A 57,104-nucleotide genomic window follows, 5' to 3' on the forward strand; every position below is an offset into this window, starting at 1 on the left:
CAGGGCAAGGAGATGACCCAGCATGACTGGGACCGGGCGCAGGCCTCGGCGCTGACGGTCTTCCTCAACGGCAACGCGATCTCCGAGCCCGGCCCCCGCGGGGAACGGATCACCGACGACTCGTTCCTGCTGATGTTCAACGCCTCCCCCAAGACGCTGGACTTCGTGGTGCCGGTCAACCACGGCCGGCAGTGGGAGGTCGTGGTCGACACCGCCGTCCCGGACGGGGTGCCCCCGGGCACGGGGGCGAAGGTGCAGGCCGGGGACCGGCTGACGCTGGTGGACCGCAGCATGGCGGTGCTGCGACGGCCCGTCTAGCGGAGCGGGCCGGTGGCGGCGTCGGCGTCGGCGTCGGCGTCGGCGTCGGGACGGTAGCGTCGTGCCGTTGGCGGTGACGTCGGGACGGTAGCGTCCCGACGTCCGCGTCCCGTGCACATGGAGCATGCGATGACACGAAAGGCCGCAAGGCGGGTACGTAGGTCTGCATGACACCTGAGCGACCCGACCCGTCGGCGCCGACGGCCACGTACCGGCTGCAGCTGCAGCCCGAGTTCCCGTTCGCGGCCGCGGCGGCTGCCGTGCCGTACCTGGCCTCGTTGGGCGTCTCGCATCTGCACCTGTCCCCCGTCCTGGAGTCCGTCCCCGGTTCGACACACGGCTACGACGTCGTGGACCACGCGCGCGTGCGCGACGAACTGGGCGGTGAGGACGGGCTGCGGGCACTGTCGCGCACCGCGCGCGAGCACGGGCTCGGTCTGGTGGCGGACATCGTGCCGAACCACATGGCGATGGACCCGCGCCACAACCACGCCCTGTGGGAGGTGCTGCGGGAGGGCCCGAAGTCGCCCTACGCGCGATGGTTCGACATCGACTGGGAGGCGCAGGGCGGCCAGGTACTGCTGCCGGTGCTGGGGCATCCGGCCGGCGACGAGCTCGGCAACCTCACGGTGGACGGTGAGGTGCTGCGCTACTACGACCATGTGTTCCCGCTCCGCGAGGGCACCGGGGAACTCCCCCTGCCGCAGCTCCTGGACGCGCAGTGGTACCGGCCGGTGTGGTGGCGGCTGGCCCGTACGGAGCTCAACTACCGGCGTTTCTTCAGCATCTCGGAGCTGATCGGGGTGCGGGTCGAGGACCCCGAGGTGTTCGAGGCCACCCACGCCAAGATCCTCCAGCTGCTGCACGAGGGCGTGCTCGACGGGCTGCGGGTCGACCACCCCGACGGCCTCGCCGACCCCGACACGTACCTCCAGCGGCTCCACCAGGCGACCGGCGGGCGCTGGACGGTCGTGGAGAAGATCCTGGCGGACGGGGAGCGGCTGCCGGCGGCCTGGCCCGTGGCGGGGACGACGGGGTACGACGCCCTGAGGCAGATCGACGGGCTGTTCACGGACCCGGCGGGGTTCGGGGAACTCCTCGGCCAGTACCGGCGGTTCGCCGCCCCGCAGACCGACCGCGGGGGCGACTGGGCCGCGACGGCACGCCGGGCGGCGTACAAGGTGATCACGCACGAGCTGGCCGCCGAGACGGACCGCCTGACCCGGGTCGCGGCACGCGTGTGTGCCACGTCGTCGGAGCCCGCGCTGCGCGACCGGGCGCCCTGGGCGCTGCGCACCGCGCTCCAGGAACTGCTGGTGCGGATGGAGGTCTACCGGCCCTACGGCTCTTCGGACGCCGCCCGTGTCGTCACCGAGGAGACCGCTGCCGAGGCCCGGCTCGCCTTCGTGGTCCCCGAGGAGGCGGGCGCCGTCGACGTCGTACGGGATCTGGTGCTGGGGCGGGCCGGGGACGGGCCGGACCACGTGGAGTTCCGGACCCGGTTCGCGCAGACCGCGTCGGCGCTGCGGGCCAAGTCCGTGGAGGACACGGCGTTCTACCGGTACGTGCCGCTGCTGTCGGCGACGGAGGTGGGTGGGAATCCCGGGAGCCCTGCCGTCTCGCCCGAGGACTTCCACGCCTACTGCACGCGCGTGCAGCGCGACTGGCCGCTGACGGGAACCGTGGTGTCGACGCACGACACCAAGCGCAGTGCCGATGTGCGGGCGGCCCTGGCCGTGCTCACCGAGTGCCCCGAGTGGTGGGCGGACACGCTGGCCGAGGTGACCCGCACCGGTGACGGTGTGCCGGACGCGCAGCTGGCGTGGGCGGCCTGGCAGTCGGCGTTCGGCCTCGGTCCCGCGGCCCCGGAGCGGGTGCGGGAGGCGCTGCTGAAGCATGTGCGCGAGGCGGGGCTGTACACGAGCTGGACGGAGCAGGAACCGGCGTACGAGGAGGCGGTGGCGCGGTTCGTCACGGCCGGCCCGTGCGGGCCGCAGGGCGAGCAGGTGGCCGCGTTGCGCGATCGGCTCGACCCGCACATCCGGGCGAACGAGCTGGGGACGGCCCTGGTGCAGCTGACGATGCCCGGGGTGCCCGATGTGTACCAGGGCACGGAGGCCAGGTACCTGGCGCTGGTGGACCCCGACAACCGGCGGCCGGTGCGGTTCCCGCCGGAGGACTCCGGGGACAAGGGCGCGCTCACGGCCGCGGCGCTGCGGCTGCGCCGGCGTCGGCCGGACGTCTTCGGTGACGCGGCGACGTACACGCCGCTGGCCACGGAGGGGCCCTCGGCGGCGCACTGCGTGGCGTTCGCGCGCTCCGGGGAGGTCGTCACCGCGGTGACCCGGCTGTCGCTGCGGCTGGCGGAGGCGGGCGGCTGGGGGGAGACGGTGCTGCCGCTGCCGCCGGGCGTCTGGCGCGATGTGCTGGTACCGGAGCGGGAGTTCTCCGGGCACGCGCGCGTGGCGGAGCTCCTGGGCGAGTCGCCGGTGGCGCTGCTGGAGCGGGTCGCCACGGACTGACTGGGCGAGGCCGGTGCGGCCGACAGGAGCTTCTCGAAGCCCTCCTGGTCGACGAAGTCGCGGCGGACCGGGTCGTGGGAGAACCACGCAGGGCTCGCCGACCGGCAGCCTCGGCGGCGGCCGTCCGTACGGTGGTCGAGGTGTGTTCGCCCGTGGACACGTGACGGTGCCGCGGGTGACCACCATGCCGTTGACCGCGGGGGCCAAGGGGATGGTGCACGGGCAGGGCGGGACGGTGAAGGTCGTGGCCGAGGCCGGCGGCGGGGGGTCGGCGAGGCGTTCCTGACCCCGGCCGGGCGCGGCCTGCACCAGCAGTGATGCCGGGGCCCGCTGCGGCGGGGCGCGGAGGCGCGGGCAACCCCGTTGGCACCTACGGCTTGACCGGCGCCGGTAAATGCTTCTGGGCGCCCCCTGGCGGCTCCCCCATGGCGTGCTTGACAGCCCAACCAGACCGTGGGGTACTGCGGAATGCGAGGCCGGTCGGACATATCGGGGGTGAGTCTGCTGCCGGAGCTGCGCTACCCCACGGTGACCGAACTGGTGTGGTCCGCGCGGGCGTTGGCCGCACAGCGGCCCGGCGACTGCCGACTGTGGCAGGTGGGTGTCTCGCGCGCGGGCAGACCCCTCCATGTGCTGTCGGTCGGCCAGGCCCGGCGAGCCGTCCTGGTGGTCGCGGGCGCCCACGCCAACGAACCGGCAGGCGGCCCCGCGGCTCTGGCGGTGGCCCGGCGGGTGCTGGCCGAGCCGGAGTTGCGGGCGGACACGTCCTGGCACTTCCTGCTGTGCGCGGATCCCGACGGGGCGAGCCTGCATGTGACCCCGGCGCCGCGCAGTCTCTTCGACTACCACCTCGGCTTCTTCCGGCCGGCCGGGGCGGAGCAGCCGGAGTGGGCGCCCGCGATGCTGCCGCCGGACCGTCTGCCGCCCGAGACCCGTGCCCTGACCGGGGTGATCGACGCACTGCGGCCCTACGTCCAGGTGACCCTGCACGGCACCGATCTGGGCGGCAGCTGGGTGCAGTTGACGAAGGACGTGCCCGGGATCGCCGAGCCCTTCGCCAAGTCCGCGGCGGAGCTGCACATTCCGGTGGAGACGGGTGCCTCGGACGCGGCGGGCTGGCCGGCGTCCGGACCGGGCGTGCATGTGATGCCGGCGCCGGGTGCCGGGGCGGCGTACCCGAGCATGCCGGACGACGCGCGGCTCAGCACCTGGTACCACGCGCACCGCTACGGCGGTCTGACCGCGGTGGTCGAGGTACCGATGTGGGCGAGCGACCAGGTGGACGATCCGGCGCCGCATCCGGCGCCGGCGGCGGCGATGCGGCGGCTGGCGGGCCGGCTGCTGCGTCAGTCACGGGCGGTGGATCAGGTACTGGCGGACGCGCTGCCACGCCTCGACGGCGTCGGCGGGCCGCTGCTGCGGGCCGCGACCTGGGGCCTGGAGCTGGTGCCGGGGCTGGCCGCGGACTGGATCCACACGCGGCCCGCCGACGACACGAAGGCGTACATCGGCAGTGTGGACGCGTTCTCCCGCCGGCTGCCGCTGCGGGCCGCGGCCATGCTGCTGCGGGTCCTGCGGGAGACCGACGACCGCGCGGCACCGCGTCTGGAACGGCTCGTCGAGGCGTGGAGCGAGTCCTTCGCGGAGCGGTTCGGGGCCCGCTGGGTGCCGCTGGAACACCAGATCGAGCACCAGGCCCGCACGATCGTGGCGGTGGCGCTGCACGCGCGTGTGCGGGCCGGCTGAGCCGGCCTCGCCCCACGCGCGTGGCCGTCAGCCGTCCAGGGCGAAGACCGCCCCGGTCCGCGCCCCCATCACACAGTTGTTCGAGAAGGTCTGCCGGTAGTCGACCGGTCGGCCGTTCCACTGCCCTCGGGCCTGGACGGTGACCGGCGCGTAGAGCATCGGGCAGTAGACGTCCGCGGCCGGAAGGGCGTCGATGTCGCCGCCGACGGAGTCCAGTTGGGCGCAGGCCTCGGCGGCCCGGCTGTGGCCCTGGGGCGGGTCGCACAGCAGGAGGGTGCCGCGGGTGTCGCTGGAGCGGCCGTCGCCCGTGGTCACCATGAGGTAGAGCTGGTCGCCGCCGGCGGAGGACCGGGCCGTCGCGGGGGCCGCGGCAGCGAGAAGCAGGGCGGTCGCCGCCGTCAGGGCCACGTGGGCCGCTCGCCGTACCGCTGTCGTCGTCGCTGTGTTCGTGGAGGTCATTCCCGATGCATCGGCACGGCGGGCTCGGATCCCCACCCCGGCTCACCCGAACGGGAGCACGCGGGCGCGTCCCGGACGGCGAGTTCGAAGGCGGCGAGCACGACCCGGGACTGGTACTCGATCTGGCGCGGCACGGGGATCCAGCGGGCACCGCAGCCGTCGCGGTAGTCGGCGCACCAGAGGTCGATGAGCCGGTCCAGTTCCGGCAGCGCTCCGGCCGGGTCGGCGCCCGAACGGATCACGAGCTGGTGCAGGAGCCCGGCCGTGCGCAGGGCGAGGCGCCGCCCGGCGATGCGCAGCGCGGCCAGATGACCGGTGCTGAGCGGGGGCATCGGGCGGCCGCCGTCGGTGACGTCGGGGTCCCAGGCGTCGGCGAGTCCGGGGCAGACCAGTAAATAGTCCTCGACCGGGGCGAGCAGTCGCTCCGCGTCCGGGGCGGCCGAGACATGCGGGCGGATCCGCGCCAGGACGCCCTCCAGGAGCCGCGCGTCGCGGCGCAGCGTGTGGCTGACGGTACGCAGCACGGCGGCCGCGTCGGCGGGTGTGCTGCCGTCCTCGACGGCGGCCACGCCCCACATGGGCGACTCGACGACGGCGGTCACGGTGCCGTGCCGGTGCGGGTGGTACCAGGTCGACTCGACGGCGGCCTCGGTGATGGCGGCGGCCAGGTCGCCGCGGCGGGGCGGCGGGATCCGGTAGACGGCGGGGCCGAGACACGGCCAGTACAGGGTGTCGTACGGGCCGAGCTCGCGCGGGACGCGCAGCCGGGCCGCGGTGTGGGCGACGCGCCGGGCGAGACCGGGCAGGTCGCGGGTGAGTTCGACGAAGCCGCCGCCGACGTCGACCCCGTGCAGGGAGCACTGGAGGAAGGGCCGCAGTTCGTCCTGGAGGGCGAGGAGGGTGCGGGTCTCCGGCAGGGCGGCGGCCTCCGCGCCGTCGGGCAGCCATTCCGGCTGTTCGCCGAAGCCGGGCCGGAAGAAGTTCCGGAAGTAGCGGCCGAGGGAGTACGGGCCCCGCAGCCAGCCCTCGTTGCGGCGCAGGCCGTCGGGGTCGAGGCAGAGCAGCAGGTTCCAGGTGGCGTCGGCCCCTGCGGTGAGCCCGGGGTCGGCCAGGGCGCGCTCGGCCAGTCTGAGGACGGTGCCGCCGCCCACCGGCTCGTTGGCGTGCGGGCCGGCCACGACGAGGGCCTGACGGCTGCCGTGGCCGACGGAGAGCAGCCACAGGGGGTTTCCCGCGCGGGAGGTGCCGGCGCGGCGCAGCCGGGCCTCTGTGGGATGGCGGGCGACGAGCGCCGCCGCCCGCGCGCCGAGTTCGTCGACGGTCGGGTATCTGAGGAGGGGCGGCAGGGCACACCTCCACAATGTGGTGCCGTCGATTCACCTGGTGTACACGGTGTACGCACAGTCAGTCACGACTTGAGGGGTACGTCAACACCGCACGAAGGAAAGGGCGTTGGGCCGCGACCGCCCGTAAAGCCCAGGCCAGAGGTGAGGTTGGGCTCAGTTGACCGCGAGCCGGAAGGCCATCCGGCCGAACCCGACCTGATCACCCTCGCGGACGACGGCGGCGCCGATGACCCGTCGGCCGTTGACCGTGGTGCCGTTGGTGGAGCCGAGATCGCGCAGGACCCACATACCGCCCTGCCGGCTGAGTTCGGCGTGGACGCGGGAGACCGTCTCGTGGGTCAGCCGCAGGCCGTTCGCCGGGTCGCGGCCGATGCGCAGCGCGTGGCCGCTGCCGGGGTGCGGCAGCAGCAGCTTGGGCAGGCGCTCGGCCTGCCACGCCCTGCGCAGCCGCACGGTGAAACCGGAGACGGCCTCGACGGTACCGAACACCAGTCGGGAGACGCGGCTCTCCTGGGGCAGGTCCGCGGTGAGCACGGCGAGTTCGTCGGACCGGCGCGCGATGAGGGCCAGTTCCATGCGGCGCACGAACGTGTCGTGTGACAGGCGGCCCATGGCGACGCCGTCACGGAGCACCTTCAGCACCTTGTCGCGCTCCGCGTCGGACAGCCGCGCGGGGTACGTGTTGAACTCGAAGGACGACGTCACGTTGGTGATTGTCGGGCAGTGAACCCCGGGTGTCCAGAAAACGAGACAACGGCCGCCCCGGGCGCACACCTGACGACACCTGCCGCAAAGGGAAGGATTCTCGGGCGGATTGATCTCGTTTGAAGCACCATGGACGGGCTACAACACGGTGAGCAGACGAAGGGGAACCGTCCCGTGCAGTTCGAGGTGTGGGCACCGCAGGCCGACCGTGTGACGCTCCATTGCGAGGGCGCCACGCGCGCGTTGGAGCGCGATCCGGAGCGCTCGGGATGGTGGTGGGGTGAGGCGGAGGCCGGGGACGGCACCCGGTACGGCTTCGCGCTGGACGACGGCCCCGTGCTGCCCGACCCGCGCTCGCGCCGTCAGCCGGACGGCCCGGACGGACTCAGCGCCGTCGTCGAGCACGAGCGGTACACCTGGCGCACGCAGTGGGCGGGCCGTCCACTGCCGGGAGCGGTCCTCTACGAGCTGCACGTGGGCACCTACACGCCCGAGGGCACCCTGGACGCGGCCGCCGCCCGTCTCGACCATCTCGTCGAACTCGGCATCACCCACGTCGAGTTGATGCCGCTGTGCCCCTTCCCGGGGCGGCACGGCTGGGGCTACGAGGGCGTCTCCCTGTGGGCTGTGCACGAGCCCTACGGCGGCCCCGAGGCCCTGAAGCGCTTCGTCGACCGGGCGCACGAACTGGGTCTCGGGGTGGTCCTGGACGTGGTGCACAACCACCTGGGCCCCTCGGGCAACTACCTGCCCGCCTTCGGACCGTACTTCACCGACACGCACCACACGCCCTGGGGTTCCGCGGTCAACCTGGACGCCCCCGGCTCCGACGAGGTGCGCACGTATCTGCTGGGCAGCGCGGTGTCCTGGCTGCGGGACTACCGGATCGACGGACTGCGTCTGGACGCCGTGCACGCGCTCGCCGACACGCGTGCATGCCACTTCCTGGAGGAGCTGTCGACCGCTGTCGACACCCTCTCCACCGAACTGGGCCGGCCGCTGTTCCTCATCGCCGAGTCCGACCTCAACGATCCGCGGCTCATCACACCGCGCGCCCAGGGCGGTCTCGGGCTGCACGCGCAGTGGAACGACGACTTCCATCACGCCCTGCACACGGCGCTGACCGGCGAGTCCCAGGGCTACTACGCCGACTTCGCCCGCGCGCCCCTGGCCTCGCTCGCCAAGACCCTCACCGGCGGCTACTTCCACGACGGCACCTACTCCAGCTTCCGCGGCCGCAGCCACGGGCGTCCGCTGGACCCCACGCGCGTGGCGGCGCACCGGCTGCTCGGCTACTCCCAGACCCACGACCAGGTCGGCAACCGCGCCCAAGGAGACCGGCTTGCGGCGTCCCTCTCCCCCGGCCTGGTGGCCTGTGCGGCGGCGCTCGTGCTGACCGCGCCCTTCACCCCCATGCTGTTCATGGGTGAGGAGTGGGCGGCCGGCACGCCCTGGCAGTTCTTCACCGACCACACCGACCCCGAGCTCGCCGAGGCCGTACGCCGGGGCAGGCGGCGGGAGTTCGCGGAGCACGGCTGGGCCGAGGAGGACGTGCCCGACCCGCAGGACCCGGCGACCCGCGACCGCTCCTGCCTCGACTGGTCCGAGCTCGAACGCGAGCCCCACGCGCGGGTGCTGGCCTGGTACCGCCGGCTCCTCGCGCTGCGGCACGAGCAGCCGGACCTCACCGACCCCGACCTCGCCGACACCAAGGTCGCCTACGACGCGGACCAGCGCTGGCTGGCCTTCCGTCGCGGGGACGTCCGGGTGGCGGTGAACCTGGCGAAGTCGCCGGCAGCCATTCCCCTGGGGCCCCGCGAGGCCCGGGTCCTGGCGGCCTGGGAGCCGGTGGAGGCGCCGGGCGCGGACGGGGTGCTGCATGTGCCCGGGGAGTCGTGCGTGGTGCTGCTCCAGGCCTGACCTGACGGGACTCCTCCGGTTCACGGGGTAGCCGGCAGGGCGTTTCGCCCCTGCCGGCCGACGCGGGTCTGCAGGATGCGTCCGCGCACGGCGATCAGCGCGAGGTCGTCGCCCGTGGTGGGGATGTCGTGCAGGTAGGTGGCCGCCGCCCAGCAGATCAGCGCCAGTGGCAGCAGGATCGTGCACTGTCCGGCTCCGGCACGGTCGCGCGCCTCGGCCCCGGGGTGGAAGCAGGGTGGAAAAGACCGGGTGGAGCCGCCTACAACTCCGCGTCCGTCTCCTCGTCCCGCAGCTCGGTGACGCGTTCCAGCAGGATCGCCTCCCAGGCCCGCCGCAGCCGGGTGCGCAGGAGAGGCAGGGGCTCGGCGGCCCGCCTGTCCAGGCCCGCGGCGAGGCGGATCACGGTGTCGCAGCGGGCCAGCCACAGTCCGCGCAGGCAGGGGCGGGCGCCGTACCCGGCCAGGGTCGCGGCGCGGACGGCGGCGGGCGAGCCGACGGCCAGCGCGAGGCCCGCGATGTCCTCGGCGGGGTCGCCGACGACCGTGCCGGTCCAGTCGAGGACACCGCGCACCCGGCCGTCGCCGCTGATCACGAGGTGGTCGCCGGTCAGGGCGTGGTGCACCAGGACCGCGCTGCCGGGCTGCGCGGCGAGCTGGACCGCGCCCGGCGAGGTGAGCTGCTGGAGCCGGGCCGGGTCGAACTCGTCGGCCGCGTGAAGGAGTTCGGCGGCCCGGCCGGCCTCCCGGCGCAGCGCTTCCAGGGAACGCGGGGCGACGCGTGGGACGCCGAGCGCCTCGGCCTGCCGTAGCGGCACCTCGCGCAGCCCGGTGAGCAGGCCGGCCAGGTCGGCCTCGCCGACGGCGGACACGTCGTGCTCCTCGGCCGACCCGCCGGGCAGCCTGGTGTCGAGCGTGTAGGCCAGCCCGGGCGCCCACTCGCCCTGTGCCACGCTGGTCGGCACCGCGACCGGCATGTGCGGGCGGACGAGGTCGCGCAGCCGCAGTTCACGGCGTCTGCGCAGGGATGCCTCCCGGTCGCCGGCGAGGCGCAGGACGTGGCGGGTGCCGATCCACCAGGTGAAGTGCCCGCCGTCGGCGACGGGCCGGACCTCGGGCCCGCCGGCGTCGGGCGTGCCGGCCTTGAGCAGGGAACGGACCAGTAGGCGGACCGTGTCCGCGGTGGGTGTCGGTGCCTGGGTCATGTCGCGCCGTAGTCGTTCGAGGGGTGGAGGGCTCCTGGGGGCTCGGTCAGTCCACTATGACCATCTCGCGGGTGGTGTCGTTGAGCCTGCGGCCGCCGTCCTCGGTGACCGTGACGATGTCCTCGATGCGTACCCCGAAACGGCCAGGCAGATAGACGCCGGGCTCCACGGAGAAGCACATGCCCGGCACGAGGGGCTGATCCTCGCCCTCGATCATGTACGGCGGTTCGTGCGTGGTGACGCCGATGCCGTGGCCGGTGCGGTGGATGAAGTACTCGCCGTACCCGGCGTCGGCGATGACCGCGCGGGCGGCCCGGTCGACCTCCTGGCAGGGCACGCCGGGCCGTACGGCACGGAAGCCGGCCTCCTGCGCCGCGCGCACGAGGTCGTGGACCCGGCGTTCCTCGTCGGTGGGTTCGCCGACGTGGACCGTGCGGGAGGTGTCGGAGCCGTAGCCGTCCTTGAGGCCGCCGAAGTCGAGGACGACCATGTCGCCGCGTTCGATGACCCGGTCCCCCACCTCGTGGTGCGGGTTGGCGCCGTTCGGGCCCGAGGCGACGATGGTGAAGTCGACCTGGGAGTGGCCGAAGCGACGCAGCAGGTCCGCGAGGTCGGCGGCCACCTCCGACTCCCTGCGGCCGCCGAAGGGAACCTTCCGGATCTCTTCGAACGTGGCGTCGGCGGCGGCTCCCGCGGCCGCCAGGAGCTCCAGTTCCGCCGTGTCCTTGACGGCGCGGAGCATCGGCAGGGCCTCGGTGAGGGAGGCGTACGAGGTGCCGGGCAGGGCCTTCTGGAGGCCCAGCAGGTGCATGGCCCAGGCGTTGTCACTGATGCCGAACCGGCCGTTGGCGCCCAGGAGGGCGGCGGTGGCGGCGTACGGGTCCTTGCCGTCGGTCCAGTCCCGCAGGGTCAGGGCGCTCGCGCCGGCGGCCTTGGCGGCGTCCGGGGCCTCCAGGGTGGGCACCACGAGGACGGGGTCCTGCCCGGGGGCCAGGACCAGGAGGGTGAGCCGTTCGGTGACGGCGGTGGGCGAGTAGCCGGTGAGCCAGACCATGTCCGGGCCGGGAGCCACGAGGAGTCCGGCGAACCCGGCCTCTGCGGCCGACCGTGCCGCGCGCTCCATGCGGGCTCTGTAGTCGTCGGCGGCGAAGGGCGCTGCGGTGCCGGTCATCCGGGCCTCCCTGGGCGGTGATGGTCTTGGGCAGCATCCTGCCCGGACGGCGAGGGGCGCGCGAGCCGGTCGACACGTCTTTCCGACGGACCGGACGGGGCGCCGGGCGTGTGTCAGCTCTCCAGGGCCATGCGGACGCCGAGGAGCAGCAGGACGCCCCCGGAGACCTGCTCCAGGCGTCGGCGCACGCCCGCGCGGGACAGCACGGCCCGCAGCCGGCCCACGAACCACACGTAGAGGCCGTAGTAGCCGATCTCGTAGACCGCCCAGAGTGCGGCGAGCCCGACCATGGTGGGCAGGTGCGGGGCGCCCTCGGGCACGAACTGCGGCAGGAAGGACAGGGCGAAGACGGCCGCCTTGGGGTTGGCGAGGTTGAGCAGCAGTCCCGCGCGGTAGGCGGCCCAGCCGGTCCTGCCGGTGCTCTCCCAGCCGCTGTCCTCGTCGGTCCCCCTGGCGCGGCTCGCCTGTCGCAGCGCCTGGACGCCGAAGGCGACGAGCACGACCGCGCCACCGATCCGCATCACGTCGTAGGCGATCTCGGAGGCCGTCAGCAGGGCGGTCAGGCCGAGCGCGGCGATGACACCCCAGACGAACACGCCCGTCTCGTTGCCGAGCACGGTCAAAAAGCCGGAGCGTCTGCTGTGCAGCGACTGCTTGATGATCAGCACGGTGCTCGGCCCGGGTGACGCGGCGATGAGGGTGCAGGCCCCCAGGAAGGCGATGAGCGTGGTCGGCATGCGGTCATCGTGGCGCCGGCGGCCGGACCCGGACCAGTGGTTTTCCCCGTGCCGGCTGACGAGAGCATCTTGATCGAACCTGACGCCTAATGCTTGAATCGCATACAACCATTAGACAGGGGGATACGGCGTGCTCGTGCTCGCACACATCAGCGATCTGCATCTCGACGGGACCGCACGGGCGACGGAGCGCGCCGAGCGGGTGCGTGACCGGCTGTGGCGGCTGCCGGGGCGGGTGGACGCCCTGCTGGTGACGGGGGACATCGCCGATCACGGCGCCGAGGCGGAGTACGAGGAGGCCGCGCGCATCCTGGGACTGTACGAGGGCGACCCGCCGTTCCCGGTGCTCACCTGCCCCGGCAACCACGACAGCCGCGCCCCGTACCGCAAGGCCCTGCTGCGGCGGCCCGCGGCCGACGGGCCGGTGAACGAGGTGCGGGTCTTCGACGGCGGTGCGGTACTGATGTGCGATTCCAGCATCCCGGGGAACGACGAAGGAGCGCTGGACGAGGAGACGTACGACTGGATCGAGGCGACGCTCGACGAACTCGGCGGGAGGCTTCCGGCACTGCTGGCCTTCCACCATCCACCGGTGGCGCTGCACCACCCGCTGCCCGACTCCTACCAGTTGAACGGGCCCGGACGACTGGCCGCGCTGCTGGAGCGGCGACCCGAGGTCGCCGGTCTGATCACCGGTCACGCGCACACGCCCGCGGCGACCGTGTTCGCCGGGCGGCCCCTCGTCGTCGGCCCCGGAGTGACCTGGACGCTCCGGCTGCCCTGGGAGGGCGAACAGATCGCGGACCGGGACGCTCCGGTGGGGCTGGCCTTTCATGTGCTGGACGACGAGCGACGGCTCACCACGCACTTCCGGGTGGTCACGTGAGCACGGGCCGGGGCCGGCCCCTCAGGTGACCACTCCCGGTACGGCCGTCAGCTGCTGGTAGCCGCCGCTGCGGTGCCGGACCGTCAGCTCGACCTCGCGACCGGCCCGGGCCCTGGCGACGGCGCGCGCGAGGTCGCCGGCCGTGTCGATACGGGTCCGGCCGAAGGCGAGGAGTACGTCACCGCGGACCAGGCCCGCCGTGTAGCCCGGGCCGGGGACGTGGACGCCGACCACCAGCGCACCCGCCTTCTCGGCGTCCACGGCCTCCAGACCGAGGGTCGCGACGACGGGCACGGGCGAGGGGGCGGTCGTCGGCGCCGTGGACGACGGGGCGGTGCCAGGGTGCGCCGGGGCGGACGGGCCGTCCAGGTGAGGCAGGGCCTGCCGTCGGAGTTCGGCCAGTCTGCTCATGCCGACCACGGTGGCGCCCACCGTCCCGAGACCCACCCCCGACAGCACCAGGACGGCCGCGACGAACAGACCGAACAGCAGGGTCGTGAGCCGGCGTCCGCGCCGGCGCGCGGCGTGCGGGCGCCGGGCGGGCGCGGGCTTTCTGCCACCGCCCGGCTCCTGACCGGGCATCGGCTTGGGACGCAACGCAGTCTGTTCCATGGATCGCCTCCGGCTGGATCACCACCGGCTGGTGTCTACCCGGCACAGCGGCGCGCGACGAGCCACGAACGAGTGAGACTGACGGGGGGTCAGGAGCGGGCAAGGGCGGGCAGGGGTGGGGAGCCGGGAGGTCGGCGAAGTCCGCCGCCGACTGGCCTGGTCGGCTCGCGTACATCGGTTACGTCCGGTGCCCGACCCGCGAGCGGGAGACCGGCACGGCGACTCCGTACCCGGCAACCCTCGGTGGCCGGCAACGGTGGCCGGGCGAGGAGGGCCGGGGCCGGATCGCCGAACTCCCGGAACCCCGCTTCTTCCTGGCCACGCCGTGCCGGCCCGAACTCTCCGGCAACGGCTCGCGCCCGCACCTGGTCGTCCGGCCGTCAGCGCGGGCCGCGGCCGTGCAGCACGCCGGGATCGGGGCGCGTCAGGCGGTGTGACGCACCCCGCGCGCGGAGAGCGTCAGCCGGTGTGGGCCTCTCCGTGAGCGCCGCGCGGGCGGCCGCCAGCCCGCGACGGACCGGCCCCGGCAGACCGCCGCGAGCGGACGCGAACGCGGACGACAGACCGGCCCCGGCGAACCACCACGCGCGGACGCGGACGAGAGACCGGCCCCGGCAGGCCCCCACCAGCGGACCTGGATGACGGACCGGCCCCGGCAAGCGCCCACCAGCGGACCCCGACAACAGACCCACCCCGGCAGGCCGCCACTAACGGACCCCGCCAACGGACCGCCCTGCGCGGGCCGCCGCGCGGGCGCGTGGAACCAGGCGTCCCGGACGGACCGCCGTGAGGCCGCGCCAGGGACAGGGGCACCCGCCTGTCCGGACGGCGGTTCCGCGGCCGGCGGGTCAGCCCGCCATGGGGAGCGCGGGCGGGCGGTCCGGGAGGAAGCCGTGGGTGCGGCGGGCCAGGTGGTCGGCCTTGTAGCGGTCGACCGTGCGGTGCCAGTGCAGGATGCCCGCCATCCAGTGCTGGAGGTCGGTCACATAGCCCCGCATGACCTCGCGAGCCTTCTCCGAGAGCGCGAAGTCGTCGTAGACGACGGGCAGTTCATGGGCGGCGACATGCTCGAACTGCTGCATGCGCTGGGTCATCAGATCGTGGACGACACGCAGCGCGGTCGGGTAGTCGATGCCGAAGAAGTTCTGCACGACGAGGATCGAGTTGTGGACCTCGCCCTCGTACTCGATCTCCTTCTGGTAGGAGAAGACGTCGTTGAGCAGGCACGCGTAGTCGACGGCGGCGTTCTCCAGGGAGCGCACGGGACCGCTGCGGTAGACCTCCGGCGGGACGGCGGGGCCGTGGCCCATCCGGCACATGCTCATGGTGAGGTCGGAGCCGAAGGTGGCGCGCCGCATCTCCAGGTAGTCGACCGGGTCGGGGACGCGGTGCTGGATCTGGTTGGCGAGCTCCCAGAGCCAGCTCTCGGTCATCACGTTCACGGAGTCCTTGAGGGTGCGCCGCTGGTCGGGGGTCATCTCCGCGGTGGTGCGGGCCCACAGGTCGATCAGGCCGCGCTCCATGGCGTTGACGGGGACGAGGGTCTGCTCGCCGTCCAGGGGCATGCAGTCCGAAAGGCGCTGTGTGGTGAGCCGGGCGGCGGCGAGATCGCGGCGGCCGCCGTAGACGAGGGGGTAGTAGTCGTCGCCGTAGGTCCCCCAGGCCAGCCAGTGCGAGCTCAGGTCCAGGGCCTCGGGGCTCGCGTCCGGGTCGATACCCGCCGAACACAGCGGGAGGTCGGCCGCGGCGAGCTTGTCCTCGTCCCAGACGCCCTCCTGGAGCATGCCCATGCGGTGCGCCCACTCGACGAGTCGGGGGCGGGCACCGGGCAGGTGCGGGCTGTGCTCGACCTGGAACGGCATGTAGAAGTCGGGCAGCAGGGACGGGCCGACCTTCTGGAACGGCACATGCGTGTGGGCGCGCAGCCGCTCGGCGCCGGCCGCGGCGAGCAGGGCGCCGACGTCGGCGGCCGAGGTGCCGCGGCCGGTCAGGGCCTGCCAGGGGGAGGTGGTGTCGGCGCGGGCGTTCATGTAGCGGCTGGAGCGCATGTGCCATTCGTGGCCGCCGGACTGCCAGTCCTGGAGGCCCTGCGTGTACCGCGCGACGGCGGTCACCTCGGCCGGCGAGAGGCCGTTCTCCAGGGCGACCGCGGGGACCTCGGTGAGCGCGGTGTGCTCGAACTGGTGGAGGCGGGAGGTGAGGACGTCGTTGACGGTGTCGGCGGCCTCCTGGGTGGTGCAGCCGAAGAAGGTCTCCAGGACGAGGACGCCGTTGCTGAGTTCGCCTTCGTCCTCGACCTCGCGCTGGTAGGAGAACAGGTCGTTGCGCAGGTGGACGGCGTCGGAGAAGGTCTCCATCAGTACGCGCAGGGGTCGTGATCCGGCGACCGCCGCCGGTACTTCGGCCGTCGCGTACTCCACCAGACCGGCCGACCAGGGGGCACCGCCGACCTTGCGGCGCATCTCGATGTACTCGACGGGGTTGGCGATGCGCCCCTCGTTGATGTTCGACAGCTCCCACAGGGACTCGTTGAGCAGATGCTCGGTGGCGACGGCGAAGCGGCGGCGCCAGTCCACGGACATCGACGGTACGGTCCGCGTCCACAGGTCGGCGAGGCCCGCCTCGACCGGGTTCTCCGGCTCGGGCATCGGGGTCGACAGGTCCATCGGCATGAACAGGGGCAACCGGTCCAGATAGGCCTTGCCCCCGGCGCGGTCCTGCGTGCGCTTGAAGGTCTCCAGGAAGTGGTCGTCGAAGAAGAACACCCACACGTACCAGTCGGTGATGAGCGAGAGGGCGGGGCCGTCGCAGTCGGGGTGTGTGTAGGCGCAGAGCAGGCCGTAGTCGTGCGCGTCGAGGTCGGACTGCTCCCAGATCCCTGACCCCTCCAGCATGCCCATCTCGCGCGCCCACACGGTCGAGTGGGCGCGGGCCTCCTCGACGTGCGGGTTGAGCCGCGCGGGATACGGCATGTAGAAGTGCGGGAGTTCGAAGGGCTGCTGCGTCATGAGCCGGGCCCTACCCAGGGCCCTGTGCAGGCATCCGTCACGGCACACATGATCACACCATCGCGTGAAATCCGGACTGAACACTAGGGTTCGCGGGGGGACTTGTGGCCTCCGGGTGGCGGGGCAGTCGTCCAGGCGCCCTGAACTCCTTTGCCGCTGTCCTGAACGCCCTGGTTGCGGACCGCCCGCCCCACCTCCGCCCGCAGCGCGACGCACTCCGGCAGTCCCCGGGTGGCGATCTGGTCCCGTCGCCCGGGGAGCCGGACCGGAAGGTCCAGGACGATCCTGGAGCCGGGGCCCGGGGAGAGGACGACGACGCGATCGCCGACGTAGACGCTCTCGTCGATGTCGTGGGTGACGAAGACGATGGTCGTGCCGTCGGTGCGGTGGACCGCCAGGAGCAGGTCCTCCAGGTCCTCGCGGGTCTGGGCGTCGAGGGAGCCGAAGGGCTCGTCCATCAGGAGGAGGGTGGGGCGGCAGACCAGGGCACGGGCGATGGCGACGCGCTGCTGCATACCGCCGGAGAGCTGCCAGGGGTGGCGGCGGGCGGCGCCGGACAGCCCGACGCGGTCGAGGATGCGAAGAGGTGCCGGGCGGGCCCGTCGAACCACAGCTCGTCGATATGGCGCGCGATGTGGTCCGGGGGCGGGAAGTAGACGCTCCCGCGGGCCCTGGCAGCCACCTCCCATACCCCGACGGCGAGGACGAGGACCAGCCCGCGCAGGAGGCCGGGGTGGGCGGCGACGGCTTGGAAGCGGGCCAACAAGGCGACACCCGCCGCTCATCCCGGTATCAAGTCCCTTCTTGTCCGTGTGACATGAGAACCTGAGGACGGGAGAGGGGTTCGGACGTAGCCGTCGAGGTGTGTGCCGACAGGGGGTCCTCGATGTTCGGGGCAGAGTTGTTCACCCAGACCGCCGCAGCCGCCGCGGGCACGATGGTCGGGCTGATGACCACGGATGCCTGGCAGGCGGCCCGGCAGCGGATGGCGCGGTTCCTGCGGCGGGAGGACGTCGAGCGGCTGGACCGGGCACGGGCGGAGCTCGACGCGGCACCGCCGGCCCGGCAGGAGATCATGCTGCGGGAGCAGCGGCAGGAGTGGGACACCACCCTGCGCGGTCTGCTGGCCCGCAATCCCGATCTGTCCGGTCTGCTGGCCGAGTTCGTCCAGGAGTTCTCCGGCCTCGCGCGTCCGGTCTTCATCCAGGTCCAGCAGGCTCCGGCCCCGCTGGAGCCCGTCCGTGCCCCGGGTGCGCTGACCGTCGCGCCTCCCCTGGGCCGGCTCGACCGCCGGGTGCGGGGCCGTGAGCCGCTCCTGGACACGCTCAAACAGCTGGTGGGCAAACCGACTTCGGGCGTGCGGGTGCTGCACGGCATGGGCGGGAGCGGGAAGACGACGGTCGCCCTGGAGATCGCCGCCTACGCCGCCGCGCTGAACGTCGACGTGTGGTGGGTGACGGCGAAGAACCCCGCCACGCTGAGCGCCGGGATGCGCGAGGTGGTGGCGGCCCTTGGCACGCCCGCGGACCTCATCGACCGTGCCTGGTCGGGGCGTTCGAGCGCGACCGACCTGCTCTGGCGGCGGCTGTGCGACACCGCGAGCCCGTGGCTGCTGGTGGTGGACAACGCCGACGAGCCCGAACACCTGGCGCCGTATGGGCGGTTGGCGGAGGGCAGGGGCTGGATCCGGCCCGCCGCGGAGCTGCCCGGCCTGGTACTGATCACCAGCCGGGACAGCAGCCCGAGGACCTGGGGGCCGTGGGCCACGCTGCACTCGGTCGACGCCCTGGAGGAGGACGACGCCACCGAGGTGCTCTGGGACCTCGCCGGGGAGCGGGCCGGTTCCCGTGAGGACGCCCGGCTGCTGACCCGGCGGCTAGGCGGACTGCCCCTGGCGCTGCGCATCGCGGGCTCGCATCTCGCGGCGGCCTCGGCGTTCCCCGCCTGGCCGGGCACGACGACCGTGCGGACGTACGCCGACTACCGCGTGGCCCTCGACGAGCGCTTCGCCGAACTCCTCGACGAGCGCCCGCCCGGGCGGCAGGGCAGCAACTACTCCGTCCCGGTGACCGGCACCTGGGAGCTGTCGCTGGACCTCCTGGAGCGGCGGGGCATCGTCCAGGCCCGGCCGCTGATGCGGCTGTTGTGCTGTCTGGGCGAGGCGCCGGTGCCACTGCTGGGCCTGTTACGCCCCGACCGGCTGGCGGAGTCGTCGGTGCTGCCCGGCGTCACACCCCAGGAGCTGTACACCGCGCTCACCTCGCTCGCCGACTTCGGTCTGGTCGAGCTCCACACCCCGCGCGGCGGCGACGACCACACGCGCACCCTGCTGATGCACCCCCTGGTCCGGGACGCGGGCCGGCTCCAACGGGACCTTGCCGAGCACATGCGGGAGTACGCGGCCGTCGTCGCCGACCTGGTCGTCTGCGCCACCGCCGAGCTCAGCGAGGACGACCCGGCCGACTGGCCGCGCTGGCGGCTGCTGCTCCCGCACTGCGACGCCCCGCTGGCCCTGATCGGCGACCCGTACGAGGCCGAGGACGACCTGGTCTCCAAGGCCCTGCGGGCGGCTGCGGCCGGGGCCAGGCACCTGATCCGGCGGGGCTGGCTGGACCGGGCCGAGGAGGTCCTCGGGGCGTGCGAGCCGGTGGTGCTCGCGTGCGGTCCACGGGACCCCGACGCGCTCGAAGTACGGTCCGCGGCCGCCCACTTGCTCCAGTTGCGGGGCCGGCTGGCCGCCGCCGAGACGCTGGTGCGTTCCGTTCTGGAGGACACCCGGGCCCTGTTCGGCGACGGCTCCGGTGAGACCGCCGACGCCCGGTACGCCCTCGCGGAGCTGCTCTGCGACCGGGGCCGGCCCGCGGAGGCCGAGGTCGAGTACCGCTCGGTGTACGCGACACGTCGCACCCTGCTCGGCGAACGTGACCCGCAGACCCTGGCCGCCCGCAAGGGCGTGGCCCGCATGTCCCAGCAGCGCGGACTGCTCGCGGAGGCCGAGGAGGAGCACCGCCTGCTGCTCGACGCCTACCGCGACGCGCTCGGCGACCGCCACCCCGACACGCTGTCCGCCCGGCACGACACCGCCCAGGTGCTGCACGAACGGGGCATGTTCCGCCAGGCCGAGCAGGAGCTGCGGGAGACGCTCCAGGTGTGCGCGGACGTACTGGGCGAGCGCCACCCGGGCACGCTCGCCGTCCGTCACGACCTCGCGGACGTCCTGCGTGACCGCGGCCTGCTCGTGGAGGCCGAGCACGAGTTCCGCACGGTGCTCCGGCTGCGCGCCGACGCCTACGGCGAGGACCATCCCGAGACCGTGGCCGCCCGGCACGGCCTGGCCACCGTGCTGCGCGACCGCGGCTGGCCCGGTGACGCGGAGACCGAGTTCCGGGAGGTCTTCGAGGTCCGGCGCAGGCTGCTCGGCGACATGCACCCGCACACCCTGGTGGTCCGGCACAACCTGGCCGACCTGCTGATGGAACGGGGTCAACTGGAGGCGGCCGAGACGGAGTTCAGGGAGGTGTACGCGGCGCGCCGGGAGGTGCTCGGCGAACACCACCTGCTCACCCTGTCCGTACGGCACGGCGCCGCGCACGTCCTGCATCTGCGGGGCCGTACCGACCGGGCCGAGACCGAGTACCGCACGGTCCTCGCGGACTGCGTGCAGACCCTGGGCCCCCGCCACCCGGGCACGCTCGCGGTCCGTCACAATCTCGCCGACCTGCTCAAGGACCAGGGCCGACTCGCCGCCGCGGAACAGGAGTTCAGGGAGGTCTACGAGGCCCGGCGGACCGTCCTCGGCGAACAGCACCTGCTGACCCTGTCCGTACGGCATGGCGCCGCGCACGTCCTGCATCTGCGCGGGCACGTCGAGCAGGCGGAGGCGGAGTACCGCACGGTGCTCACGGACTGCGTGGAGACGCTGGGGCCGAGGCACCCGGGCACCCTGTCGGTACGGCACAACCTGGCAGGACTGCTCTGCCTCAAGGGTGAACTCGCGGCTGCCGAGGCGGAGTTCACGGAGGTGCGGGATGCCTGCCAGGAGGTGCTGGGGTTACGGCATCCACGGACCCTGGCCGCCCGGGAAGCCCTGGCCCGTCTGCGGTCCGAGGATCAGGCGCCCAGGGATCCCGACTCGGCGGCCACCGGCTCGTAGCCCGGGAAGTGCGCCGGGATCTGCGCCAGCTCCCACAGGGCGAGCGTCTTGTCGTCGTAGAAGTCGTCGGACTCGTCGTCGCCGATGACCTGCAGCGGTTCGGGCAGACCGAAGGGGGCAAGGCGCAGGTTGATCGGCCGCCACCAGCCCGTGACGATGTCGGTGTTGACGGGCGTCCGGGAGAAGGTCGTGGTGAGCAGATAGCGCGAGCCGCTCTCCCGGAAGCGGGTCAGCGCCTCCACCACATGCTGGTAGGAGAAGTGCACGAGGGCGTCCCGGCACACGATGAGATCGACGCGCGGCACGGGCTGGGCGGTGAAGTCGAGCAGCTGGAACTCCCGCCCCGGGCCGGGGTGGTGAGCGCGGTTGGCCGCGACGAGCTCCGCGACGACGTCCCCGCCGAGGTAGGTGGCCCCGTGCAGTTCGACGTGCTGCATCCAGTTCAGGTCACCGCAGGGCGCGTCCAGCACCGAGCGGACGCCCAAGTCCTCGATGAGTGCGCCGAGTCGGCCGATGACCCGCTTCATGCGCTGCAGCTCGGAGCCCGGTCCTGAGCGGGTCTCGTCGGAGCCCCAGCGGTTGGTGCGGTAGATGTCCGTGAACACGTCATGCAGGTCGGGCTCGTCACGGGCGTCCGTGACGTCGACGTAGCGCCGCGCGTCCACGTCGTAGACGGGCTCCCCAGGATTGCGCAGGTACCGCGGGGTCAATGACGTCCTCTTTCGCTGCCCGTCGGCGGGACGTAGGGCAGCCCACCGGTGCACGTCGGCAGCATAACGCTCCTCAGGGCCGGACCTGGATGAGCGCATGGGTCCCGCTCGTCCGCCAGCGCCGCCCCTCCGCCTCGTCCAGCGCGGCCTCCGTACGCCCGTCGAGACCGGTGACCACATCGGACTTCAGGGTGCGCAGAGCGGCGACCGGTCCCGGGAAGTACGCCGTCGCGTCGGCGAACAGCGTGGTCGGCGCCCACCACCGGTCACCCACCAGACGCCGGTAGTTGAGGTCTCCCTTCAGGACGGTGAGCGCGGCGCCGCCGATCTCCGCCCGAAGGTCGTCCGGCATGTCCGCGTACGGCAGCGGAGCGCAGGAGAACGCGTGCGCGCGGACCCTGAGGCGCCCGTCGGCCATGGCGTCCCACAGCCGGCGCCCGTACCCGGCGGCCTCCCCCGGCGCCCGCACGAGCCGGCGCAGCGCGTCGACCACGTCGGCGGTGGTGGCGTCGGAGACGTAGTAGGGGTACGGCTTCACATGCAGTACGGCCCGCTCGACACGGCCGTGTTCGAGGAGGTGGGCAAGGAGAAGCAGATCGGGGATGAGCTCGCGTCCGGCGTTGTCGGCGATCAGGCACAGGGTGCCGACACCATCGAGCAGCGACCGGAGCCGCTCGCTGTCGTCGACGACCAGGTCCGGTACGGCGTCCCGCCCCTCGGCCGCCCCGTCGGAGAGCCGGAACCCGAGGTCGGCACGGTTGCCCCACAGCGACCCGTGCACCAGGGCCGCGCCCTGCTCCTCGACCGGCAGGGCGGCGAGTTCGTCCAGCGCCGTCAACTCCTGGTCCGTCTCCGGGGAGTCGAGTTCGGCGAGCTTGGAGGGCCGGAAGGGGTCGATGCCGTGCCAGGGTCCGTCCCCGAAGTAGCCGACGGCGTCGAGGAGCCGCCGGTAGAAGTGGCTCTCGGACCAGAGCCACGGCACGTCGAACCAGGACTGCCCGAGGTAACCGCCGATCCCCCACTCGGCCCACGCCCCGCCGGGAAGCGGCTCGATCACACCCTTCGTGCAGCTGTCGAGCAGCGCGTCGAGTGCGCGGTGCTGCTCGGGGCCGTAGGGGAACGCCTCCCGCACCTGCTCGATGATCGCGGGATGCCGTTCGGCGAGCACGCTGTACGGGAAGGAACCAGGTTCGTTGCCGAGGATGACGGCGGCGCCCATAGACATGGACCGACTGTAGCCAGGAACACGCTCACCCGCTGCTCCGGGACTCCTGCTCCAGCTGACTGACCAGCGCCAGATACCGCGCCCGCCGAGGCACCGGCACCAGCCCCCGGATCATCACGTGCCACATCTCCGCGAGCCGCCGCGGCTGCCGTCCCACCGGCTCCAGATGCCGTCCCACCACCCGCGTCCCGACGAAGAAGCACACCAGCGAGTGCGCCACCGCGTCCACATCGGTGTCCGGGTGGAGGTCGGCCTCCTTGACCGCCCCCAGCAGCTTCCCCGTGGCCAGGTCCAGCCACTCCGTGAACGGGTGCCGCAGCGGCGGCCGTACCTCGACTCCCCCTGTGGCGAGCCGCAGCCCGGCCCGGAGCACCGGTCCCTCGACCGACAGGCGCGCTATCCCGAAGGTGACGCGGACCAGCGCCTCCAGCGAGGTGTACCCCCGGGCGTCCACGTCCCCCGCCAGCTGCCGCGACGCCCGCGACTGGATCTCCATGATCGCGTGCGCGAGGTCGTCCTTCGCCGCGAAGTGGAAGTACAGCGCGCCTTTGGTGACTCGGGCGTGCGCGACGATGTCGCTGAGACTGGTCGATTCATAGCCGCGACGGTCGAACAGATCGGCGGCGGCCGTGATGATCGTCGCTCGGGTCTGTTCAGCGCGTAACTGCCTCGGCATCGACTGCACACTCCTGGTACGGAAAAGAACGGGTCATGCCGTTTGTTTCTTACTCCCTGTACACGATAACTCACCCTGCGACGGCACCCACCAGACACTCGAAGACCACCGACTCCCCTTGCCGCGCGATCACTTGTACGTCGGTGCCGTCCTCCCCGCTCACTTCCGTCCAGACCGGTTGGTCGAGCTCCGCGTACTGGTGAAACGTGGCGTGGAACGACGTCGGCACCCGGCGCTCGCGCCCGCCGTGCGCCCGTACGGTCTGGAGGGCGGCCTCCAGCAGGAGCATGCCGGGGACGTGGTCCAGGGGATGGTCGAAGAAAACAGGATGAGCGGTATCCACGCGCAGCCGCCAACGGCCGGGGCGTGCGGCGGGCGAAAGGAGGACGTCGGCGGCGAGGGCCCGGCCGACCGTGTCGGCGGGCAGCGGCGGTGGCAGCGGCCGCGGCAGTCGCAGGGCACCGACGTCGGCGGTACGTCCCCCGCGCAGCCGGCGGTAGACGGACTCGTTCGTCCAGGTCACGGATATACGGCCGGTCGCGACCCGCTCACCGCCCAGGCGTACGGCGGCGTCGTAGCGCAGTGCGGCCGGGCGGCCGGCGCGGCGGCGGACCTCCGCGGCGGTGATGTCGATGACGGGTTCGGCGGGTGCGGTGCCGACGGCCAGGTGTTCCGGGCGGGTGTCGACCCGCAGTTCCTTCAGGACGAACTGATGGCCGAGCGGGACCTCGTACTCCGCGTGGGCGAGCAGCGCCCCGCACTGGCGGACCGTTTCTGCGACCAACAGCGGCTCGTACGCCGAGCGGTCCGGAGACACGTGTAACTGATGGACGCGCGGCCACTGTGCGGTGATGGCGAACCGGTCGGTGTCCGTCCTGGCCCAGCCGGTGAGGAGGATCTCCGCGACGGCCACGCGGTGCACGAACTCCCGGGGTACGGTCGCCGTCAGGGGCCCGGCACCGGGCCGGGCCTGCGCGAACTGCCGTAACTCTGGCATGTTTCCCCTCGTTCCTCCGAAGCGATGACGGACGGTGAGGTGCCCGTGCCCGTGCCGGTGAGCGATAGAGTACGAGGGATTCCGGTCTGTTTTCAATGTGACCTGATCGAGACCGGACGAGATCCGAACTCGGCGCATGGGAGGGGTTCTTATGGCGAGACAGGAGCGCGCCATCAGGACACGCAGGACGATCGTGGAGGCCGCGGGCGCCGTCTTCGACGAGCACGGGTACGCCGCGAGCACCATCGCGATGGTGCTGGAGCGGGCCGACGTCACCAAGGGTGCGCTGTATTTTCACTTCCCCTCCAAGGAGTCCCTGGCCCAGGCGGTGCTCGACGAGCAGTTGCCGCTGGGTGCCGTACCGCCGCATCCGTGCAAGGTGCAGGAGATCGTCGACACGACGTTCGTCTTCGGGCAGCGGCTGCGGACCAACTCCCTGCTGAAGGGAAGCGTGCGACTGACGGTGGACCAGTGCGCGCCGCCCGGTGTCGATCACACGGGGCCGTTCCGGCAGTGGAGCGAGCATGTGGTGTCGCTGCTGCAAGAGGCGCGGGAACAGGGCGAGTTGCTGCCCACCGTCGCGCTGCGGGACACGGCGGATCTGCTGGTCGGGGCGTTCGCCGGAGTGCAGTTGATGTCACGGGCGCTGCACGGGCGGGAGGATCTCGCGCACCGGATCTCCGTCATGTGGGCTCACATGCTGCCCAGCATCGTGGTCCCGGGGCTGCTGGTCGGCCTCGACAGCCGACCCGACCGCGGGGCACGGGTGCTGGCGTCCCTCGGGAGCGGTGAACTGGTGGGCGCCCAGGCCTGATCGGGCACCCCTGTCACGGGCAGCACGCAGGTGGGCCGGCCGGTGCCCCATCCGCACCGGCCGGCCCACCCGTTCAGGGAGTTCGCTCAGAAGGTGAGCTTCCAGCCGTTGAGCGTGCCCGTGTCCTGCGCCGCCGTGTCCTGGACGCGAAGCTTCCAGGTGCCGTTGGCCGCCTCGGAGGAGGCATTCACGGTGTAGGTGGTGTTGACGTTGTCCGCGGAGTCCGAGGAACTCGCCGCCTTCAGGCTGTACACCGTGCCGTCCGGGGCGACGAGGCCGATCACCAGGTCACCGCGGTAGGTGTGGGTGATGTCGACGCCGACCTGGAGTGTGGAGGGGGCGTTGCCGCTGCGGCCGCTGACGGCGATCGAGGACTCGATCGCCGAGCCGTTGTCCGGGATGGCGACGGCGGTGGTGCTGGAGAAGGTCGTCCCCGTCGTCGTACCGCCGCCGCTCACGGCCGCCACCGTCTTCGCCGCGTCCGCGAGGCCCGCACCGCAGCCGCCCGAGCAGGCGCCCGGCAGGGGGCGGGCGTTGTTCTTGATGGCGGTCTCGATCTGCGCCGGGGTCAGCGCGGGGTTCGCCGACTTGACCAGCGCGACCAGGCCCGCGATGTGCGGGGTGGCCATGCTGGTGCCCTGGTAATAGGCGTACGACTCCGAAGAAGGCGTCGAGGCACCGGAGTTGAGGGTGGACAGGATGCCGTTGGCGGTTCCGGTGCTGGTCTGGCCACCGGGTGCCGAGATGTCCACGAGGGAGCCGTAGTTGGAGTACGAGGCCTTGGCGCCTGAGCGGTTGGTGGCGGCGACCGAGATGATGTTGTTGCAGTTGCCCGGCGAGTGGCCGGAGACGTTCTCGTTGTCGTTGCCGGCGGCCACGACCACGGTCGTACCGCGGCTGACGGCGTTGTTGATGGCGGTCTGGGTCGCCGAGGTGCAGGCGCCGTCGCCGCCGAGGCTCATGTTGATGACCTTGGCGACATTGGTGTTGGCGGGCACGCCGGAGACGGTGCCGCCGGACGCCCAGGTGATGCCGTCGATGATGTCGGAGTCGTAGCCGCCGCACTTGCCGAGGACGCGCACCGGGGAGATCTTCGCGCCGTACGCGATGCCCGCGACGCCCTTGCCGTTGTTCGTGACCGCGGCGATGGTGCCGGCGACGTGCGTGCCGTGCCAGGAGGAGCTGGAGGCCGGGATGCCGGAGCCGCACTCGTTGGCGGCGTAGTAGTCGCCCGGGTCGGCCGGGTTGCTGTCGCGGCCGTCGCCGTCGACGGAGACCGCGGTGTCGGAGATGAAGTCGTAGCCGCCGACGATGTTCGCGGCGAGGTCGGAGTGGGTGACGTAGCCGGTGTCGATGACGGCGACGGTGACACCGCTGCCGGTCGACGTCGGCCAGGCGGCCGGCACGTTCATGCCGGCCGTGGACTCGAACAGGTCCCACTGCTTGGCGTACTCGGTGTCGTTCGGGTCGGCCTGCGGCTTGTTGAGGCGGTCCGGTACGACGTAGGCGACCTGCGGGTCGGCCTTGAACTCGGCGACGGCGTCGGCCACTTCGGCCTTGCTGGGGTCCGCGCCGAGGTCGACGAGGGCGGCCCCGGTGCCGAGTCTGCGCTGGAAGTCGGCGTCCTTGGCGGCGGCGTCGGCCTCGGCGGCCTTGTTCGACGTGGCCTCGGCGGCGCCGGACTTGTAGCCGACGATGAGGCGCTCGGCCTGGATGCCGGGGGCGGCCTCGGTGAGCGCGGCCGGGACAGCGGCCTCCTGGGCGGGGGTGTCCTGGGCGACGGCGACGGAGGCCGTACCGACGGAGAGGAGGGCCGCGGAGACGGCGGCGGCGGATATCAGCTTCCGCCGCAGGGAGGGGGAGGTACGCAAGGGCTTGCCTTTCGTGGCCGTGCTCCGGGCAGCGCGGAGCATCAGTCGAATCGCTTCGTCGATGAAGCAGCGGGGGGTGACGCCAGGAGCGCGGCGGCCGGCCATACGTGGGGGGCGTGACCCGTTCGGGGTTACCTGTGGGTCAGCTGTGGTCGAACGATAGGCAAAGAGCAGGTCATGCGGATACAGGGGAAACCCTTGATCGGGCCGGAAACACCCCCTCCACGGTGGCCGGTTGAGCGGGGGTGGCCGCTTTGCCCGCGTCTGCGCGGGAGCGGCCGAGCCGGTGTGCCGGTGAACGCGCGGGGCACGCCGTCCGTACTGCACGGAAGCCCGTCGTTCCCGCGCCGCCCGAGGAGGCGTTCCGGATGTTCCGGATGCCCTGGACCACCGCCCGTCGTACCAGCGCGGCGGCCGCCGCCGCCCTGACCCCGTTCCTGCTGACCGTGTTCGCGGCGGCGCCCGCGCAGGCCCACGGCGCTCCCACCGATCCGGTCAGCCGGGTCTTCGCCTGCTCCCCCGACGGTGACTCCACGGGCACGCCCGCCTGCCGGACCGCCGTGGCGGCGAACGGCTCGCCCTTCACGGCGTGGGACAACCTGAGGGTCGCGAACGTGAACGGCCGGGACCGGCAGACGATCCCCGACGGGAAGCTGTGCAGCGGCGGCCTGCCCGCCTACCGAGGCCTCGACCTGGCCCGCTCCGACTGGCCGGCCACCCGCCTGTCCCCCGGCGCGACCCTGACCATGAAGTACGTCTCGACGATCCCGCACACCGGCACGTTCCGCATGTACCTCACCGAGCCCGGCTACGACCCGTCGAAGCCGCTGAAGTGGTCCGATCTCCCGGAGCAGCCGTTCGCCCAGGCCAAGGACCCGGCGCTGACGAACGGCGCGTACCGGATCCGGATGACGTTGCCGAAGGACCGCACGGGCCGGCAGGTGCTGTACACGATCTGGCAGAACAGCAGTACGGCGGACACGTACTACTCGTGCTCGGACGTGGTGTTCCCGGCGGCGGCCGGCAAGGGCGGGGGCGAGGCGAGCGCCGCCGCGTCGCCGACCCGGTCGAAGGCGGCGGAGAAGAAACCCGCGCAGAGCCCGACGCCGGCCGCTCCCGCCGTCACGCCCTCGCCGACGCCGTCCGTGGCACGTTCGGCGGGTGCCGCCGTGCCCGACTCCACTCCGGTGGCGGCCGACGCCGATCCCGGCTCCGGTCCTTCCGCGCCCATGATGGCGGGCGGCGCCGCCGCGGTGCTGGTGCTCACCGGGGGCGCCGCCCTGGCGCTTCGTCTGCGCCGACGCTGAACTACGAGGTTACGGAGTTCAGTTGACGTAGACCGGCTCGCCGCCCGTGGTCACCGGGCTGTACTTCGCGGTCCAGAAACCGCTGGCGGGGCACAGCGAGGAACCGGACGTCCGGCTGAACTGCTGGTTGGCGAACTTGATGCTGTTGTCGGTGTTGTCGGCCGTGCCGGCCAGGCCGGACGCCGCCTGGTAGACACAGCTGACGCTGCCCAGCAGGGTGCGCAGCACGACGGTGGTCTGGATGGCGGTACCGCTCGCCGGGGTCACGGCGACGGAGCCGTCGGAGGACACGGCCGTGGTGTACGGCAGGTTGTTCACCGTGACGCTGGTGACGCCGAGGACGCCGACCACGTTCGAGGTGCAGCCGCTGAAGGTCTGCCCGGTCAGGGACTCGGTGGCGGTGCCCGGCGCGGTCGGGTTGCCGCTGACCGTGGCGGTGAAGGTGGAGGCCGTGCAGGTGATCCCGCTGGTGCCCGTCGAGCTGGAGTAGAGGGTCGCGGTGGTGCCGGTGGCCAGGGACGCGCTGATGGTCGAGCCCTCGGCGACGTTGGGGCCGCCGACCGAGCCGGTGGTGAGGACGGCGACGTCGGCCGCCGCGGCGGGGGCGGACGCGGCCACGGCCACAGGCAGCGCGAAGGCGGCGGCAGCGGCGGTGAGGGAGAGCAGAGAACGCATACGCATGCGGGGTTGCCTCTTTCCTGAGGTGAGGGTGGGTGTGGGGGGGGGCGCGGACGCGCGTCGGCGTCCACCGTTGCCGGCCCGTCACGCCTTCTCCGTACATGACGGACCGGCAACGGCATCAGACCGGTGACCGGCCGGGTGCCCCATGGGGGAGGGTCCGGCCGGGCCGGGTGAGAGAGGCGAGCCCGGTGCGGCCTCGGGGGGAATCGGCCGGTTCGGGTGCCGTGGAGGGGGCGGACTCGGGCGGTGAAGAACCCGTGCGGGACAGCTGGTCCGGGCACGGGGGCAGGTGCCGCCCGACGGCTTGGATCCGGCGCCACGGATCCGAGCGAGCCAGGGAGAGTTGTAGACCTGATCATCCGTCAACGTCAAGGTGTCGCAGGGTAGTTGATCTTCAATCAGCGCTTTTTGTCGCCGCCGGAAGGGTTGTTGATCACGGGGGCCCCATAATCGACACCCTTTACTCACAACTTGCTTGACCCATGGACGTAACCGCCGGTAACTTCCGTGGCATTACTGCGGAGTACGAGAAAGCCCTTGCAGCCGCCGGGGGTTGGGAGGAGACGTGCACCGCAGCCACCGTCCGCGCCAGGACACAAGCCACTGAAGCCGTACATCCGCACGTGAGCATCACTTGCGTTGACTATGCCCCTGGGAGCAACACATGGCCTCGTCCGTCGGCACCACCTCCGAGACCCCTGAAAGCGGTTCCGCACCCGAAGCCCCCGGCAGCTCCGCGAGACGCGGGCGGGTCCGGGGCCGCCGGGCCGCGATCATGGCCGTACCGGCCGTCGCGATCACCGCGGGGCTCGCGATCATGACCGCCGAGGGTGCTCTGGGTGCCCAGTTCGCCATCTCCGGCATGCCCTTCACGGTCACCGCGGAAAGCCTCGACGGCACCGGCTTCGAGCAGTTCGGCGGCCTCGACAACATGGCGGACAACAGCCCGAACGCCGGCGACACCGGTGGTCAGGTGCTGGTCGTGACCTCCGCCATCAAGAGCGCGACCCTTTCCAAGCTGTGCCAGAGCGTCGACCTGGGCGGCACCAACCTGAAGATCGAGGCAGGCTCCGGGGAGAGGAAGGTCGAGGCCACCGACCTGACCACGGACTCGACCGAGATGTCCGGTAACGCCGCCTTCCGCAACATCGAGATCGGCAACGACGCCAGCACCCTCACCAAGGCGGGGGTGAAGGGCCCCCTCGGCGTCTTCAGCCAGCAGGCCGACACCGTGCACATCGACACCCTGCGGCAGACCAACTACGCCACCACGGCAGGTGTGTTCAAGCTGCCCGGCCTCAAGCTGAGCTTCAGCAGCAAGGCCTGCTGATGGAGGGGCAGGAGCCGGTGGGCGGGCCCGAGCCGACGGGCGGACAGCAGCCTGTCGCCGAGCAGGACGCGTTCACCCGCTGGGTGTACGGACGCCCCTTCTTCGGCGGCCTCTGGCTCACCCTGGGCGGGGCCTGGATCCTGCTCACCATGAAGGCCTCGGTGAAGGTCGTCCTGCACATCGGGATGCAGGGCGTGGCGGGCTACCTCCTGCCGACCCTGATGGTGCTGCTGGGGCTGCTGATCCTCTTCAGCCCCGACCAGCGCCTGTTCTACTCGATCACCGGCGTCCTGATCTCCATGGGCACCTGGGTCACCTCGAACCTGGGCGGCTTCATGGTCGGCCTCCTGCTGGGGGTCGCGGGAAGCGTCCTGACCTTCGGCTGGCTGCCCGAACAGGACCCACGGGTGAGCCGGCGCGAGCGGCGCGGTCCGGCTCGGCCGGCGGCACAGGACGGCTCTGCGACCGACGCAGGGCACCAGGGCACCGACATCCCCACGGCTCAGACCGTGACGGCCGCCGGAGTACCGAGGGCCGCCCAGTAACCCGGACGAGCGGACCGCTCCGGCAGCCGGCTCGCGCATCCGCCTTCCCCCTCCCGGGGCCCGGACCGCGCAGGCACGCCCGTCACACGCCGGGCAGCCTGCGCGGTTCGACGCGTTCCTCGACCGCTCTGTCGCCTTCGCGCGTCACGAGGTAGGCACCCTTGCCGGGCACCTCGGTGCAGTGGGTGGCGGGCAGGGTGCCGTCCGCGACGAGTCGGTGGACCAGGGGCGGGGGCCCGGGTCGCTGTCGTAGTGCACCCCGTTGCCGTACGGCAGGAATCCCAACACGTCGGTGAGCGGGCGGAGTTCGCTTCCATGTCGTCCAGGTTGGGCATGGGGAAGAGGTGCAACAGCGTGAGGTCGAGGGCTTGGTGTGCCAGGGCGTCCCTCCTCGCCCCGTCCGGGAGCATGGTGTCGTTGGTGGCGTTCAGCCGGATCGCCTCCGTGCTGGGCGTCTCGGCGCAGACGGTCGCGCGGCGGTACCGGCGACTGCGCGCGGAGTCCGGACTGCGGGTGGTGGGAACCGCGTTCAGGAGGCCCGCCGCCGAGCCCGTCTCGCGGGGCCGGAGCGGGGTCAGGGCCAGGGTGAAGAAGGCGGGGGCGAAGAGGCCGGCGCCGCAGCCGACGGCGGTCAGGGCAAGGGGCAGGGCCCGGGGGTACCCACCCGGTGTCGCCGAGTGGTAGACGGCCACGGACGCGCACAGGCCGGCCAGCAGGACACCGAGCCCGGCGTACATCACGCGGCGCCCCCACCGTCGTACGCCGTACGCCCCCCGCCGCCCACGAGGCCAGAGCGAGCCCGAGCGACAACGGGGCGAGGGTCAGGCCCGACTTCAACACACCGATCCCGAAGCCCAGTTGGACTGAAGCCCCACGACGGTCATGAGACCGTTCGTCACCGCGAAGAAGGCCGTGGAGGCGACCAGCGCGGCCGGGAAGGCCCGGTGGGCGAACAGCCCCGGCTCCACCAGCGGGGGTGCGGCCCGGGGAGAGGTCCGAGCCGATCAGGGGCTCGCGGGCCAGGCGCAGGACCACCAGTGCGAGCGGGACGTTGACCAGGAACACCACGCGCCAGGACGAGCCGCACAGGTCGGCGTGGGTCAGCACCCCGCCGAGTACCGGTCCGCACACGGCCGCGAGGCCCATCACCGGGCCGATGCAGCCCAGGGCCCTGGACAGCTCGGGGCCCGAGAACATCGCCTTGATCAGGCCGATGGTCTGGGGGACGATCACCGCCGCCGCGGCTCCCTGCAGCGCCCTGAAGGCGATCAGGACCCCTACAGCGGGCGCCAGGGCGCAGGCGACGGAGGCGAGCGTGAAGCCCGCGACGCCCGCGACGAACAGCCGCTTGCGGCCGAGGATGTCGTCGAGCCGCCCGCGCCGGTGACGAGCAGCACCGCGAACGGCAGGGTGTAGGCGGCACCGAACCACTGCACGTCCGACACCGCCCCGCCCGCCCAGTTCGGCGTGGATGGCGGGCGCGGCGACCTGGACGACGGTCGCGTCCAGCAGGTTCATGGCCTCGCCGAGCAGCAGCGCACCGAGCGCGAGCCGTCGGGAGGGGTTCAGGTGGTGGGTGGTCATGGTCATGGTCATGGTCATGGGACCAGGCTGGGAAGCGGTCCCGCCGGAGGGCCAGCCACGGACGCAGTATCGAGGAATTCTTCCGTCCAGAGGGGCCGGGACGAGGAAAACGCACACCGCCGAGGTGGTTCGGGACGCGGACATGGGGTGCGGTCTCCTCCCGCACACGTACGTGAAGATCATTACGATGCGGAACCGAGAAGTCACTACACGGGCTGATCACTTGACTACCGGCGGTCACACGCGGTTGGCTCCTGGCCAGTGAAAGTTCGACGGCCGACGCGCCCGCGTCCCGGCCGCACTTTCGCGTTCCGCCTGCCAGGCCGCACAGCGAGGTGCCGCACCCCATGAACACTCCTCCCCCACCTCGGACTTCCTTGAGATCCCTGCGCGTGGCCGCCCTCACCTCCGTCGCCGTGCTGCTTCTCGCCGGCTGCTCCGGCGCCGGCGGCGACCTCGGCGGGGGCACAGACGCGGCGAAGGGCGCGGACGGCGCCGGGCTGAAGATCGCCCTGATCACCCACGGCGGCGAGGGCGACTCCTTCTGGGAACGTGTGCAGAAGGGGGCCGAGGCCGCCGCCGCCAAGGACGGTGTCGACCTGACGTACGCCAACGACTCCGATCCGGCGGGGCAGGCCCAGCTGGTGCGCGACGCGATCAGCGACCGGGTCGACGGCATCGCGGTGACCCTGGCCAAGCCGGCCGCGATGAGGGCCCCGGTGGCCGCGGCCCGGGCGGCCGGCATTCCGGTGGTGGGCCTCAACTCCGGTATCGACGCCTGGAAGTCGCAGGGACTGCTGGAGTACTTCGGCGAGGACGAGATCGTCGCCGGCGCGGCCGTCGGCGACAAGCTGAACGGCCTGAAGGTCAAGCACGCGCTGTGCGTCATCCACGAGCGGGGCAATGTCGCCCTGGAGGCGCGCTGCGCCGGAGTGAAGAAGACGTTCGGCGGCGAGACCGAGAACCTGTACGTGGAGGGCACCGACCCCGAGGCCGTGGACACCGTCCTCACGGCCAGGCTGCGGCAGAACCCCGGCATCGACGAGGTCGTCACCCTCGGCGCGCAGTTCGCGCTGGATGCCGTGGACTCGGTGAAGGCCGCCGGCAGCAGGGCCCACGTCGCCACCTTCGACCTCAACAACGACCTGGTCAAGGCGGTCCGCGCCGGGGACGTGCAGTTCGCGGTGGACCAGCAGCCGTATCTGCAGGGCTACCTCGCCGTGGACTCGCTGTGGCTGTACCGGACCAACGGCAACATCAGCGGGGGCGGCGTGGCTCCCGTGCTCACCGGGCCCGCGTTCGTCACCCGGACGAACGTCGCCGCGGTCGCGAAGTTCGCCGCCGCGGGCACGCGGTGACCTCCCCTCCCGACAACCGCTACCCCCCGACCGGCCCACTCCGCTCTCCCTGACCGCCCAAGGACGACCATGCCCGACCGGAAAGGCGCCCGCCGCCGCCTCGGCTCCATACGTCTCTCCCTCATCATGCTGGCGCTGGTGCCGAGCGTGACGCTCGCCGCGATGTGGGGTGTGACGACCACGCAGTTGTTCTCGGAAGGCCTGCGGCTGCGCTCGCAGACCGAGCTGAGCAGGTCGACCGGCGCGATGGGCACCGAGACCACGCTCGCGCTGCAGGGGGAACGCGCGGTGTCCGCCGCCTGGCTGTCCAAGGTGCCCGGTTCCCGGGCCGCCCTGGACGAGAAGCGGGCGGCCACGGACGCGGCGGTCGCCCAGCTCGTGCGGCGGTCCGAGGAGATCCAGCGGGCGCCCGCGCGCATCGCCGACCAGCTGTACTCGGTCCTCGGCTCGGTGGGCAGCCTGGAGTACTACCGCGACCAGGTGGACCACCCCACCGACATCACCTCCGAGCAGGCCCTCGACCAGTACACGTCGATCATCGACGACCAGATACACGCCTTCCAGCAGCTCTCGCAGGTCGACGACGGCGACCTCACCTCGCAGGCCGGTCCGCTCGTCGCGCTCGAACACGCGGCGGAGCTGACCTCGCAGGAGGATGTGGCACTCACCCTGGCCTGGCCGTCCGGGCATCTCGACGAGAAGGCCTGGGAGCACTTCGTCCAGCTGGTCAACACCCGCCGGTGGCTCGTCGAGGACCAGATCGTGCCCGCGCTGAGCGGCGAGGCGAAGACGCAGACCGAGCGGATCCTGTCGAGCGCGGACTGGCGGACCCTCACGGCGGTCGAGGACCAGGTCCTCGCCGCTCGCCCGGTCGCCGGCACCGGACGGGTGGCCCTGCCGGACGCGGGCAAGCGGTGGTCGGCCGCGATGACGAGGGTCTCCGTCCGCTACACCGACCTGATCCGGCAGCAGACCTCGGGCCTGCTGACCCGGAGCGCGGACAAGGCGCACGAGCAGTTGCTGACGGCGGGCTCCCTGAGCGCGGGCGGACTGATCGCGCTGCTGATCTGCCTGGTCATGTCCTGGCGGATCACCCGTTCGCTGTCCCGGCGGCTGCGGGGCCTGCGGGAGGCCACGCTGGGCCTCGCCCAGGAACGGCTTCCGGACGTGGTCGCGCGCCTGGAGCGGGGCGAGAAGGTCGATGTGGACCGGGCCGCACCGGAGTTGGACTACGGCTCGGACGAACTGGGGCAGGTCGCCCAGGCGTTCAACACGGCACAGCGCACAGCCGTGGTGACCGCCGTCGAACTCGCCGACACCCGGCGGGGGTTCCAGAAGGTGATCCTCGGGATCGCCCGGCAGAGCCAGAACCTTGTCAACCTCCAGCTCAGCCGGCTGGACACCCTGGAGCGCGAGCACCAGGACCCGGACGTCCTGGCGGGGCTGTACGAACTCGACTCCACGGCCAGCCAGTTGCGGCGGTACGAGGAGAACCTGGTCATCATCAGCGGCGGGCAGCCGCGGCGCAGCTGGACCGAGCCGGTCGCGCTGATCGACATCCTGCGCAGTGCGGTGGGCGAGGTCGCCGAGTACCAGCGGGTGGAGGTGCGCACCGAGGAGGAGGTCTGCGTGGCCCCGCCCGCGGTCGCGGACGTGATCCACCTGCTGGCCGAACTGATCGAGAACGCCACGCTGTACTCGCCCGCGCCGAGTCCGGTCGGGGTACGGGCCGGGCTGGTCGCCAAGGGGCTGGCCATCGAGGTCGAGGACCGGGGCCTCGGCATGTCGGAGGACGAGTACGCCGCCTTCAACGCCCACTTGGCCGAGGCCCCCAAGTTCGACGTGGTCGCCCTTGCCGACGACCTCCGACTCGGCATGTTCGTCGTCGCCCGCCTCGCCAACCGCCACGGCATCCAGGTGACCCTGCGCTCCTCGCCGTACGGCGGAACGACGGCGATCGTGCTGATCCCGCACGAGATCGTCGTACGGGAGGAGCACGAGCCGGAGGGCCGGGGCGGGGCGACGGCCTCAGTGACCGCAGGGGCGACGGCCTCAGTGACCGCAGGGACAACGGCCTCAGTGACCGCAGGGGCGACCGCGGAAGCGACGGCCGGGAAGTCGGATCCGGCAGCGGTCGGGGCCTCCCCCGGTACGGACGGTACGGAAGGTACGGCGGACTCCGCCGACTCGGCGGACACCTCGGGCCCGGAGGACCGGGCAGGCGCCGCGCGGGCCGGGGACCCGGCGGAGCCGGCGGGATCGCCGGGCGCGGAGCCGACGCCCGGAGCGGTGTCCGGGCGGGCGGGGCCCCGGCCGCTCCCGGCGGCTCGTGACACACCCGCCCCCCGCCCCGACGGTCTCACCCCGCTCCCCCGGCGGGTGCCGCAGACCAGCCTCGCCGTCGAGCTGCGCGAGGAGGTCTCGGCCCGTGGCCAGGAGGAGGATGCCGACGAGTTCACCGCCGACCACGCGGCCTCCTCGCTCGCCGGATTCCAGCGCGGCACGCTCCGCGCCCGGGACGAGGACGACCTCCTCGACACCCCCGAGGACACGCTCGCACCCGGGGAACCGACCACCGCCGACTCGAACGGCCGGCCCGGCGCTCCGGAGGCCCCGCCCGTCGCCGCCCGTACTCCCGACACCGATCGCTCATGAAGGACACGCCATGACACGCCCCACCCCCGCCACGCACACCCAGCTGGACCAGCTGCTCACCGGACTCGTGGAGCGGGTCGCCGACGTGACGCAGGCGGTCGTGCTCTCCGAGGACGGGCTGGTCGTCAGCAAGTCCACCGGGTTCCTGCGCGACGACGCCGAACGGCTGGCGGCGACCGCGTCCGGTCTGATGAGCCTGAGCAAGGGCGTCAGCATGGACTTCCGGGGCGGCCCGGTGCGCCAGGCGCTCATCGAGATGGCCAACAGTTTCCTGGTCCTCACCTCCGCGGGGCCCGGCGCCCACCTCGTCGTCCTCACCGGACCGAACGCCGACGTCGGCGTGGTGGCGTACCAGATGAACATGCTGGTGAAGAAGATCGGCGAGCACCTCAGCGCGGCACCACGGGCCGGCATCGGCCCCACCGGCGGGTGAGGTGACCGACAGTGACGCGGCCGGCCGGCTGGTGCGACTGTTCGCCCTGACCGGCGGACGGACCCGGCCCAGCCGAGCCGACTTCACCCTCATCACGACGGTGACCGCGGTGGACCCGCCGCCGGAGGGGTCCCCCCGGCCGCAGGCGGAGCAGAGCCGCATCCTGCGCCGGTGCGCCCGCCCGGTCGCCGTGGCGGAGCTGGCCGCGCTGCTCGACCTCCCGGTCAGCGTGGTCGTGATCATGCTGTGCGACCTCCTGGAGGCGGGCCTGATCACCGCGCACCCGCCGCGCCCCGTCTCGCCCCGCACCCCGGACCTGGACCTGTTGCAGAAAGTGAGGGAAGGCCTTGGCCGGCTCTGACGCGCTCGCCACCGGGACAGCCGCTCCCGCCGCGCCCGACACCGTCAAGATCCTCATCGCCGGGGGCTTCGGTGTCGGCAAGACCACCATGGTCGGGTCGGTCAGCGAGATCACCCCGCTGCGCACGGAGGAACCCCTCACCGTCGCCGGTCTGGGTGTCGACGACCTCGCCGGGATCGAGGAGAAGCGGGCCACGACCGTGGCCATGGACTTCGGCCGGATCACCATCAGCGACGAACTCGTGCTGTACCTCTTCGGCACCCCGGGCCAGCAGCGGTTCTGGTTCATGTGGAACGACCTCGCCGTCGGGGCCCTCGGCGCGGTCGTCCTCATCGACGTGCGGCGCCCGGAGTCGAGCTTCGCCGCCGTGGACTTCTTCGAGCGCCGGCGCATCCCCTTCGTTGTCGCCGTGAACGGTTTCGACGGCCGGCACCCGTACCCGGCCGACGACATCAGGGAGTCCCTGGCCCTTCCGCCGGACGTCCCGGTGGTGCTGTGCGACGCACGGCGGCGCGAGTCGTCCCGGGACGTGCTGATCGTCCTCCTGGACCTGCTGATCGCCGCGGCGGTCGACTAGGACCTGGCAGGCCCGGGAAGCCCTGGCGCCGGATCTCACTCGTCGGGACGGGTCAACTCCGGGCCGGGTCGTCCTGCGCCGTGCGACGACCGTGGGCGACGAGATCGGCGCGACGGCCCGCGCGGCCAGGGTGCGGGGCACCAGAACGGCGCGGGTGCTGGGGAACCACCCCAGGCGGCGGCAGGGCCCTGCCGACCCGGCGGCGCTCACCGGGTACGAGGAGGCGAGCGCCGCCGTCGCTCGCGCGCTCCTCGTCACGGCGGGGCTCCTTGACGTCACCATCGTTGATCGCCGGTGGTGACGGCCGCGCGTGGACACTCCTGGAACCCTGGGAGCGGCGGCCCGGGCGGGCCCGGGCACCTGAGCTGCCCGGGCCGTGCGCTGCGACCGGGACCGTCAGCCGAGACCGTTCGACTTCAGCCAGGCCTTCGCCACGTCCAGCGGGTCCCCGTTCTCCAGCTGGACCTGGGAGTCCATGGCGAGGAGGGCCTTCGTGTCCAGCTTGGCCGAGACCGCGTTCAGGGCGGCCACGCCCTCCTTGCTGAGCCCGGACTTGTAGACCAGCGGGGTCACGTTCGCGAAGCCGAAGAGGTTCTTCGGGTCCTGGAGGACGACGAACTTCTCCTTGGTGATGGTCGGGTCGGTCGTGAAGATGTCCGCGGCCTGCACGGTGTTCTTCTTGAGCGCCGCCTGGGTCAGCGGGCCGCCCGCGTCGAGGGCCTTGAAGGACTTGAACTTCAGGCCGTACTGGGACTCGAGGCCGAGCAGGCCCTGCTGCCGGGTCTGGAACTCCGGCGAACCGCCGATGACCAGGTCCGGGGCGATGGACTTGAGGTCGGCGAGGGTGGACTCGGTGGTCAGGTGGTACTGCTTCGCGGTGGCCGCGTTGACCGTGACCGAGTCCTTGTCCTCCGCGGGCGCCGAGTCCAGCAGCGTCAGCTTGGAGTCCAGCTTCGCCTTGACGGCCGCGTTCACGCCCTCCGCGGACTCCTGCTTCGCGTCCTTGTCGAGGTAGGCCAGCAGGGAGCCGTTGTACTCGGGCAGGACGGTGATGGAGCCGTTCTTCAGCAGGCCGTAAGTGGTCTCGCGGCTGCCGATGTTGGGCTTGTAGGTGACCTTGATGCCCTTGGCCTTCAGGGCCTCGCCGTAGATGTCGGCGAGCAGGATGCTCTCGGCGAAGTTGTTCGAGCCGACGACGACGGTGTCACCGCTCGCGGCGCCTCCCGTGTCCTCGCTCAGCGGGTCGGAGCTGTCGTCGGAGGACCCGCATCCCGCCAGCAGGACCGTGGCGGCGGCGAGCGCGACGGCGGCCACGCCGGGGTTCTTCCTGAGGGACCTGCGGTGTGCGGCGGTAGAAGTCACGATTCCCGTTCCGGAAGTCAGGGGATGCAAGGTGGTCCAGGCGTCCGAGAAGGGAAGCCCTTGCACTGATCCAATCCAGCCTGTTCTCACTCAGTCAAGACCGGCCTGGTCACAATTGGCGCCACCCTGTGGTCGGTTGTGAAGGAAAAGCGAAACCGGCACGCGGGGTGCGACTCGGGTTGTAACGGATTCTTGACTCAGGGCGGCAACAAGCGCTGTCCGAAGAGGCTGTAGTCTCGCCGCAGTTGGCGCCGGTCACACAGGCGTGCAGGAGCCACTCAGGTGTCCCTACGCACCGTCCCGTAGCGATCATATTCGGTCAGGTCCGCTCGCGCGCGCCGACCGAGACACCCACGAAGGAGGGCTGGTGTCCACGAACGAGGTGGACGCGTCCACCCGATCGGCACCGTCGCCGGACCGGGACGGTGCACGCGGCAACCGGAGCCTGCGGGACTTCGCCGAGCGCTGGCCGTTCCGGCGCAAGCTGAACATCCTGGTGGGTGTGCCCCTCGCGGTGGTCGCCGCGCTGCTGGCCTATCTCTTCGCCGACCAGGTCGGCCAGTCCCAGGACGCGTCGGACGCGGCCCAACTCGTGCGGGACAGCGCCCAGGTGGCCAAGCTCGTCGGGCAGTTGGAGGCCGAGCACCAGCAGGCCGTCCTGCTCTCCGTGCGCCACCAGTCCAGCTGGAACGGCGCCACCCCCTCGCGGACCGCCTACCGCGAGGCCCAGATCCGCGTGGACAACCAGGTCGAGAAGGTCCGAGCGGCCTTCGGCGACCGGCTGCCGCAGGACGAGGCCCAGGCACTGCGCGAGGTCGACGGCCTCGAGGACCTGCGGGGCACCATCGAACGGGCCTACCTGCCCGCCGACAACATCGACCCGGCCTACAGCGACGCCGCCAAGGGCCTGATCGACGGCCTCGGGCTCGACCGCGACCCGGCCCTCGCCGCCACCTTCACCGGCAACCTGCTCGACTCGCTGCTGCGCGCCGACGCCGCGCACGGTTCCTTCGAGACCGGCGTCTTCTCCGCGACGACCGGCGACTCCAACGCCCTCATCGAGCTGATCGGCGCCATCGGCTCCTACGACGAGTACACCCACCAGGTGGAACGCTTCGGCCGGTTCGCCACGGCGGACCAGGCCGAGGAACTCGGCGACATCGAGCACAACACGGCCCAGGCGGCGATCGCACGGCAGTACGCAGAACTCCAGATCGACCCCGGCTCGCTGCAGGCGGAGAGCCCGGCCGAGATCAAGCAGGCCTTCCAGACGGCGCTCGACTCCTACCCGGACTACCGCGCCCAGGCCCGGACCCGGCTGAAGACCACCACCTCGCTCATCGACCAGATCGCCGACCGCGCCGACACCGCCTCCCGCGACGCGCGCTCGAACGCGGCCTGGTTGCTCGGATCGGCCCTGCTCGGCTTCGTGCTCTGGCTCGCCTTCTCGGTCGCCGTACGGCGCTCGGTGGTGCGCCCGGTGCAGGCGCTCACCGGTGCCGCCAAGCAGGTCGCCGAGGTGGCGGGCCGCGAGCTGGCCCGCGTGGCCGACGACGACACCGAGGACACCGGGACACCGTTGCTCCAGGAGATGCCGGTCACCGCGAAGGACGAGATCGGCGATCTCGCCGCCGTGTTCAACCAGGTGCAGACCACCGCGGTCGCGCTCCTGGAACGCCAGGTGCTCAGCCGCCGCAACGTCGCCGAGATGTTCGGCAACGTGGGCCGCCGGGTCAGCAACCTGACCACCCGGCAGCTGGCCCTGATCGACGCGGTCGAGCGCGGCGAGACCGACCCCGCGCTCCTCGAACGCCTCTACAGCATCGACCACATCGCGGTCCGCCTGCGCCGCAACGCCGACAGCCTGATGCTGCTGGCCGGCATCCGCGAGACCGTCCTCGACTCGGGGCCGCTCGCGCTCACCAACGTGGTCCGCGCCGCGCTCGGCCAGATCGAGGGGTTCCAGCGGGTCTCCCTCCAGGCCGGCACGGAGGTCATGGTCGAGCCGGACATCATCGGCGACCTCACCCTGATGGTGGCCGAGCTCGTCGAGAACGCCGTGGCGTTCTCGCCCGCCGGCAGCCCCGTCGAGGTGATCGTCAAGGACAGCCACGAGGGCGCGCTCGTCGTGATCTCCGACCACGGTCTCGGCATGAGCGCCGAGCGCCTGGAGGAGGAGAACGCCCGCCTCATCCGCCGCGAACGCCTCGACCTCGTCCCGACGAAGGTGCTCGGCCTGTTCGTGGTGGGCACCCTGGCCCGCCGCTGGGAGGTGGGCGTCGCCCTCTCCCGCACCCCCGGCGGCGGTGTGACGGCCGAGGTGACGATCCCCTCGTCCCTGCTGCTGACGACGAGCCCGGTGGCGGTGGCCTCCGCCGGTCCGACGAAGACGACGGCGGCGGACTCCCGTACGGTCCCGGCGGCGGCCACCGCCCCGGGAACGCGCCCGGCACCGGCCTGGGCCTCGGACACCGGCGCGGACACGACACCGGCCCCTGAGCCGGTCCGAGCGACAGGTCCTACGGCCGTACGGCCCGAGTCCGGCCAGGAGGCGACCGCGGGCCCGGCGGCCCGGGGTACCGAGGCATCGGAGCCCGGCGTCACGGGGGCCGCCGCCGACGGCGATCACGCTCCCCTCCCCCGCCGGGTCCCGCACCGTGCCCCGGACCCCGAACCCGCCTCCCCCACAGTCCCGTTCGTCCCGAAGGCCCGCACCGGCGACGTACTCGGCGACGGCGACGGAGGCGACGGCCCCCGTCCCCTGCGTCGCCGGGTCCGCGGTGCCACGCTGCGCACCACGGTCGGTGCCGACACCGTGCAGAAGACGGCTCCGCCCAAGCCCGCCGACGCGGAGGCCGTACGCGACGCGCTCGACGAGTTCGAGGCGGCCGTGGAGCGCGCCCACCGGGACAGCGAGACCGGCAGCCACACCAGACCGGTGTCCGTCGACGACAAGGCCGACGTGGAACCCCATCAGACCGCATCCAACCCCCCGCACGATCAGAACCACTCCCCGGAAGGAGCGGAGCAGTGAGCACGTCCACAGGTGACACGCCTACGGAAGGCACCACGCCCGCCGACCTGCAGGCCGCCGCAGCCGACTTCACCTGGCTGCTGAACCGTTTCGCGACGGAGACCGCGGGTGTCGTCGACGCCATCGCCGTGTCCTCCGACGGGCTGCTCATCGCCGTGTCGGAGCTGCGTGAGCACGCGGACTCCGAGCGCCTCGCCGCGATCGTCTCCGGCATCACCAGCCTGGCCGCCGGAGCCTCCGGCAACTACGGCCTCGGCAGCCTCAACAAGGTCATCATCGACCTGGAGGGGGGCCATGTCCTGGTCTCCGCGATCGGCAGCGGCGCCGTGCTCGGCGTCGTCACCGACAAGGAGGCCAAGCTCGGCAACATCGCGTACGAGATGACGCTGTTCGCGAACCGGGCCGGCAGTGCGCTCAGCCCCCAGCTCGTACTCGAACTGAAGAACAGCGTCGGCACCGCGGCGAAGCGCTGACCGAGGCCGACCGAGGAGGAAGCGCAGTCATGGCGGACGGCAGCACGCCTCCGGACCCGGAGCCGGGCGGTCCCGTGCCCGCCGTACGGCCGTTCCTCGTCACCGCCGGCCGGGTGGCACCCGATCCGTCCGGCCGGACGATGCCCGTCGAGACCCAGGTGGTGGCCACCGCCGAGGGACTGGCCGTGCTCGACCGGCTCGCCTTCGAACAGCACGACATCGTCGCCGCGTGCCGCATCCCGCAGTCCATCGCGGAGATCGCGGCCCGGCTGCGGCTGCACCTGAACGTGGTGCGGATCCTCGCCGAGGACCTGCGCACCGCGGGACAGCTGACGGTGCACGTGCCCGACACCGGCGTCACCCACGACGCGTCCGTCCTGCGCAGGCTGATCGACGGCCTGCGCGCCATCCCCGACTCCCGAGGGGTACTCCGTGACACCGACTGAACCGGCCACCCGGCCCTCGGCCGCGCCCTCCGCCGCCGTACGACCGCCGCTGCCGGTCAAAATGGTGATCGCGGGGGGCTTCGGGGTGGGCAAGACCACCGCGGTCGGCTCGATCTCCGAGATCGAGCCGCTGACCACCGAGGCCGCCATCACCGAGGTCGCCGCGGGTGTGGACGACCTCAGCCACACCCCGCGCAAGACCACGACGACGGTCGCGATGGACTTCGGCTGCATCACCGTCGACCCGACCCTGAAGCTGTACCTGTTCGGCACGCCGGGCCAGGAGCGCTTCGGCTTCATGTGGGACGACATCGTCGAGGGCGCGCTCGGCGGTCTGGTCATCGTCGACACCCGCCGCCTCGACGACTGCTACGCCGCGGTCGACTACTTCGAGCACAAGCAGATCCCGTTCGCCGTCGCCGTGAACGCCTTCGACGGCAGGGTCGAGCACACCCTGGACGAGGTCCGCTGGGCCCTCGACGTCAGCGACCGCGTCCCGGTGATCGTCTTCGACGCGAGGGAGCGGGGTTCGGTGCGGGACGCGCTGCTCGTCGTCCTGGAACAGGCGCTGGCCCGCACGCAGGCATGACGTGGGCCGGGGGCGAACTCCCCCGGCCCTCCGCCTAGTTGCTCCTGAGCACCCCGCGCGAGACCGTGAGCCGGGTGATCCCCCAGAACACCGCCAGCGTCACCAGCGCCATCAGCGCGACCAGCGTGGCCCCGCCCACGACCTTCTCGTAGTTGCGCTGGTACAGCCCGTCCACGATGTACCGGCCGAGCCCGCCCAGAGAGACGTACGCGGCGATCGTGGCCGTCGACACGATCTGGATGGCCGCCGAGCGCAGGCCGCCGAGGATCAGCGGAAGGGCCACCGGCAGTTCGACCCGGAACAGCACCTCCACCTCGTGCATGCCCATCCCGCGGGCCGCGTCCACCGGGGCGGGGTCCACCGACCGCATCGCCTCGTAGCTGGTGACCAGGATCGGCGGCACGGCGAGCACGACCAGCGGGATCATCACGTTGATCAGCCCGAACCCGAGCGAGAGGGTCATCAGCACCAGCAGACCGAAGGTGGGCACGGCCCGCCCGGCGACGGCGATGAAGGCCAGCGCGTTGCCGCCCCGCCCGACGTGCCCGGTGACGAGCCCCACCGGCAGCCCGATCGCCGCGGCGATGGCGAGCGCCTCCAGGGTGTACTGGACGTGCTCCCCCAGCCGTGTGGGAATGCCGTCGTAGCCCTGCCAGTGCGCGCTGTCGCTGAAGAAGGCGTTGATGAAGTTGAGGATGTTCACCGGGCGGCGACCTCCGGTTCGGGCCGCTGCGCGCGCCGCGCACGCGCGCCGCTCGGCATCCACGGCGTCATGAGCAGTCGCACACCGACCAGCAGCCCGTCGGCGAGGATCGCGAGGGCCGCCATGGTCAGCACGGCGTTCACGGCGAGTTCGGGCCGGTTGTAGATGTTCGCGTCGTTGATGAGGTTGCCGAGCGCTCCCTGGTTGCCGATGAGCGCGCCGACGCTGACGAGCGAGATGCTCGACACGGTCGCCACCCGCAGCCCCGCGATGATGGCGGGCACGGCGATCGGCAACTGGACCTGGACGTAGCGGCGCACGGGTCCGAAGCCCATCGCCGTCGCGGCCGCGAGGGTCTCCTGCGGCACCGAACGGACACCGTCGACGATCGCCGGGACCAGGATGACGAGCGTGTAGACGGTGAGCGGGATCATCACCGTGAGCTCGGTCTGGCCGGTGTAGTCGATGAGGACCACGAAGAAGGCCAGCGACGGGATCGCGTACAGCACGGTCGTCACCCACAGCACGGGCGGGTACAGCCACCGGAACCGCACGCACAGCTGGGACAGCGGCAGGGCGATCAGCAGCCCGGCGAGGACCGGCAGCAGGGCTTCCCTCAGGTGCAGCCCGATCAGCCCGAGCCAGCTGTGCTGGAGGTCGCTCGGGATGTCGAAGAAGCCGTTCATCGGGCGACCTGGGCGTCCGTACGGCCCTCCGCGTGCGCCTTGCGGATCGCCTCGCCGATGGCCTGCTGGGAGACCACCCCGGCCACCCGCCCCTCGGCGTCGACACCGACGGCCCACCCGGTGGGCGAGAGCACGGCACAGTCCAGCGCGGCCCGCAGCGAGTCGGTGCCGACCACGAAGGGCCGCCCGTACGACACCAGTCGCGCCGCGTCGACACCGCCCGCGGTCAGGTCCCCGGGCTCGATCCAGCCGAGGGGTCTGCCGTCCACGTCGGTGACGAGGAGGTAGGGGGCCTCGGCCGTGCCGCGGGCGGCGATCTGCTCCGCGGTGGCGTCGACGGCGACGACCGGTGCGGTGAGCAGCCGGAGTCCGGCGGAGGGGAAGAAGGAGAGCCGCCGGATGCCCCGGTCGGTGCCGAGGAAGTCCTCGACGAACGCGTCGGCCGGGTTCGACAGGAGTTCGGCGGGCGGCGCGTACTGGGCGAGCTTGCCGCCGGTGCGCATCACGGCGACCATCGTGCCGATCTTGACGGCCTCGTCGATGTCATGGGTGACGAAGACGATGGTCTTGCCCAACTCGTCCTGGATGCGGAGGAGTTCGTCCTGGAGTCCCTTGCGGACGATGGGGTCGACGGCGGAGAACGGCTCGTCCATCAGCAGCACCGGCGGATCGGCCGCGAGAGCCCGCGCCACACCGACGCGCTGCTGCTGGCCGCCGGACAGCTGGTAGGGGTACCGCTTGGCCAGCGAGCCGTCGAGGCCGACCCGTTCCATCAGCTCCCGGGCCCGGGCCCGCGCCTTCTCCTTGCCCCAGCCCAGCATCCGGGGCACGGTCGCGATGTTGTCGACGATCGTGCGGTGCTGGAAGAGACCGGCGTTCTGGATGACGTACCCCATGGACCGGCGCAGCGTGTTGACCGGCTGCTGCCGGCTGTCCTTGCCGTCGATCAGGATGGTCCCCTCGCTGGGTTCGACCATCCGGTTGATCATGCGCAGGGTCGTGGTCTTGCCGCAGCCCGAGGGACCGACGAGGACCGTGATCGAGCGGTCGGGAATCTCCAACGACAGCCGGTCGACCGCCACCGTGCCGTCCGGGTACCGCTTGGTGACTGAATCTATCCGTATCAAAGCGCCGAATACCCTTCGGGTCTGGCAGAGGTTGTCCGCATTCGGCCGGTCAGCAGGCCGTCCGGCAGAGTCTAGACCGGTTGTGTTACGTCACCGCGGACGGGCCCGTCGCAGCTGTGGGTGTCCTGTGAGTCCCCTGATTCTCACCCTTCGTTCAGCGAAGCCACAGGGTTCGCCCAGGACCGGGGCCGAGTGTCGTCACCACCACCGCCCGGAGACCTGGAGAACGTGCCATGACGACCCTTGCCCCACCGCCCGCGCCGTCCGTTCCTGAGGGCAGGCACCGGGCCGCGGTGCCCGCCGCGAGCCGCCGGCTGCGCAGGATGTTCACCGGTGCCCCGGAGGACCCCCGGTGGGCCCGCCCCGCGCTCTGGGCGATCCTGGTGCTGGCCACGGCGCTGTACGCCTGGAACCTGTCGTCCGTCACCGGCAACACCTTCTACGACGCGGCCGTCTGGTCCGGCACCAGGAGCTGGAAGGCGTTCTTCTTCGGCGCCCTGGACTCCGGCAGCTTCATCACGGTCGACAAGCCGCCGTTCGCCCTCTGGGTGATGGGGCTCTCCGCCCGTCTCCTCGGGTACGGCACCTGGCAGCTGATGCTGCCGATGGTCGCGGTCGGAACCGGCTCGGTGGCGCTGCTGTACCGCATGGTCAAGCGGGACTTCGGTGCCGTCGCGGCCACGATGGCGGGGCTCGCGCTCACCCTCACGCCCATCACCGTCGCCATCACCCGGGACACCAACCCCGACCCGGTCCTGGTCTTCCTGATGCTGCTCGGCGCGGCCGCGCTGATGAAGGCCGTGCGCACCGGACGGCTCATGCCGCTGGTGTGGTCCGCGGTCGCCATCGGCTTCGCCTTCAACACGAAGATGATGCAGGCGTACGTCGTGCTGCCGGTCTTCTTCCTCGTCTACCTCTGGGCCGCTCAGGTGGGCCTCGGCAGGCGCATCCGCAACCTCGCCGTCGCCACCGTCGCGCTGGTGATCTCCAGCGCCTGGTGGATGGTGATCGTCGACCTCATCCCCGCTTCCTCCCGGCCCTACATCGGCGGCTCCACCGACAACACCGTGTGGGACCTGGTCATCGGCTACAACGGTTTCGGCCGGATCTTCGGCGCGAGTTCCTCGGTGGGCTCGCAGGGCAACGGCGCGAGCTTCGGCGGCGACGCGGGCCTGTACCGGCTGTTCAACAGCATCATGGGCGGCCAGATCTCCTGGCTGATCCCCTTCGCGATCGTCGCCCTGATCGGCGGTCTGGTGCTGCGCGGCCGGGCCCCTCGTACGGACGCCAAGCGGGCGACACTGATGCTGTGGGGCGGCTGGTTCGTCCTGCACTACCTGACCTTCGCCCTCGCCGAGGGCACCTTCCACCCGTACTACGTCACGGCCATGGCGCCCGGCGTCGCCGCGCTGGCGGGTATCGGCGGCGTGGTGCTCCACAAGGCCTTCCAGGAGGGTACGGCGGCCAAGTGGGCCTGGGTGCTCCCCGCCGCGATCGCGGTCAGCACCGTGTGGGCGGTCGTCCTGCTCCAGCGGGTCTCCGGCTCCGGGACGCCGTACACGGTCGCCGAGGTCGTGACCGGGGTCGCCGGTGCGGTCGCCGTGATCGGGCTGCTGCTCGGCCGGTTCACCAAGCGGCAACGGCTGACGGGCATCGCGGCCCTCGCGGCGGTCGTCGCCCTGCTCGCCGGTCCCGCCGCGTACTCGATGTCGGCGGCCACCTCCAGCACCAACGGCACCAACCCGACGGCCGGTCCGAGTACGGGTGGCATGGGCGGGGGCGGCGGCATGGGCGGCGGCCAGCGTCCGAGCGGCACCGGCGGCCCGGGCGGCACGAGCTCCAGCACGTCCGGCAGCAAGTCCACGGGCCAGCCCCCGTCGGGCAGCGCCTCGTCCGGCAGCGGTGCCTCCACCGGCTCCTCTACGACGGAGTCCGGCAGCAAGGCCGGCGGCGGCATGGGCGGCGAGAGCCAGGTCTCCTCCGCGATGATCTCGTACCTGAAGAAGAACCAGGACGGGGCCACCTGGCTGGTCGCGGTGGCCACCGACCAGACCGCCTCCTCGATCATCCTGGAGTCCGGCCAGCCGGTGATCTCCATGGGCGGCTGGTCCGGCTCCGACAACGCCATGACCCTCGCCAAGCTCAAGAGCCTCGTGAAGTCCGGCAAGCTGCACTACATCGTGGTCAGCAGCAGCGGCCAGGGCTCCTCGAACTCCGAGATCTCCACCTGGGTCAAGAAGCACGGCACGGCGGTGAGCGCCTACAGCGGCCTGTACCGCTTGGACGCCTCCGACGTCGGCTGACGCACACGGGAACACACGGAGGGCGGGCCGCCGGTGAACACACCGGCGGCCCGCCCTCGTGACGTGTCCGGTCAGGGGACGGCCGGGAAGTCCGGCGTCCGCAGTACCCGGCGCTCCGCGTCCACCGCGAAGACCTCGCAGCCCGGCAGGGAGGCGGCCCAGTCGACGCCCTCGGCGCCCATGGCGAAGGCCGCCGTGGCGACCGAGTCCGCCTCCGTGAGGGTCGGGGCCACGACCGTGAGGCTGAGCAGGCCCGTCGCCGGGCGGCCGGTGCGGCCGTCGAGGATGTGGTCGCCCCGCTCGTAGCGCGCGGACGTCGCGACCGCCCCGCCGTCGAGCGAGAGGACCGTGCACAGCTGGTCGGCGTGCTCGGGGTGCCGAACGCCCACCCGCCAGGGGCCGCCGGAGACGACCACGTCACCACCGGCGTTCAGGACGAACCGCGTCGCGCCGGCCGCCTTGAGCAGCTCGGCCGCCCGCTGCACCGACCAGCCCTTGACCACCGCGCAGGGGTCGAGGCGGCGACCGGGCAGCCGTACGTCGAAGGCGCCGCCGGTGGCCTTCCGGTAGTACTCGCACAGGTCGAGGATCTCGGCGAGGTCCGCGCTCACCGCCGACAGCTCACCGCGGTCGTACCGCGACACCTCGCTGTCCGCCTTGAACGGGCTGAACCGGGCGTCCACCTCGCGCAGCCAGGCGAAGACCGTGTCCGCCGCGGACTCGGGGACGGTGTCGTCGTCGACCCGGAGCGAGACGGGGAAGCCCATGACGTGTTCGACGCGGTGCAGCATGGCCGTTCCTCAGCCCCTCGCGTCGATCGCGGCCTGGAGGGATTTCTTGTAGGCCTCACTGGTGATCGTCGCACCCGACACGGTGTCGATGTCCGCGCTCTGCGCCTTCAGCGTCTCCGCCACCAGCACCGGCACAGCGGCCGTCGTCTGCGGGTGGTCCGGCTGCTGGAGCATCTTCACCGCGGTGATCTTCGTACCGGAGAAGGTCACCTGGACCTGTACGGCGCCCTTCTCCGTGCTCAGGGCCGAGCCGTCGACGGTCTGGGAAGACGCCTCGGAAGCGGACGCCGGGGGCGAGGCCGCCGCCGTCTTCGCGTGGTCGTCGATCGTGGCCTGGAGGGACTTCTTGTAGGCCTCACTGGTGATCGTCGCACCCGACACGGTGTCGATGTCCGCGCTCTGCGCCTTCAGCGTCTCCGCCACCAGCACCGGCACAGCGGCCGTCGTCTGCGGGTGGTCCGGCTGCTGGAGCATCTTCACCGCGGTGATCTTCGTACCGGAGAAGGTCACCTGGAGCTGTACGGGTCCCTTCTCGGTGTTGATCGTCGAGCTCGTGACGACGTTCGAGCCGGAGGATCCCGAGGAGGAGGTGGACGAGGGCGCCGGCGTGGTGGCCTGGACGGTGGAGGAGCCGGCCGAGGGCTGGTACAGCCACACGGGGACCAGGCCCGCGATGCTCAGGACGACGACAGGTATGGCTCGTTTCACGGTCTGTTCCTCATCCCGCCAGGCTGAAGCGTTCGAAGTGGATCTGCGGCCCCGGCACGTCCAGCTCGCGCAGGCTGCCCAGGACCGCGTTCATCATCGGGGGCGGTCCGCACAGGAAGACGTCCCTCTCGGCTATGTCGGGCACGAGACGCGCCAGCTCGCTCGCCGCCAGCTTGTCGGGCACCGGCGGTCCGGTGACCAGGTGGAGATCGGCGCCCTTGGCGATCGCCAGGTCGCGCAGCTCGTCGTAGAGGACGGCGTCCCGGTCGGAGCCGACCCGGTAGATGACGACGGCGTGGCCGTGCACCTCCTCCAGCAGGGCCCGGATGGGGGTGACGCCGACGCCGCCGGCGATGAGCACGGACTCGGGCCGGGTGCGGTGCAGGGCGGTGAAGGCGCCGTAGGGGCCCTCGGCGAAGACCCGGGTGCCGACCTTGAGGTGCCTCAGGGCGGCGCTGCCCTCACCGGCCGCCTTGGCGGTCAGGCGCAGGGTCCGGCCGTCGGGGGCGGCGGACAGGGAGAAGGGGTTGGCCTGCCACCAGCGGTCTGCGGTCAGGAACCGCCACAGGAAGAACTGGCCCGCCCGGGCGGGGAGTTGGTCGAGGTCCTTGCCGCTGATGTAGATCGAGACGACGTTGTCGCTCTCGGGGACGACGGCCGTGACGCGGAACTGGTGGCGCCAGTTCCGCCACAGCGGGAGCACCGCGCGGCCCAGGACGACCGAGCCGAGGGCCACGCTCCAGATGCCGTACCAGTACGCGGTGGCCGCGGACGAGGAGGCGAAGGTGGTGCCGACGGCGACCTGGTGGGTGAAGGCGAGCACCACGGCGACGTACGTGTACAGGTGGATGAAGTGCCAGGTCTCGTACGCGAGGCGGCGCCGGGCGTAGCGGGCGGAGACCGCGCCGACCACGAGGATCAGGAAGAACGCGACGACCGCGCGGAGAACGCCCTCGGTGGTCTCGGCGAGGTCGACGATCTCGCCGATGGGGCCGACGTCCGTCCCCTGGGCGTAGCCGAAGGAGATGAAGACGACGTGCGCGAGGAGCGTCCACAGGATGCCGAAGCCGGTCCAGCGGTGCCAGGAGGTCAGCCGGTCCATGCCGATGCGGCGGTCGAGCCAGGGCAGCCGGGCCACCAGGACCAGCTGGAAGGCCATGATGAGCGCGGCGTACAGGCCGGTGAGGCGGCCGAGCACGATGAGCGCGTTGGAGGCGAAGCCCGCCTGGACGAAGAACCAGGCGACGACGGCCGCGTTGGCGGCCAGCACGGCGTAGAGCCCGGTGCGGGCCACCACCCTGGGGCGTTTGATCGCCGTGGGGGGCGTGGGGGGCGATTGGACGGTCGTCACGGGTCGTAGCTCCTTGGTCGGGGCCTTCGGATAACCGGGTGGACAACCGAGCTTCTCCGGCGGGAGCTGTCGATCAGCTGTCGTACAACTTTCAAGAGCTTATCGATATGCGCGCGGGCCCCACCCCGCTCTGGCTTTCCGGCCGCTGTGAAGCACTATGAGCGGGTGGAAAAAGTACGACTCCTCGTCGTGGACGACGACCCGCCGATCGCCGATCTCGTGGCGACGGTCGCCCGCTACGAGGGCTGGGAGGCGGTCACCGCCAACTCCGGCGAGGAGGCGCTCAGCCGCGCCGCCGAGTTCCGTCCGGACATCGTGGTGCTCGATCTGATGCTGCCCGACCTCGACGGCTTCGGTGTCCTGGACCGGCTGCGCCGCTCGGGCACGATGGTGCCCGTGGTGTTCCTCACGGCCCGGGACGCGGTCGCCGACCGGGTGGCGGGGCTGACCCGGGGCGGGGACGACTACCTCGTCAAGCCGTTCGCGGTGGAGGAGCTGATGGCCCGGCTGCGGACCGTGCTGCGGCGCAGCGCCGGGCCCGGCTTCCAGCGCTCGGTGCTCCGGGTCGCGGACCTCACGATGGACGAGGACACCCGTGAGGTGCGCCGCGGCGACAAGCTGCTCACGCTCACCCCGACCGAGTACGAGGTGCTCAGGTATCTGATGCGCAAGTCGCCGACCGTGCTCACCAAGGCGCAGATCCTCGACCATGTGTGGGAGTACGGCTTCGGCGGCCGCTCCAACGTCGTCGAGCTGGTCGTCAGCCGGCTGCGCCGCAAGCTGGACGACACGGGCGAACCGCTGATCCACACCGTGCGGGGCTTCGGGTACGTCGTCCGGCAGGCCGCCGAGTGAGGTCCCTTTTCGGCCGGGTGCGGTCGGCGTACCGGAGGATGCGGCTCGGGACCCGGCTGGCGCTGGGCCTCGGGGCGCTGGCCCTGGTGGTGTTCGCGGTGGTGGGCACCGCGCTGACGACGTACATGCGGGACTATCTGTCGGCCCAGCTCAACGAGCAGTTGTCGCTCGCCCAGGTTGCCCAGTCGAAGAGCATCGCCGATTCCGGCACGCTCGCCGGCAAGAAGTACTGGGCCTGGTACTACGCGGTGTACGACATCAAGAACGGCACCCCGCAGCTGCGCAGGCCCGAGGACCCCTCCGACCTGCCGGAGGACGTCGGCGAGCTCACCGGCGTCGCGAAGGCGCAGACCGTCGCGCACACCGAGGTCCTGGCCACCGAGCACCTGAAGGGCCAGGGCGAGTACCGGCTGCGCGCCTGCGAGGTGGAGCCCGGTGTGGTCCTGGTCAGCGCGGCTCCCATGGCCGACATCGACGCCACGGTACGGCGGCTGATCACGGTCCAGGTCGTCGCCTTCGGGCTCGCCCTGCTGGCGCTCGTGGTGGTCGGCCGCAAGCTGCTGCGCCGGGGCATGAAGCCGCTGAGCGACATGGCGCACACCGCGCACGGCATCGCCCTGCACGACCTCACCGAGACGGCGTCCCGGCTGCCGCTGCGCGCCGACAAGCGGGGCGGCGGGCCGGAGGTGGAGGAGCTGCGGACGGCGTTCAACACCATGCTGGAGCACATCGACGACTCGCTCGCGGTCCGCGCGGCGGCCGAGCAGCGGCTGCGCCGGTTCGTCGCGGACGCCTCGCACGAGCTGCGCACGCCCTTGATGTCGGTACGCGGCTACGCGGACCTCTTCCAGTACGCCGCCGCCAACGCCCCCGAGGAGCGGGACAAGCACCTGGCCCGGCTGCGCGCCGAGGCCGCCCGCATGGGTTTCCTGCTGGACGACCTGCTGCTGCTCGCCCGGCTGGACGCGGCGGAGGTGGAGACCCCGCTCAGGCCCGTCGAGGTGGATCTGGTGGAGCTGGCGGAGCACGCGGCCGACGCGTTCCGCGCGAGCCACCCGGACCATCCGCTGTCCTTCGAGGAGGGGCCGCAGGCACTCAAGCTGCGCCTCGACCCGCAGCGCGTGCGCCAGGTGCTCGACAACCTCCTCACCAACGCGGCCGTGCACACCCCGGCGGGCACGGCGGTGTCGGTCGGCGTGCGGGTGCGGGACGGGCACGCCCGGGTGCGGATCGCCGACGCCGGGCCGGGCGTCCCGGCCGTCGACCAGGAACGGGTCTTCGACCGCTTCTACCGCGTCGACAAGGCCCGCAGCCGAGACCGGGGCGGCAGCGGCCTCGGCCTCGCGGTGGCGAGCTCCCTGGTGCGGGCGCACGGCGGCACGATCGAGCTGGACAGCGTGCCCGGCTCGACGGTGTTCACGGTGTCGCTGCCGCTGAGCCCGGCCCGGCCGTGAGTCTTACGAAGCCGTGACGTGACGCGCGCGGCCCGGCCGTCCGGGCCGGTCAGGGCCCTAGCGTGAGGGCATGCGCGTACTGGTCACCGGCGGTGCCGGTTTCATCGGGTCCCAGATCGTCGAGGCGCTCGCGGCACACGGCCACGAGCCCCTCCTGTACGACGTCCGGTCAGACCCGGCGTCCGACGTGCGGGACCCCGACGCCGTCCGTCACGCCCTGGGCGGAGTGGACGCGGTGTGCCACCAGGCGGCCATGGTGGGCCTCGGTGTGGACTTCGCCGACGCCCCGGGGTACGTCTCCCACAACGACCTCGGTACGGCGGTCCTGCTCGCCGCGATGGCCGAAGCGGGAGTGCGGCGGCTGGTGCTGGCCGGGTCGATGGTGGTGTACGGCGAGGGCCGGTACGCCTGCGCCGTGCACGGGACCGTACGGCCGGGTCCGCGGGCCGTGGCCGACCTGGACGCGGGGCGCTTCGAGCCACCGTGTCCGCAGTGCGGCGCGGACCTCTGTCCCGGTCTGGTCGGCGAGGACGCCCCGGTCGACCCGCGGAACGTCTACGCGGCGACCAAGCTCGCCCAGGAGCATCTGGCGGCGTCCTGGGCGCGGGCCACGGGCGGGTCCGCGGTGGCCCTGCGCTACCACAACGTGTACGGCCCGGGCATGCCCCGCGACACCCCGTACGCCGGCGTCGCCTCCTTCTTCCGCTCCGCGCTCGCCCGCGGTGAGGCCCCGCGCGTCTTCGAGGACGGCGGTCAGCGCCGGGACTTCGTGCACGTACGGGATGTGGCGGCGGCCAACGTGGCGGCGCTGGAGGCGAGTTCGCGGGACGGCGCGCTCACGTCGTACAACACGGGAAGCGGCGAGCCGCACACCGTGGGCGAGATGGCCCGCGCGCTAGCCGAGGCGTACGGCGGTCCCGGGCCCGTGGTCACCGGGGAGTACCGCCTCGGGGACGTACGGCACATCACGGCGGACTCGGCGCGGCTGCGGGCGGAGCTGGGGTGGAAGGCGGAGGTCGGATTCGCCGAGGGAATGCGGGAGTTCGCGGGCGCGGGAATGCGGGACGCGTAGCCGCGGTGGACCGGTGGTGCCGCCCGCGAAGGAAAGCGGCCGTGGGCGGCACCACCATGTTTCGAGCGGCCCCTTTCCGAGGGGCCGCTCTTTCACGAGGCGCCCTTTCAGGAGGCCGCCGACGGCAGCACCACCTCGAAGCGGCAGCCGCCCGGCACATTGCGTACGGTGGCCCGGCCCGCGTGGGCCTCCACGATGCCCCGCACGATCGCGAGGCCGAGTCCGGCCCCGGCAGGCGGAGTCCGGGCGTGGGTGCCGCGCCAGCCGGTGTCGAAGACGCGGGGCAGATCCTCCTCGGGGATACCGCCGCAGCCGTCCGTGACGGACACGACGACACCCTCGGCACGGTGCTCGGCGGCCACCGCGACCGTGCCGTCGGCGGGAGTGCGGCGGATGGCGTTGACGAGGAGGTTGCCGAGCACGCGGCTCATCTCCTTGCCGTCCACCTCGACCGGAACGGCCGCCACCCGGTCGCCGACCAGCCGTACGCCGTGCTCGCGGGCCAGCGGGTCGGCGCCCGCGAGAGCGTCCGAGACGAGGTCGTACAGGGAGATCCGGCTCGGGCTCAGCGCCAGCGCCCCCGCGTGGATGCGGGAGAGCTCGAAGAGGTCGCCGACCATGTCGTTGAGGCGTTCGACCTCGGTGCGGATCTGCCGCAGGTAGCGGGCGGGGTCGGCGGCGACGCCGTCCTCCAGGGCCTCGGACATCGCGCGCAGGCCGGCGAGCGGGGTGCGCAGGTCGTGGGAGATCCAGGCGACGAGTTCGCGCCGGGAGGACTCCAGGGCGCGTTCGCGCTCCCGGGACTCGGCGAGTTTGGCGCTGGTGAGCTCCAACTCCCGGCTCAGGTCGGTGAGTTCGGCGGTCGTGGGGCCGCCGGGCGAGGTGAAGTCGCCGCCGTCGCCGAAGGAGCGGGCGGCGAGCGTGAGGGCCCGGCTGCGGGCGGAGACCCAGCGGCCGAGCAGCAGGGCGGTGGCCAGCGAGACCACGGCGGCCATCAGCACGACGGTCGTGACGACCCTGAGGTCGTGCCCGGACAGGAACATGGCCTGGGCGACCGCGAGCGTCCCGGCCAGCATCGCGGTGACGCCGACGGCGGCGACCACGGTCAGGTGCAGGGAGAGCGAGCGGCGGCGGATCAGCAGCAGCACCCAGGCGCCGAGGAGTCCGGCGAGGACGGCGCCGAGGAAGGCGTAGAGGGCGATGAGAAGCATGTCGCTCATGGCCGGGCCCCGCTTTCCGCGGCGCTTTCGAAGCGGTATCCGACGCCCCAGACGGTCTGGATGAGCCGCGGGCGCGCCGGGTCGTCCTCGACCTTTCCGCGCAGCCTGCGGATGTGGACGGTGACGGTGGACAGGTCGCCGAAGTCCCAGCCCCACACCTCACGCATCAGGTCCTCGCGGCCGAAGACCCGGCCGGGGTGGCGCAGGAAGAACGCGAGGAGGTCGAACTCGCGGATGGTGAGGGCGAGTTCGGTGCCGTTCTTGACGGCACGGCGGGCCTGCGGATCGAGGCTCAGCCCGGCCGCGCGGAGGGCTCCGGACTGCTCGGCGGGCCGGGAGCGGCGCAGCACGGACTCGACGCGCAGCACCAGTTCGCGGGGGCTGAAGGGCTTGGTGACATAGTCGTCGGCGCCGACCTCAAGGCCCAGGATGCGGTCGTCCTCGTCGCCGCGGGCGGTGAGCATGATGACCGGGACGGGTCCGCGTCCCCGCATCCGGCGGCACACCTCCAGGCCGTCCATGCCGGGCAGCATCAGGTCGAGGACGACGAGGTCCGGGCGGTGCGCGGCGGCGCGGGCGAGTGCCTCGGGGCCGTCGGCTGCCCGGTCCACGAGGTATCCGGCCCGGTCCAGATAGCCGGAGACCACCTCGGCGACGGTGGGGTCGTCGTCGACGACGAGGACCCGGGGCCGGGTCTGTGCGTACTGCTGCTGCTCCATGCCGCCAGCCTCGCACCGCGCGCGCGAATGTGCCGCAGGCCGCCTCCGACGTCCTTGTTTCGTAAGGAGCCGGAGTCCGGTTTGCGCGCTTTGCGTTCGTAGGGTGATAGCCGTGACGACCCCTTCACTGAACGAACCGGCGGCGTCCGTGGACGTCGTGCTGCCCTGTCTGGACGAGGCCGGGGCCCTGCCGTGGGTGCTGGAACGCATTCCGCCCGGCTGGCGCGCGCTAGTCGTCGACAACGGCTCCACGGACGGTTCCGCCCGTATCGCCCACGCTCTCGGCGCGACCGTCGTGCGCGA

The 57,104-nt window shown here is 72.1% G+C and carries 48 protein-coding genes and 5 pseudogenes (2 of these 53 cut by a window edge); 27 read left to right on the forward strand and 26 right to left on the reverse strand.

Going from position 1 to position 57,104, the window contains the following annotated elements; all coding sequences use genetic code 11:
* The 4 genes and pseudogenes from glgX to D1369_RS08860 form a co-directional block, all read left to right on the forward strand.
* Positions 1-318, forward strand: the end of a protein-coding gene (gene glgX / locus D1369_RS08845) for a glycogen debranching protein GlgX (RefSeq protein ID WP_007385496.1). The gene continues 1,815 nt to the left of window position 1, outside the view; only the last 318 of its 2,133 coding nucleotides appear in the window; its start codon lies beyond the left edge, outside the window; its stop codon occupies positions 316-318.
* A 167-nt stretch (positions 319-485) separates the two neighbouring features.
* Complete coding sequence (treY, locus tag D1369_RS08850) at positions 486-2,840, forward strand: malto-oligosyltrehalose synthase (protein WP_118082378.1); 2,355 nt, start codon at positions 486-488, stop codon at positions 2,838-2,840.
* 175 nt (positions 2,841-3,015) lie between these two features.
* A pseudogene (locus D1369_RS08855) lies at positions 3,016-3,158 on the forward strand (dihydrolipoyl dehydrogenase); the annotation flags it as partial.
* 177 nt (positions 3,159-3,335) lie between these two features.
* Positions 3,336-4,586 carry a M14 family zinc carboxypeptidase gene (locus tag D1369_RS08860; protein ID WP_007385494.1) on the forward strand — a complete coding sequence of 417 codons (1,251 nt, stop codon included), beginning with the start codon at positions 3,336-3,338 and terminating at the stop codon, positions 4,584-4,586.
* A 27-nt stretch (positions 4,587-4,613) separates the two neighbouring features.
* On the opposite strand, the gene D1369_RS08865 is transcribed toward D1369_RS08860, so the two are convergent.
* The 3 genes from D1369_RS08865 to D1369_RS08875 form a co-directional block, all read right to left on the reverse strand.
* Positions 4,614-5,045 carry an SSI family serine proteinase inhibitor gene (locus tag D1369_RS08865; RefSeq protein ID WP_118082379.1) on the reverse strand — a complete coding sequence of 144 codons (432 nt, stop codon included), beginning with the start codon at positions 5,043-5,045 and terminating at the stop codon, positions 4,614-4,616.
* Positions 5,042-6,406 (reverse strand): M14 family zinc carboxypeptidase, encoded by a 1,365-nt coding sequence (locus D1369_RS08870; protein ID WP_118082380.1) that lies wholly within the window; start codon positions 6,404-6,406, stop codon positions 5,042-5,044. The genes D1369_RS08865 and D1369_RS08870 overlap by 4 nt, the downstream gene beginning before the upstream one ends.
* 138 nt (positions 6,407-6,544) lie before the next feature.
* Positions 6,545-7,096, reverse strand: coding sequence for a DUF1707 and FHA domain-containing protein (locus tag D1369_RS08875; RefSeq protein ID WP_007385491.1), 552 nt, complete (start codon positions 7,094-7,096; stop codon positions 6,545-6,547).
* Positions 7,097-7,270: 174 nt separating this feature from the next.
* On the opposite strand from D1369_RS08875, the gene treZ reads away from it, so the two are divergent.
* On the forward strand, positions 7,271-9,016 hold the full coding sequence (treZ, locus tag D1369_RS08880; RefSeq protein ID WP_007385490.1) for a malto-oligosyltrehalose trehalohydrolase: 1,746 nt from the start codon (positions 7,271-7,273) through the stop codon (positions 9,014-9,016).
* A gap of 259 nt (positions 9,017-9,275) precedes the next feature.
* Here treZ and D1369_RS08885 read toward each other — a convergent pair whose 3' ends face one another.
* The 3 genes from D1369_RS08885 to D1369_RS08895 all read right to left on the reverse strand — a co-directional run bounded on the left by D1369_RS08885 (position 9,276) and on the right by D1369_RS08895 (position 12,125).
* Positions 9,276-10,217, reverse strand: coding sequence for an aminoglycoside phosphotransferase family protein (locus tag D1369_RS08885; RefSeq protein WP_118082381.1), 942 nt, complete (start codon positions 10,215-10,217; stop codon positions 9,276-9,278).
* Between the two features lie 46 nt (positions 10,218-10,263).
* Positions 10,264-11,388 (reverse strand): aminopeptidase P family protein, encoded by a 1,125-nt coding sequence (locus tag D1369_RS08890; protein ID WP_118082382.1) that lies wholly within the window; start codon positions 11,386-11,388, stop codon positions 10,264-10,266.
* 113 nt (positions 11,389-11,501) lie between these two features.
* Positions 11,502-12,125 carry a LysE family translocator gene (locus tag D1369_RS08895; RefSeq protein WP_007385486.1) on the reverse strand — a complete coding sequence of 208 codons (624 nt, stop codon included), beginning with the start codon at positions 12,123-12,125 and terminating at the stop codon, positions 11,502-11,504.
* Between the two features lie 130 nt (positions 12,126-12,255).
* Between D1369_RS08895 and D1369_RS08900 the strand changes: the two genes are divergently transcribed.
* Positions 12,256-13,011, forward strand: a complete 756-nt coding sequence (locus D1369_RS08900; RefSeq protein ID WP_007385485.1) for a metallophosphoesterase — start codon at positions 12,256-12,258, stop codon at positions 13,009-13,011.
* Between the two features lie 21 nt (positions 13,012-13,032).
* On the opposite strand, the gene D1369_RS08905 is transcribed toward D1369_RS08900, so the two are convergent.
* The 3 genes and pseudogenes from D1369_RS08905 to D1369_RS08915 all read right to left on the reverse strand — a co-directional run.
* Positions 13,033-13,623, reverse strand: coding sequence for a PDZ domain-containing protein (locus D1369_RS08905; RefSeq protein ID WP_037901751.1), 591 nt, complete (start codon positions 13,621-13,623; stop codon positions 13,033-13,035).
* An 848-nt stretch (positions 13,624-14,471) separates the two neighbouring features.
* Positions 14,472-16,631: a germacradienol/geosmin synthase Cyc2 gene (cyc2, locus tag D1369_RS08910; protein WP_037901749.1), complete on the reverse strand. Its 2,160-nt coding sequence runs from the start codon at positions 16,629-16,631 to the stop codon at positions 14,472-14,474.
* A gap of 83 nt (positions 16,632-16,714) precedes the next feature.
* A pseudogene (locus D1369_RS08915) lies at positions 16,715-17,212 on the reverse strand (ATP-binding cassette domain-containing protein); the annotation flags it as partial.
* A gap of 305 nt (positions 17,213-17,517) precedes the next feature.
* Here D1369_RS08915 and D1369_RS08925 point away from each other — a divergent pair.
* The gene (locus tag D1369_RS08925) at positions 17,518-20,784 is read left to right on the forward strand and encodes a tetratricopeptide repeat protein (RefSeq protein WP_037901748.1); all 3,267 of its coding nucleotides are present in this window, start codon (positions 17,518-17,520) and stop codon (positions 20,782-20,784) included.
* Here D1369_RS08925 and D1369_RS08930 read toward each other — a convergent pair.
* The 4 genes from D1369_RS08930 to D1369_RS08945 form a co-directional block, all read right to left on the reverse strand.
* Positions 20,742-21,494 carry a class I SAM-dependent methyltransferase gene (locus tag D1369_RS08930; protein ID WP_007385480.1) on the reverse strand — a complete coding sequence of 251 codons (753 nt, stop codon included), beginning with the start codon at positions 21,492-21,494 and terminating at the stop codon, positions 20,742-20,744. The genes D1369_RS08925 and D1369_RS08930 overlap by 43 nt on opposite strands.
* 73 nt (positions 21,495-21,567) lie before the next feature.
* On the reverse strand, positions 21,568-22,719 hold the full coding sequence (locus D1369_RS08935) for a damage-control phosphatase ARMT1 family protein (protein ID WP_007385479.1): 1,152 nt from the start codon (positions 22,717-22,719) through the stop codon (positions 21,568-21,570).
* Between the two features lie 25 nt (positions 22,720-22,744).
* Positions 22,745-23,395, reverse strand: a complete 651-nt coding sequence (locus D1369_RS08940) for a ScbR family autoregulator-binding transcription factor (RefSeq protein WP_007385478.1) — start codon at positions 23,393-23,395, stop codon at positions 22,745-22,747.
* 70 nt (positions 23,396-23,465) lie between these two features.
* A complete protein-coding gene (locus D1369_RS08945; protein ID WP_007385477.1) occupies positions 23,466-24,392 on the reverse strand; it encodes a ScbA/BarX family gamma-butyrolactone biosynthesis protein in 927 nt (308 codons plus the stop codon).
* Between the two features lie 151 nt (positions 24,393-24,543).
* On the opposite strand from D1369_RS08945, the gene D1369_RS08950 reads away from it, so the two are divergent.
* Positions 24,544-25,206: a ScbR family autoregulator-binding transcription factor gene (locus D1369_RS08950; RefSeq protein WP_007385476.1), complete on the forward strand. Its 663-nt coding sequence runs from the start codon at positions 24,544-24,546 to the stop codon at positions 25,204-25,206.
* 86 nt (positions 25,207-25,292) lie between these two features.
* Here the strand turns inward: D1369_RS08950 and D1369_RS08955 are convergent, their stop codons facing one another.
* Positions 25,293-27,077 (reverse strand): S8 family serine peptidase, encoded by a 1,785-nt coding sequence (locus D1369_RS08955; RefSeq protein ID WP_118083125.1) that lies wholly within the window; start codon positions 27,075-27,077, stop codon positions 25,293-25,295.
* Between the two features lie 377 nt (positions 27,078-27,454).
* On the opposite strand from D1369_RS08955, the gene D1369_RS08960 reads away from it, so the two are divergent.
* On the forward strand, positions 27,455-28,384 hold the full coding sequence (locus D1369_RS08960) for a lytic polysaccharide monooxygenase (RefSeq protein WP_205574522.1): 930 nt from the start codon (positions 27,455-27,457) through the stop codon (positions 28,382-28,384).
* An 18-nt stretch (positions 28,385-28,402) separates the two neighbouring features.
* On the opposite strand, the gene D1369_RS08965 is transcribed toward D1369_RS08960, so the two are convergent.
* The gene (locus D1369_RS08965) at positions 28,403-29,065 is read right to left on the reverse strand and encodes a hypothetical protein (RefSeq protein WP_037901744.1); all 663 of its coding nucleotides are present in this window, start codon (positions 29,063-29,065) and stop codon (positions 28,403-28,405) included.
* Positions 29,066-29,729: 664 nt separating this feature from the next.
* Here D1369_RS08965 and D1369_RS08970 point away from each other — a divergent pair.
* Both D1369_RS08970 and D1369_RS08975 read left to right on the forward strand, forming a co-directional pair.
* Positions 29,730-30,395, forward strand: coding sequence for a DUF6230 family protein (locus D1369_RS08970; protein WP_007385474.1), 666 nt, complete (start codon positions 29,730-29,732; stop codon positions 30,393-30,395).
* A complete protein-coding gene (locus D1369_RS08975) occupies positions 30,395-30,940 on the forward strand; it encodes a DUF6114 domain-containing protein (RefSeq protein ID WP_202477113.1) in 546 nt (181 codons plus the stop codon). The genes D1369_RS08970 and D1369_RS08975 overlap by 1 nt, the downstream gene beginning before the upstream one ends.
* An 82-nt stretch (positions 30,941-31,022) precedes the next feature.
* On the opposite strand, the pseudogene D1369_RS44730 reads toward D1369_RS08975, so the two are convergent.
* Positions 31,023-31,255 (reverse strand): annotated as a pseudogene (locus D1369_RS44730) (peptidase E); the annotation flags it as partial.
* Positions 31,256-31,348: 93 nt separating this feature from the next.
* Between D1369_RS44730 and D1369_RS08985 the strand changes: the two are divergent.
* Positions 31,349-31,462: pseudogene (locus tag D1369_RS08985) on the forward strand (AsnC family transcriptional regulator); the annotation flags it as partial.
* Positions 31,463-32,026: 564 nt separating this feature from the next.
* Here the strand turns inward: D1369_RS08985 and D1369_RS44735 are convergent.
* Positions 32,027-32,707: pseudogene (locus D1369_RS44735) on the reverse strand (MFS transporter); the annotation flags it as partial.
* Between the two features lie 164 nt (positions 32,708-32,871).
* Between D1369_RS44735 and D1369_RS08995 the strand changes: the two are divergent.
* The 6 genes from D1369_RS08995 to D1369_RS09020 all read left to right on the forward strand — a co-directional run bounded on the left by D1369_RS08995 (position 32,872) and on the right by D1369_RS09020 (position 38,209).
* Positions 32,872-33,882, forward strand: coding sequence for a substrate-binding domain-containing protein (locus tag D1369_RS08995; protein ID WP_007385471.1), 1,011 nt, complete (start codon positions 32,872-32,874; stop codon positions 33,880-33,882).
* 69 nt (positions 33,883-33,951) lie between these two features.
* Positions 33,952-36,537 (forward strand): nitrate- and nitrite sensing domain-containing protein, encoded by a 2,586-nt coding sequence (locus D1369_RS09000; RefSeq protein ID WP_118082384.1) that lies wholly within the window; start codon positions 33,952-33,954, stop codon positions 36,535-36,537.
* Positions 36,538-36,547: 10 nt separating this feature from the next.
* A complete protein-coding gene (locus D1369_RS09005; RefSeq protein WP_007385469.1) occupies positions 36,548-36,970 on the forward strand; it encodes a roadblock/LC7 domain-containing protein in 423 nt (140 codons plus the stop codon).
* Between the two features lies 1 nt (position 36,971).
* Entirely contained in the window at positions 36,972-37,331 is a 360-nt protein-coding gene (locus D1369_RS09010) for a DUF742 domain-containing protein (RefSeq protein WP_007385468.1), read from the forward strand.
* The gene (locus tag D1369_RS09015) at positions 37,318-37,908 is read left to right on the forward strand and encodes an ATP/GTP-binding protein (RefSeq protein WP_118082385.1); all 591 of its coding nucleotides are present in this window, start codon (positions 37,318-37,320) and stop codon (positions 37,906-37,908) included. Before D1369_RS09010 ends, D1369_RS09015 begins: the two co-directional genes overlap by 14 nt.
* Positions 37,909-37,999: 91 nt before the next feature.
* Positions 38,000-38,209, forward strand: a complete 210-nt coding sequence (locus D1369_RS09020) for a hypothetical protein (protein ID WP_118082386.1) — start codon at positions 38,000-38,002, stop codon at positions 38,207-38,209.
* A 95-nt stretch (positions 38,210-38,304) separates the two neighbouring features.
* On the opposite strand, the gene D1369_RS09025 is transcribed toward D1369_RS09020, so the two are convergent.
* Entirely contained in the window at positions 38,305-39,270 is a 966-nt protein-coding gene (locus tag D1369_RS09025; protein WP_007385467.1) for an ABC transporter substrate-binding protein, read from the reverse strand.
* 367 nt (positions 39,271-39,637) lie between these two features.
* On the opposite strand from D1369_RS09025, the gene D1369_RS09030 reads away from it, so the two are divergent.
* The 4 genes from D1369_RS09030 to D1369_RS09045 are packed head-to-tail and all read left to right on the forward strand — an operon-like array spanning position 39,638 to position 43,812.
* Complete coding sequence (locus tag D1369_RS09030; protein WP_118082387.1) at positions 39,638-42,304, forward strand: sensor histidine kinase; 2,667 nt, start codon at positions 39,638-39,640, stop codon at positions 42,302-42,304.
* Positions 42,301-42,777 carry a roadblock/LC7 domain-containing protein gene (locus D1369_RS09035; protein ID WP_007385464.1) on the forward strand — a complete coding sequence of 159 codons (477 nt, stop codon included), beginning with the start codon at positions 42,301-42,303 and terminating at the stop codon, positions 42,775-42,777. The genes D1369_RS09030 and D1369_RS09035 overlap by 4 nt, the downstream gene beginning before the upstream one ends.
* 29 nt (positions 42,778-42,806) lie before the next feature.
* Positions 42,807-43,223 carry a DUF742 domain-containing protein gene (locus D1369_RS09040; RefSeq protein ID WP_007385463.1) on the forward strand — a complete coding sequence of 139 codons (417 nt, stop codon included), beginning with the start codon at positions 42,807-42,809 and terminating at the stop codon, positions 43,221-43,223.
* Positions 43,210-43,812: an ATP/GTP-binding protein gene (locus tag D1369_RS09045; protein WP_007385462.1), complete on the forward strand. Its 603-nt coding sequence runs from the start codon at positions 43,210-43,212 to the stop codon at positions 43,810-43,812. The genes D1369_RS09040 and D1369_RS09045 overlap by 14 nt, the downstream gene beginning before the upstream one ends.
* Positions 43,813-43,846: 34 nt before the next feature.
* On the opposite strand, the gene D1369_RS09050 is transcribed toward D1369_RS09045, so the two are convergent.
* The 3 genes from D1369_RS09050 to D1369_RS09060 are packed head-to-tail and all read right to left on the reverse strand — an operon-like array spanning position 43,847 to position 46,328.
* Positions 43,847-44,515, reverse strand: coding sequence for an ABC transporter permease (locus D1369_RS09050; protein ID WP_007385461.1), 669 nt, complete (start codon positions 44,513-44,515; stop codon positions 43,847-43,849).
* On the reverse strand, positions 44,512-45,201 hold the full coding sequence (locus D1369_RS09055; RefSeq protein WP_007385460.1) for an ABC transporter permease subunit: 690 nt from the start codon (positions 45,199-45,201) through the stop codon (positions 44,512-44,514). The genes D1369_RS09050 and D1369_RS09055 overlap by 4 nt, the downstream gene beginning before the upstream one ends.
* Positions 45,198-46,328: an ABC transporter ATP-binding protein gene (locus D1369_RS09060; protein ID WP_007385459.1), complete on the reverse strand. Its 1,131-nt coding sequence runs from the start codon at positions 46,326-46,328 to the stop codon at positions 45,198-45,200. The genes D1369_RS09055 and D1369_RS09060 overlap by 4 nt, the downstream gene beginning before the upstream one ends.
* 233 nt (positions 46,329-46,561) lie before the next feature.
* On the opposite strand from D1369_RS09060, the gene D1369_RS09065 reads away from it, so the two are divergent.
* Entirely contained in the window at positions 46,562-48,631 is a 2,070-nt protein-coding gene (locus D1369_RS09065; RefSeq protein ID WP_007385458.1) for a glycosyltransferase family 39 protein, read from the forward strand.
* A 71-nt stretch (positions 48,632-48,702) separates the two neighbouring features.
* Here D1369_RS09065 and D1369_RS09070 read toward each other — a convergent pair whose 3' ends face one another.
* From D1369_RS09070 to D1369_RS09080, 3 genes are read right to left on the reverse strand one after another with little or no spacing between them, the layout of a single operon-like run.
* The gene (locus D1369_RS09070) at positions 48,703-49,422 is read right to left on the reverse strand and encodes an FAD:protein FMN transferase (protein WP_118082388.1); all 720 of its coding nucleotides are present in this window, start codon (positions 49,420-49,422) and stop codon (positions 48,703-48,705) included.
* A gap of 9 nt (positions 49,423-49,431) precedes the next feature.
* Positions 49,432-50,130 (reverse strand): FMN-binding protein, encoded by a 699-nt coding sequence (locus D1369_RS09075; RefSeq protein ID WP_007385456.1) that lies wholly within the window; start codon positions 50,128-50,130, stop codon positions 49,432-49,434.
* A gap of 10 nt (positions 50,131-50,140) precedes the next feature.
* Complete coding sequence (locus D1369_RS09080; RefSeq protein WP_007385455.1) at positions 50,141-51,481, reverse strand: ferredoxin reductase family protein; 1,341 nt, start codon at positions 51,479-51,481, stop codon at positions 50,141-50,143.
* Positions 51,482-51,646: 165 nt separating this feature from the next.
* On the opposite strand from D1369_RS09080, the gene D1369_RS09085 reads away from it, so the two are divergent.
* The 3 genes from D1369_RS09085 (at position 51,647) to D1369_RS09095 (ending at position 54,862) form a co-directional block, all read left to right on the forward strand.
* A complete protein-coding gene (locus tag D1369_RS09085; RefSeq protein WP_205574463.1) occupies positions 51,647-52,336 on the forward strand; it encodes a response regulator transcription factor in 690 nt (229 codons plus the stop codon).
* 38 nt (positions 52,337-52,374) lie between these two features.
* Positions 52,375-53,790, forward strand: coding sequence for a HAMP domain-containing sensor histidine kinase (locus tag D1369_RS09090; RefSeq protein WP_037901736.1), 1,416 nt, complete (start codon positions 52,375-52,377; stop codon positions 53,788-53,790).
* A 70-nt stretch (positions 53,791-53,860) separates the two neighbouring features.
* Positions 53,861-54,862, forward strand: a complete 1,002-nt coding sequence (locus tag D1369_RS09095) for an NAD-dependent epimerase/dehydratase family protein (RefSeq protein ID WP_118082389.1) — start codon at positions 53,861-53,863, stop codon at positions 54,860-54,862.
* Between the two features lie 107 nt (positions 54,863-54,969).
* Here D1369_RS09095 and D1369_RS09100 read toward each other — a convergent pair whose 3' ends face one another.
* Both D1369_RS09100 and D1369_RS09105 read right to left on the reverse strand, forming a co-directional pair.
* Positions 54,970-56,082 carry a HAMP domain-containing sensor histidine kinase gene (locus D1369_RS09100; RefSeq protein ID WP_118082390.1) on the reverse strand — a complete coding sequence of 371 codons (1,113 nt, stop codon included), beginning with the start codon at positions 56,080-56,082 and terminating at the stop codon, positions 54,970-54,972.
* Positions 56,079-56,801, reverse strand: coding sequence for a response regulator transcription factor (locus D1369_RS09105; protein ID WP_007385450.1), 723 nt, complete (start codon positions 56,799-56,801; stop codon positions 56,079-56,081). Before D1369_RS09105 ends, D1369_RS09100 begins: the two co-directional genes overlap by 4 nt.
* Before the next feature lie 103 nt (positions 56,802-56,904).
* On the opposite strand from D1369_RS09105, the gene D1369_RS09110 reads away from it, so the two are divergent.
* Positions 56,905-57,104, forward strand: the 5' end (the start) of a protein-coding gene (locus tag D1369_RS09110; RefSeq protein WP_240436060.1) for a glycosyltransferase family 2 protein. It continues 505 nt past the right edge of the window; only the first 200 of its 705 coding nucleotides appear in the window; its start codon is at positions 56,905-56,907; its stop codon lies beyond the right edge, outside the window.

It is taken from the genome of Streptomyces sp. CC0208 (assembly GCF_003443735.1).
GTDB lineage: Bacteria > Actinomycetota > Actinomycetes > Streptomycetales > Streptomycetaceae > Streptomyces > Streptomyces sviceus.

Excerpts from the sequence above, each read along its gene's own strand:
- treY (WP_118082378.1), top strand. The coding sequence starts at position 486 with ATGACACCTGAGCGACCCGACCCGTCGGCGCCGACGGCCACGTACCGG.
- D1369_RS08865 (WP_118082379.1), bottom strand. The coding sequence starts at position 5,045 with ATGACCTCCACGAACACAGCGACGACGACAGCGGTACGGCGAGCGGCC.
- D1369_RS08885 (WP_118082381.1), bottom strand. The coding sequence starts at position 10,217 with ATGACCCAGGCACCGACACCCACCGCGGACACGGTCCGCCTACTGGTC.
- D1369_RS08890 (WP_118082382.1), bottom strand. The coding sequence starts at position 11,388 with ATGACCGGCACCGCAGCGCCCTTCGCCGCCGACGACTACAGAGCCCGC.
- D1369_RS08895 (WP_007385486.1), bottom strand. The coding sequence starts at position 12,125 with ATGCCGACCACGCTCATCGCCTTCCTGGGGGCCTGCACCCTCATCGCC.
- D1369_RS08905 (WP_037901751.1), bottom strand. The coding sequence starts at position 13,623 with ATGGAACAGACTGCGTTGCGTCCCAAGCCGATGCCCGGTCAGGAGCCG.
- cyc2 (WP_037901749.1), bottom strand. The coding sequence starts at position 16,631 with ATGACGCAGCAGCCCTTCGAACTCCCGCACTTCTACATGCCGTATCCC.
- D1369_RS08925 (WP_037901748.1), top strand. The coding sequence starts at position 17,518 with ATGTTCGGGGCAGAGTTGTTCACCCAGACCGCCGCAGCCGCCGCGGGC.
- D1369_RS08935 (WP_007385479.1), bottom strand. The coding sequence starts at position 22,719 with ATGTCTATGGGCGCCGCCGTCATCCTCGGCAACGAACCTGGTTCCTTC.
- D1369_RS08940 (WP_007385478.1), bottom strand. The coding sequence starts at position 23,395 with ATGCCGAGGCAGTTACGCGCTGAACAGACCCGAGCGACGATCATCACG.
- D1369_RS08945 (WP_007385477.1), bottom strand. The coding sequence starts at position 24,392 with ATGCCAGAGTTACGGCAGTTCGCGCAGGCCCGGCCCGGTGCCGGGCCC.
- D1369_RS08950 (WP_007385476.1), top strand. The coding sequence starts at position 24,544 with ATGGCGAGACAGGAGCGCGCCATCAGGACACGCAGGACGATCGTGGAG.
- D1369_RS08960 (WP_205574522.1), top strand. The coding sequence starts at position 27,455 with ATGCCCTGGACCACCGCCCGTCGTACCAGCGCGGCGGCCGCCGCCGCC.
- D1369_RS08965 (WP_037901744.1), bottom strand. The coding sequence starts at position 29,065 with ATGCGTATGCGTTCTCTGCTCTCCCTCACCGCCGCTGCCGCCGCCTTC.
- D1369_RS08970 (WP_007385474.1), top strand. The coding sequence starts at position 29,730 with ATGGCCTCGTCCGTCGGCACCACCTCCGAGACCCCTGAAAGCGGTTCC.
- D1369_RS08975 (WP_202477113.1), top strand. The coding sequence starts at position 30,395 with ATGGAGGGGCAGGAGCCGGTGGGCGGGCCCGAGCCGACGGGCGGACAG.
- D1369_RS08995 (WP_007385471.1), top strand. The coding sequence starts at position 32,872 with ATGAACACTCCTCCCCCACCTCGGACTTCCTTGAGATCCCTGCGCGTG.
- D1369_RS09000 (WP_118082384.1), top strand. The coding sequence starts at position 33,952 with ATGCCCGACCGGAAAGGCGCCCGCCGCCGCCTCGGCTCCATACGTCTC.
- D1369_RS09005 (WP_007385469.1), top strand. The coding sequence starts at position 36,548 with ATGACACGCCCCACCCCCGCCACGCACACCCAGCTGGACCAGCTGCTC.
- D1369_RS09040 (WP_007385463.1), top strand. The coding sequence starts at position 42,807 with ATGGCGGACGGCAGCACGCCTCCGGACCCGGAGCCGGGCGGTCCCGTG.
- D1369_RS09055 (WP_007385460.1), bottom strand. The coding sequence starts at position 45,201 with ATGAACGGCTTCTTCGACATCCCGAGCGACCTCCAGCACAGCTGGCTC.
- D1369_RS09065 (WP_007385458.1), top strand. The coding sequence starts at position 46,562 with ATGACGACCCTTGCCCCACCGCCCGCGCCGTCCGTTCCTGAGGGCAGG.
- D1369_RS09070 (WP_118082388.1), bottom strand. The coding sequence starts at position 49,422 with ATGCTGCACCGCGTCGAACACGTCATGGGCTTCCCCGTCTCGCTCCGG.
- D1369_RS09090 (WP_037901736.1), top strand. The coding sequence starts at position 52,375 with ATGCGGCTCGGGACCCGGCTGGCGCTGGGCCTCGGGGCGCTGGCCCTG.
- D1369_RS09095 (WP_118082389.1), top strand. The coding sequence starts at position 53,861 with ATGCGCGTACTGGTCACCGGCGGTGCCGGTTTCATCGGGTCCCAGATC.
- D1369_RS09100 (WP_118082390.1), bottom strand. The coding sequence starts at position 56,082 with ATGAGCGACATGCTTCTCATCGCCCTCTACGCCTTCCTCGGCGCCGTC.
- D1369_RS09105 (WP_007385450.1), bottom strand. The coding sequence starts at position 56,801 with ATGGAGCAGCAGCAGTACGCACAGACCCGGCCCCGGGTCCTCGTCGTC.